This is a genomic window from Flagellimonas baculiformis, assembly GCF_033441575.1.
In the GTDB taxonomy this organism is placed as follows: domain Bacteria; phylum Bacteroidota; class Bacteroidia; order Flavobacteriales; family Flavobacteriaceae; genus Flagellimonas; species Flagellimonas baculiformis.
This window is the reverse complement of record NZ_JAUZVW010000013.1, coordinates 57,672-115,342: the sequence shown is the minus strand read 5'-3', so window position 1 is coordinate 115,342 and position 57,671 is coordinate 57,672. Positions and strand designations below refer to the sequence as shown.

At 44.6% G+C, this 57,671-nt stretch carries 36 protein-coding genes (2 of these 36 cut by a window edge); 22 read left to right on the top strand and 14 right to left on the bottom strand.

Annotation, left to right across the window (positions count from 1 at the left end):
- Positions 1 to 564, bottom strand: partial view of an aminotransferase-like domain-containing protein gene (locus SD450_RS16420; protein ID WP_318345541.1) — the start only. Its footprint begins 855 nt before the window's first position; 564 of the gene's 1,419 nt are visible here — the first part of the coding sequence; it begins with the start codon at positions 562 to 564; the stop codon falls past the left edge of the window.
- Between the two features lie 65 nt (positions 565 to 629).
- Here SD450_RS16420 and SD450_RS16415 point away from each other — a divergent pair, with 65 nt between their 5' ends.
- The 6 genes from SD450_RS16415 to SD450_RS16390 all read left to right on the top strand — a co-directional run bounded on the left by SD450_RS16415 (position 630) and on the right by SD450_RS16390 (position 4,101).
- A complete protein-coding gene (locus SD450_RS16415) occupies positions 630 to 1,217 on the top strand; it encodes a GNAT family N-acetyltransferase (RefSeq protein ID WP_318345540.1) in 588 nt (195 codons plus the stop codon).
- Positions 1,214 to 2,212 (top strand): YfiT family bacillithiol transferase, encoded by a 999-nt coding sequence (locus SD450_RS16410; RefSeq protein ID WP_318345539.1) that lies wholly within the window; start codon positions 1,214 to 1,216, stop codon positions 2,210 to 2,212. Before SD450_RS16415 ends, SD450_RS16410 begins: the two co-directional genes overlap by 4 nt.
- The gene (locus SD450_RS16405; RefSeq protein WP_318345538.1) at positions 2,203 to 2,700 is read left to right on the top strand and encodes a GNAT family N-acetyltransferase; all 498 of its coding nucleotides are present in this window, start codon (positions 2,203 to 2,205) and stop codon (positions 2,698 to 2,700) included. The genes SD450_RS16410 and SD450_RS16405 overlap by 10 nt, the downstream gene beginning before the upstream one ends.
- Positions 2,693 to 3,136 (top strand): PaaI family thioesterase, encoded by a 444-nt coding sequence (locus tag SD450_RS16400; protein ID WP_318345537.1) that lies wholly within the window; start codon positions 2,693 to 2,695, stop codon positions 3,134 to 3,136. The genes SD450_RS16405 and SD450_RS16400 overlap by 8 nt, the downstream gene beginning before the upstream one ends.
- Positions 3,120 to 3,581, top strand: coding sequence for a nuclear transport factor 2 family protein (locus SD450_RS16395; RefSeq protein WP_318345536.1), 462 nt, complete (start codon positions 3,120 to 3,122; stop codon positions 3,579 to 3,581). The genes SD450_RS16400 and SD450_RS16395 overlap by 17 nt, the downstream gene beginning before the upstream one ends.
- A gap of 181 nt (positions 3,582 to 3,762) precedes the next feature.
- A complete protein-coding gene (locus SD450_RS16390; RefSeq protein WP_318345535.1) occupies positions 3,763 to 4,101 on the top strand; it encodes a cupin domain-containing protein in 339 nt (112 codons plus the stop codon).
- Positions 4,102 to 4,423: 322 nt separating this feature from the next.
- Here SD450_RS16390 and SD450_RS16385 read toward each other — a convergent pair whose 3' ends face one another.
- On the bottom strand, positions 4,424 to 6,046 hold the full coding sequence (locus tag SD450_RS16385) for an RluA family pseudouridine synthase (protein ID WP_318345534.1): 1,623 nt from the start codon (positions 6,044 to 6,046) through the stop codon (positions 4,424 to 4,426).
- A gap of 402 nt (positions 6,047 to 6,448) precedes the next feature.
- Between SD450_RS16385 and SD450_RS16380 the strand changes: the two genes are divergently transcribed.
- Complete coding sequence (locus SD450_RS16380) at positions 6,449 to 9,262, top strand: PEP/pyruvate-binding domain-containing protein (protein ID WP_318345533.1); 2,814 nt, start codon at positions 6,449 to 6,451, stop codon at positions 9,260 to 9,262.
- A complete protein-coding gene (locus tag SD450_RS16375; protein ID WP_318345532.1) occupies positions 9,263 to 10,528 on the top strand; it encodes a serine hydrolase in 1,266 nt (421 codons plus the stop codon). It abuts the gene before it with no gap.
- Here SD450_RS16375 and SD450_RS16370 read toward each other — a convergent pair.
- Entirely contained in the window at positions 10,515 to 13,250 is a 2,736-nt protein-coding gene (locus tag SD450_RS16370) for an NTP/NDP exchange transporter (RefSeq protein WP_318345531.1), read from the bottom strand. The genes SD450_RS16375 and SD450_RS16370 overlap by 14 nt on opposite strands.
- Before the next feature lie 88 nt (positions 13,251 to 13,338).
- Positions 13,339 to 14,169 (bottom strand): serine hydrolase, encoded by an 831-nt coding sequence (locus SD450_RS16365; protein ID WP_318345530.1) that lies wholly within the window; start codon positions 14,167 to 14,169, stop codon positions 13,339 to 13,341.
- Positions 14,170 to 14,876: 707 nt separating this feature from the next.
- Here SD450_RS16365 and SD450_RS16360 point away from each other — a divergent pair.
- From SD450_RS16360 to SD450_RS16310, 11 genes are all read left to right on the top strand, one after another.
- Positions 14,877 to 19,226, top strand: a complete 4,350-nt coding sequence (locus SD450_RS16360; RefSeq protein WP_318345529.1) for a T9SS type A sorting domain-containing protein — start codon at positions 14,877 to 14,879, stop codon at positions 19,224 to 19,226.
- Between the two features lie 492 nt (positions 19,227 to 19,718).
- Positions 19,719 to 20,375 (top strand): RNA polymerase sigma factor, encoded by a 657-nt coding sequence (locus SD450_RS16355; RefSeq protein WP_318345528.1) that lies wholly within the window; start codon positions 19,719 to 19,721, stop codon positions 20,373 to 20,375.
- A 152-nt stretch (positions 20,376 to 20,527) separates the two neighbouring features.
- Complete coding sequence (locus SD450_RS16350) at positions 20,528 to 21,736, top strand: FecR family protein (RefSeq protein WP_318345527.1); 1,209 nt, start codon at positions 20,528 to 20,530, stop codon at positions 21,734 to 21,736.
- A gap of 197 nt (positions 21,737 to 21,933) precedes the next feature.
- On the top strand, positions 21,934 to 25,512 hold the full coding sequence (locus SD450_RS16345; RefSeq protein WP_318345526.1) for a SusC/RagA family TonB-linked outer membrane protein: 3,579 nt from the start codon (positions 21,934 to 21,936) through the stop codon (positions 25,510 to 25,512).
- 15 nt (positions 25,513 to 25,527) lie between these two features.
- Complete coding sequence (locus SD450_RS16340; protein WP_318345525.1) at positions 25,528 to 26,934, top strand: RagB/SusD family nutrient uptake outer membrane protein; 1,407 nt, start codon at positions 25,528 to 25,530, stop codon at positions 26,932 to 26,934.
- A gap of 17 nt (positions 26,935 to 26,951) precedes the next feature.
- Entirely contained in the window at positions 26,952 to 28,133 is a 1,182-nt protein-coding gene (locus tag SD450_RS16335) for a TlpA disulfide reductase family protein (RefSeq protein ID WP_318345524.1), read from the top strand.
- Between the two features lie 186 nt (positions 28,134 to 28,319).
- Positions 28,320 to 30,293, top strand: a complete 1,974-nt coding sequence (locus tag SD450_RS16330; RefSeq protein ID WP_318345523.1) for a protein-disulfide reductase DsbD family protein — start codon at positions 28,320 to 28,322, stop codon at positions 30,291 to 30,293.
- Complete coding sequence (locus tag SD450_RS16325) at positions 30,283 to 31,782, top strand: aminotransferase class V-fold PLP-dependent enzyme (RefSeq protein WP_318345522.1); 1,500 nt, start codon at positions 30,283 to 30,285, stop codon at positions 31,780 to 31,782. The genes SD450_RS16330 and SD450_RS16325 overlap by 11 nt, the downstream gene beginning before the upstream one ends.
- A 242-nt stretch (positions 31,783 to 32,024) precedes the next feature.
- A complete protein-coding gene (locus SD450_RS16320) occupies positions 32,025 to 34,979 on the top strand; it encodes a M16 family metallopeptidase (RefSeq protein WP_318345521.1) in 2,955 nt (984 codons plus the stop codon).
- Positions 34,980 to 35,560: 581 nt separating this feature from the next.
- A complete protein-coding gene (locus tag SD450_RS16315; RefSeq protein ID WP_318345520.1) occupies positions 35,561 to 38,029 on the top strand; it encodes a TonB-dependent receptor in 2,469 nt (822 codons plus the stop codon).
- 2 nt (positions 38,030 to 38,031) lie between these two features.
- Positions 38,032 to 39,321, top strand: coding sequence for a PepSY-associated TM helix domain-containing protein (locus tag SD450_RS16310; protein WP_318345519.1), 1,290 nt, complete (start codon positions 38,032 to 38,034; stop codon positions 39,319 to 39,321).
- 925 nt (positions 39,322 to 40,246) lie between these two features.
- Here SD450_RS16310 and SD450_RS16305 read toward each other — a convergent pair.
- From SD450_RS16305 to SD450_RS16295, 3 genes are all read right to left on the bottom strand, one after another.
- Positions 40,247 to 41,704, bottom strand: a complete 1,458-nt coding sequence (locus SD450_RS16305; protein WP_318345518.1) for an NAD(P)/FAD-dependent oxidoreductase — start codon at positions 41,702 to 41,704, stop codon at positions 40,247 to 40,249.
- Between the two features lie 172 nt (positions 41,705 to 41,876).
- Entirely contained in the window at positions 41,877 to 42,914 is a 1,038-nt protein-coding gene (cydB, locus tag SD450_RS16300) for a cytochrome d ubiquinol oxidase subunit II (RefSeq protein WP_318345517.1), read from the bottom strand.
- Between the two features lie 12 nt (positions 42,915 to 42,926).
- Positions 42,927 to 44,267, bottom strand: a complete 1,341-nt coding sequence (locus SD450_RS16295; RefSeq protein ID WP_318345516.1) for a cytochrome ubiquinol oxidase subunit I — start codon at positions 44,265 to 44,267, stop codon at positions 42,927 to 42,929.
- Positions 44,268 to 44,836: 569 nt separating this feature from the next.
- On the opposite strand from SD450_RS16295, the gene SD450_RS16290 reads away from it, so the two are divergent.
- On the top strand, positions 44,837 to 46,708 hold the full coding sequence (locus SD450_RS16290; protein WP_318345515.1) for a M1 family metallopeptidase: 1,872 nt from the start codon (positions 44,837 to 44,839) through the stop codon (positions 46,706 to 46,708).
- Between the two features lie 296 nt (positions 46,709 to 47,004).
- On the opposite strand, the gene SD450_RS16285 is transcribed toward SD450_RS16290, so the two are convergent.
- Positions 47,005 to 47,778, bottom strand: a complete 774-nt coding sequence (locus tag SD450_RS16285; protein ID WP_318345514.1) for an SDR family oxidoreductase — start codon at positions 47,776 to 47,778, stop codon at positions 47,005 to 47,007.
- Positions 47,779 to 47,896: 118 nt separating this feature from the next.
- On the opposite strand from SD450_RS16285, the gene SD450_RS16280 reads away from it, so the two are divergent.
- Positions 47,897 to 48,223 (top strand): winged helix-turn-helix transcriptional regulator, encoded by a 327-nt coding sequence (locus SD450_RS16280; protein WP_318345513.1) that lies wholly within the window; start codon positions 47,897 to 47,899, stop codon positions 48,221 to 48,223.
- 180 nt (positions 48,224 to 48,403) lie between these two features.
- Here the strand turns inward: SD450_RS16280 and SD450_RS16275 are convergent, their stop codons facing one another.
- The 6 genes from SD450_RS16275 to SD450_RS16250 form a co-directional block, all read right to left on the bottom strand.
- Complete coding sequence (locus tag SD450_RS16275; protein WP_318345512.1) at positions 48,404 to 49,396, bottom strand: NAD-dependent epimerase/dehydratase family protein; 993 nt, start codon at positions 49,394 to 49,396, stop codon at positions 48,404 to 48,406.
- A gap of 19 nt (positions 49,397 to 49,415) precedes the next feature.
- Complete coding sequence (locus SD450_RS16270) at positions 49,416 to 49,889, bottom strand: DUF2147 domain-containing protein (protein WP_318345511.1); 474 nt, start codon at positions 49,887 to 49,889, stop codon at positions 49,416 to 49,418.
- A gap of 78 nt (positions 49,890 to 49,967) precedes the next feature.
- Positions 49,968 to 50,546 carry a Crp/Fnr family transcriptional regulator gene (locus tag SD450_RS16265; RefSeq protein ID WP_318345510.1) on the bottom strand — a complete coding sequence of 193 codons (579 nt, stop codon included), beginning with the start codon at positions 50,544 to 50,546 and terminating at the stop codon, positions 49,968 to 49,970.
- 313 nt (positions 50,547 to 50,859) lie between these two features.
- A complete protein-coding gene (locus tag SD450_RS16260; RefSeq protein ID WP_318345509.1) occupies positions 50,860 to 51,099 on the bottom strand; it encodes a flavodoxin domain-containing protein in 240 nt (79 codons plus the stop codon).
- A gap of 178 nt (positions 51,100 to 51,277) precedes the next feature.
- Positions 51,278 to 51,742, bottom strand: coding sequence for an FMN-binding protein (locus SD450_RS16255; protein WP_318345508.1), 465 nt, complete (start codon positions 51,740 to 51,742; stop codon positions 51,278 to 51,280).
- Between the two features lie 759 nt (positions 51,743 to 52,501).
- Positions 52,502 to 55,468: a triple tyrosine motif-containing protein gene (locus SD450_RS16250; protein WP_318345507.1), complete on the bottom strand. Its 2,967-nt coding sequence runs from the start codon at positions 55,466 to 55,468 to the stop codon at positions 52,502 to 52,504.
- Positions 55,469 to 55,727: 259 nt separating this feature from the next.
- Between SD450_RS16250 and SD450_RS16245 the strand changes: the two genes are divergently transcribed.
- Positions 55,728 to 57,671 carry the 5' portion of a SusC/RagA family TonB-linked outer membrane protein gene (locus SD450_RS16245; protein ID WP_318345506.1) on the top strand. Its footprint extends 1,179 nt past the window's final position, so 1,944 of the gene's 3,123 nt are visible here — the first part of the coding sequence; it begins with the start codon at positions 55,728 to 55,730; its stop codon lies off the right edge, out of view.

Here is a 57,671-nt window from a genome sequence, read left to right as displayed (position 1 = left end):
CATCAAGGCAAAGGAAAGGGCATTCATGGCCCCGGCCGTGGTGACGATATCCTCGCCCTGCAGATGACCGTTCCATGTGTAGGTGAAGCGGGCAATGTCCCTGCGGAGTTTTGCATTGCCCTGTATGTTCTCGTAGGCCGTGCCGCTTCCATCCAAGGTTCTCATGGCACGGGCCAGTTCCTTGTTGAGCTTGGCGATGGGAAGGAGGTCGTTGGCAGGTACTCCAAGGGAAAACCGGGTGATGTGGCCTTCGTTCAAGCTCCCATATACCTTGGCGATCAGCGCCTCGACACATTCAGGACCATACGTCCCATCGGGGGAGCTGGTGGAGGGAACGGAAAGGGAACTTTGCTTGTAGGTCACAAAAAAGCCTGATTTGGGCCTTGATATGATCAAACCGTGGGCCTCCAATTCCAAATAGGTCTGGAGGGCCGTGCTCATACTGATCCCATATTCCTTTTTCAAGGTACGCAACGAGGGCATTTTCTCCCCCGTTTTTAAGGTTCCGCTTTTGATCTGTTCCGAAAGGGTTTCGGCCAATTGTTGGTATAAAGTGATGCCCATATCTATCTGTACCCTTCAAAATTAATGAAATTGTATCTGTACTCTTCAATGTTATCGCCTTTATTTTGTGTGGACGAACAGCGGTCATCCCTTGGGCAGGAGATATGATAAGGAACGGGGATGTGCTCAGCACTTCACGAAAAATGCGAATAGAAAGGACGACAAACGGGGACCTGACCCATGTGGAAGGGATTTACCAAGAGGCTAGGGCGTATCAGTTCCAGCAGAGTGGCTATGGTTGGCCGATTTTTGAAAGGTCGTTCATCATGGGGGAGATTCTGGAGAAGAGGCATTATAAAATCATCGATGAAAAGGGTCAGATGGTAGCGGTTTTTTCCACTGTCAACACAGAGCCGGTCATTTGGGACGATAGCCATGGAACGGAGGCCATCTATTTGCACCGTATGGCCGTACGTGGGGCATACAGGGGGCAAAACATAGTAGGAAAGATTCTGGATTGGGCCATGGCAAAAGCAAGGATGGAAGGAAAAAAATACATCCGGGTAGATACCTGGGCAAACAATAGGGCATTGACCGACTACTACCAACGTTTGGGTTTCAAATGGATGGGAAAAAGGAAATTACCGCCTAAAAGTGAGCTGCCTCCCCATTACCATGGTATAGAAGTCAACGTATTTGAAATAAAAGTATGAACAGTATTCACATCGAAGCGTATCGGCCAGAATGGCAGCCTTATTTTGAACGTTTCAATACAGCCTGGATTGAAAAGCATTTTGTCCTGGAGGAAATTGACAGGGAGGTGTTGGGGAATCCGGAAGGGACCTTATTGAAGGGCGGCGGCAAGATATGGTTTGCGCTCCTGGAGGAACAGGTCATCGGCACTGTGGCCCTGAAAATAATCGATGACACCACCATGGAGCTGACCAAAATGGCAGTGGATGAGGCGCATCAGGGCAAGGGGGCAGGCACCAAATTGTGTCGTTACGCCGTGGAGGCGGCCCAGAGAATGGGGGCCAAGAAACTTGTCCTCTATACCCAGTCCATGTTGAAACCTGCCCTTAACATTTACCGTACCTTGGGATTCCGGGAGATTTCTTTGGGGGAGGGAACCTATAAAAGGGCCGATACGAAGATGGAACTGGTCTTTGCCACCGATGAGGACCTGCACCGATACCCCATCGGAAAATTTAGGGAACCGGAAATGGTCACGGCGTCGATGAGGTTGTCCTTTGTCCAGACCATTGCCCTGTTTCCCGAGGAACTGGAAGCCATGGTAGGGGGGCTGAGCGATGATCAGTTGGACTTCCCCTATCGAAAGGGAGGTTGGAGCATCAGGCAACTGATCCATCATTTGGCCGATTCCAATATCAATTGTTTTGCCCGTATCAAGTTTGCCCTAACGGAGGACAACCCCATCATCAAACCCTTTCGTGAAGAACAATGGGCGGAAACACCAGATGCCAAGCATTTTTCGGTGAACGCTTCCCTCCTGATTTTGAAAGGACTCCACTCCCGATGGACCCTGTTGTTGGAGACCTTGGATGCCGAGGACTGGAAACGGACCTTTTTCCATCCCGAAGTGAAGAAAAACCAGTCCGTCGAAGAGGCGATGGCCAAATACAGTTGGCATTGTAGGCACCATTTGGCCCATATTTCTGCTGCCAAGGAAACAATGGGATGGAACTGAACACAGGACCATATCATATCAGAACCGGGGTTGAACAGATGGACATTGGGGAGATTCATCGGTTCCTGTCCATGGAAAGTTACTGGGCAAAGGGAATTTCATTTGAAATGGTCAAGGAGTCCCTGAGGTACTCGTACTGTGTTGGGATGTTCCTGGAGGACTCCCAAATTGGTTTTGCACGATTGATCACCGATTACACCACTTTTGCTTATTTGGCAGATGTGTTTGTGATGGAACCGTACCGCGGGAAAGGGCTCTCCAAAAGATTGATGCAGCATATCATGGACCTAGATGTTGTGATGAGATGCAGAAGGGTACTTTTGGCGACCAAGGACGCACATAGTCTTTACAACCAATTTGGTTTTACTGCTCCAGGGCATCCCCAAACCTTTATGGAAACCAGAAAGAAAGATGGGTACGGCACTGGTCCGGGTGCATGCCCGCCCGTTGGGGTCCACAAGGGAGATATACAAGGGAACAATGGATAAGGAAAGAAAAGTGCAGTTGAGGGAAAGCTTCCATCGCTCCAAGATCATGACGCTGTTCAAGGCCACCGCTACAGGGGTGACAAAGGGGTATTTTGAGATCACCGTCCCGAAACAGGATTTTATGGTCCGTACGGCAGGCATGTTCAATGGAAGCACCATGGCCACACTGGTGGATGTATCGGCGGGATATGCGGCCGCCTCAGTAAAACCCTCGGAGAGTTACTTGACCACCGTGGAACTCAAGGTGAACTATCTTAACCCTGCAATGGGGGAAATGTTGGTGGCCAAGGCCCAGGTCGTGAAAAATGGAAAGACCTTGACGGTCGTACGCTCGGACATATATGCGGTGTCCAACGGGAAGGAAACCTTGGTGGCCACTTCGCTGGTGACCCTGATGAGTTTGGCACAAAAAGCTCCAGATGCGCAAATTGATTGATACCATGGGTTTGAAAGGGAACCGCTTAGGGCTTTGTCCAGAAGGAAAGGGAATTCCAGTTTCCATGTCATACGTAAACGAAATAAAACAACAGGATATGAAAGCAGATTTTACACAAAAATGGCTCAAGGCCTGGAATGGCCACAATTTGGATGAAATCATGGAGCATTACAGCGAGGATATCGATTTTGTTTCCCCCATCATCCAAAAGATGGGAATAGATCCGGGGGGCAGGATATCCGACAAGGGAAAATTGCGGGCATATTTTTCCGAAGCCCTTCAAAAATACCCAGACCTCCATTTTGAATTCTATCATGAACTGACCGGAGTGGGATCCGTGGTCTTGTATTACAGAAGTGTCAATGGCTCCCTTTCCGCAGAGTATATGGAGTTGGATGGAAACGGAAAGGTATGCAAGGTCAGGGCACACTATACACAGGTGTAAAACGCATGATGGGATGGAGAGTTGATCAAGGAGGATGTACACCGACAATGGGATTTCGATTTTATACTGTACAAACCCTGATGGGAGTCTTTCACCGTGCGCTATTGGAGGAGTTGCTTAAGGGCAATGGGGTAGATGACTCTATGCAGCGGTGGATACCAAATCAAAACCGAATGGGAACATGACCATAAACAAAGACAATGCCCCCTTCCATACATGGGGAAAGAACTGTGGGGCCTGGACCTTGGTGCAATCGGAAAGCATGGTTGTCAAGGAGGAAAGGATGCCTCCAGCTACCTCTGAACGATTGCACTACCATGTCAAAACCGAACAATTCTTCTATATTCTTGAAGGCTGCGCCACCTTTTTTTTGGGTGAAAGGGAAATCCTTCTTTTACAAGGTGATGGTATCAAGGTACCTCATGGACAGCCCCATAGGATTGTCAACCGATCGTTGAAGGACTTGAGGTTCTTGGTGGTTTCATTCCATTGGGGGGAAGGGGATAGAGTGGATATGTAAGGAGGTCTGTACTTAGCTGACTTTGGAGGGGGGTCTTGAGGGGGGCGTGTCCCAAGGGACCTGGCTTTCCGTTGCAAGGCCTGCCCAAGGGAGGGCTTTTCACTGCAATCCCTCACGCGGACGCAAGGGGAAGGATGAAGAGAGATGTGGCGAGAACAGGGCTGCCCTGTTCAAAGGTGTCGAAACAACAAGCCTGTCCCAAAAGACAAAGGATCTTCATTCGTGAAAAATGTATTCATCGCAATGTCATAGGGCAAATCTTCATACAGCTTTATAAGGGGATAAAATTGGGATAGATACTCTTTGAAATTAAAAATAAGTATCATATACCAAAAGGAATTTCCGTCCCGATCTTCATCGGCTTTTTGGTCATGGGATGCACAAATGCTACCTGTTGCGCATGCAAACAAAGTCGTTCTGACCGGGTGCCATATAAATTGTCGCCAACAATTGGCGCATGTAGCCCTGATTTATGGGCACAGTGCACCCGCAATTGATGCGAACGTCCCGTGACAGGATTCAATTTGATCAAAGTTTGGGTGGCTGTCTTTTGTATCACCTCATAAAGTGTCAATGCAGGTCTGCCATGTTCATAGTGTACCATTTGCATGGGCCTGTTGTTGATGTCCAAAACAAGGGGAAGCTCAATTTTTCCCGACGTTTCTTCAATAGGTTTTTCCAGTATCGCAAAATAGGTTTTGTGAATGGTCCGCTCCAAGAATTGTTGTTGGAGCAGCTTGTGCGCTTTTTTGGAAAGGGCAACGATCATGATCCCCGAGGTATCTTGGTCCAGCCGGTGTACGATCATTGGGCCATTGGCATTGGGATATTTTTCCAGAATACGGGTCTTGACCGAATCCTTTATGTGCCTGCCCGGGACGGACAACATGCCAGCTGGTTTGTTCACGACGACCAAATGTTCGTCCTCAAAAAGAATTTCCAGTTTCTTTCCTGCTCCAAAATTTTCCAACAAGGGGTTTGGTTTTACGGGAATTCCCTTGAGCATATGCGCCAAAATAGGGCGGCATTTCCCTTTACAGGCTGGGTAAAACTTGCCATGTTCCCGTACTTCCGAATTGGGGGAAGGACCCCACCAAAACTCAGCCAGGGCCACAGGTTTCATTCCCTGTTGAAAGGCGTACTGAAACAGTTTTGGAGCCGCACATTCCCCAGCTCCGGCAGGTGGAACATCTACCCCAAAATCGGTAAAGACCGTCTTGACATCTTTGCCTTCTCCGAGACTGTTCAAAAAAATGTAGGATTTAAAAATGGAGTCCTGTAGCTCCATGGACTTGGCTTTACGCTGGGTTTTTAGTGCTTCAATCCGTTCATGGAACTTCCCATATGCGGATATTGCCTTTTCTAGCCGCAAGTTCTCCGAACGGGTAAAACGTCTCAGGTCCATTCCTTCATTGGCCCCTTGATTTGCCAAGTCTTCCAGGAGTTTATGGCGTTCATTTTCAGGAAGGTGCATTGACTCTTTCCTGAGCCTGTCACGTTCCGTTTTGCCCTTTTTTGCTGCTTTCTTGGCGGCCAATATATTTTCTTTGGTCTCTTCGGTGGTTTTTCTTAATTGCTGCTCGGCACTGATGAACGCATCACTTTCTTCCAACGCCATAACTTCTTTGTTGATGGCATTGATAGCGGCCATTTCTGGAAAATCCTCCCCTTTTGGCAATTGATGGACAGGAGGTACAAAAGGCAAGATTTCCAGTTCAGGTTGTAGCTCCCCCGAATAGGCACTGAGATACCCAAGTCCACCGTCTTTGGTTTGCACCACAAGAACCCCCAACATACGTCCGGTTGGTTGATTCACCAATTTCGGTAGACTTTGTTTCAATCTATGTTGAAGGTCTTGCGCCGCTTTTTTGGCAATGGCAATCGGTGTATAAAAATGGGGATATTCAAATGAATCAGGAAGGGGGTCCTCTTCATTCGTTGTCAAATAAACTATTTTGGATTCTTCTAAAGGTGCACCAGTTGCCAATCCCTGTTACTTTTTTAGTTGATTATTTCTCCTGAATGGATTTGATGATTCTTGCAAATTTAGAGTTCTTCCGTTGATAAGCTATGTTAGGGTTGAAAAGTAAGGGTTGACTTTTGCATCGGTACCATTTCTAACTTAAACTAGCTCGGTAATTCAAACCAATTTTGGAAATGCATGGAAATGGCAAGATGGAGCTTGAATAACATTTTCTGATGTGAATTGAATATATTTACTACACCGAACCCTACTCAAAACGTGATTGCTATGAAACGTTTGTATAGAATTGTATTATTCCTTTTAATTCTATTCCCCTTCTCAAATCAGGCCCAAAAAGTGGAGCCTAAGGATATTGTTTTGCTTGTGAATAAGTTTAAAAACGATATTCGAGGACCCTACAAGGACATTCGTTGGTTCTGTACCGATGGGAGCATCCGCGCACCCAAAGACCCATGTCCTGATGAGATAGGGCCAGGGGTGCAGCACGCCCGATATAAAGATGAAGTGGTGGCCTTGGGGAAATCCAATCACATTTATTTGGGACAAATTTTGGCCTATACCGATAAGGAACCTTTTTGGGATGCCGAAAACGACCATTCCCGATTGAAACAGTACCAACTCGACAAATATTTGAAGAGCGTGGACAATGGTTGGATCAATCAAAAAGGACAATTTTATAGGGGTGCCATCCAAGCTGAGGATGAGGAAGCCTGGGGCATCGAATTTTACAAATGGCTTTTGGATAAGGATGAGGTTCTAAAGAATGAGTTTTTCTTGGTGCGACAATCCTTGAAAGATATTCCTCACAACGGGGACGATAATGTGGCCCAGAAGATGCGGAGCGAATCCAAAGTAATATCCGATCTGTATCTGCCGTTTATGGATTTACGAGTGAAGATTCACAGTCAACCTGAAGAAGGCGATATTCAAAAAGTGGTTCGGTTCAAGCAAGCGCATAGCACTAAATTGACTTCGGACATTTCCAAGAAAATAGACGAGTTGGTGGCCACCATGAAGGAATTCCATAAGCCCGTGGACATTTCGGCACTTCCCAAAATGGCTCCACTTGCCAAAGGAACCGATTTAGGGAAGAAAATCGAAGGTTTTGCTTCCAATTCGGCATTGATGGGCAATCCAAAATTGCTGTTGGAGCAAGCATCACAACTCTTGTTTGACATCAGAAACGGCCTTTTGGAAGAGAAAAGACCCGAAGCTCGACTCCAACTCCTTGATGTTTCCTTAAAACTGGAAGAAATCGTATTCAAAGGTTCGTCCGATTATCAACCCGAAACCTTGAAGGAACTCCTGCATAAAATCTGCTATTTGGGCATGGCCGTTACCGGGTCGGGCTATTTGGAACAATGGGAATGGGACCAACTGGCCAGTGACCTCACCAATTATGAAACCCAGGAACGCTCCCTCGGCGAGTTGACCGAAGTATTGAACCGGGCAAGGGCAGCAGTGGAGTGGAGCGCGGCCATGGTTAAGGCTAATTATGATGCAGTCGTAAAGGAATATGTTGCTTTTGAACCGCTTACCGCCGGTTTTGTGGATGACAAGATCCGTGGTTCCGTGGCGCTACATTTAGGGCAGAGCGTGGGGGAATTGGGCAATCTGATTTCAACGGAATCCCAATTGGCGAACAAAGTAATGGACCTACGGAACCAAAGTACCATCCGTGGTCTTAATCCGGGCTATGCTTTTGGGGAGTTGGTGGTCGTGGGAGGCAGTTCGGATGATATTGAAGTTTCTTCGGACAAAATCTATGTGTTCCAACGCCCGCCTTCCGATTTAAAACCTGTTGCAGGTATCGCCACCGTTGCCGAAGGAAACATGGTCTCCCACGTGCAATTGTTGGCCCGCAACTTGGGGATTCCCAATGCGGCACTATCGGATGAAAATTTGCAAAACCTTCAAAAGTATGACGGTACTCGGGTGTTCTACGCAGTTTCCAACAAAGGGAATGTCATTCTGAAACCCGAAAACCAAATGACCAAAGAGGAATTGGCGCTTTTTGCGAAAGTGGAACGGAAAGAAGAACGTATTGAGGTTCCTGTGGGGCAAATACGGTTGGATGAAAATAAGGTATTGGACATGCGGAACGTGGATGCGGATGATTCGGGTAAACTGTGTGGTCCCAAAGCTGCCAATTTGGGTCAGCTCAAAAAAATGTTTCCCGAAAAAGTAGTGGAGGGACTGGTTATTCCTTTTGGGATTTTCAGAACGCACATGGATCAAAAAATGCCCGGTCAAGAAGGTTCGTATTGGCAATTTTTGACCAAAATGTTCCAAGAGGCCAACCGGATGTCGGCTTCGGGCATATCCGAAAAGGAAGTCGAAAACTACCAATTGCGACAATTGGAGACATTGCGGGATGCCATTAAAAAAATGCCGCTGCAAGACAGTTTTGTGGACCAATTGGAAAAAGGGTTCAAAGACGTTTTGGGCTCCGAATTGGGAACCGTTCCCGTGTTCCTTCGCAGTGATACCAATATGGAGGATTTGAAGGATTTTACGGGTGCAGGGTTGAACCTCACCATTTTCAATGCAGTGGATAAGGAAAAAATCTTGGCAGGCATCAAGGATGTTTGGGCCTCGCCCTACACCGAACGAAGCTTTAAATGGCGTCAAAAATACTTGTTGAACCCCGAAAATGTCTTTCCATCCATTTTGGTGATTCCCAGTGTGGATGTGGACTATTCCGGAGTGTTGATCACCAAGGGAATCAGTTCAGGAACGGATAAGGACCTTACCGTGGCGTTCAGTAGGGGAGCGGGTGGCGCTGTTGATGGTCAGGCTGCGGAACAATACCTCATCAAAGATGAAGGCGGTTATACTTTGTTGGCCCCTGCCCGAGAACGTTTCTACAACAGTCTCCCCAAAACGGGTGGTACCGAAAAGAAAAAGGCCACTTTTCAGGACCGTGTGCTCAATGAACAAAACATTAGGGAAATCCGGGAGTTGGCCCAAACCATTCGGGAACGGGTTCCCAAAGAGACAAATTCCGATTACGAAGGGGCCTATGATGTGGAACTGGGCTTTCAGGATAATAAGTTGTGGTTATTCCAAATCCGGCCTTTTGTGGAGAACAAAAAGGCGTTGGGGTCTACTTATTTGGAGTCCATCACCCCAAAAATCGACCTTGACAAACATATTTCACTTTCCAAAAAAATGTAAATGAAAAAGATACTTGCTATAGGATTTTTAGGTTTGATGGGATTGGGATTCACCGAATTTGTGGAATATCCCATCGATGGGTATGAACGTACGGGAATAAAACGGCTCAAACGCCTTGAAATGATCAAGAATGGGGAACTGAAGGAGACTTCTAATCCCTTGCCTGAAGGTGCCAAAAAATCATGGGAGGACATCCAACTGAACCTTCGCTCCAGAAAAGAGGATAGTGTGGGCAGCTTTTTTGTGGTGGATGAATCCTTCCAAAAGGATATCGGGGCACTGTTCCGAGGGCTTGACAAAAGCTATTCCCTCACCATTATGGATATTTCCGACCCGGATAGTGTCCGGTACGCCGAACGGAACAAGACCTTTGGCTATCAGCCGGGAAGTGTGGGCAAATTGGCGGTCCTTGTGGCACTTTTTGAACAACTGGCCAAAATTTACCCGGATTCCTTCGAGTTGCGTACCCAATTGCTCAAAAATAAGGTGGTAAAAGCTGGCGTGTGGGGCCTCACCGATGAGCACACCATTCCCATTTTTAATGTGGAGAAGAACACCTTGGTCAAACGTCAGGTGATTGCCAGCGATGTGTTCAGTTTGTATGAATGGGCAGACCACATGCTTTCCGTGAGCAACAACGGAGCGGCAAGTATCGTATGGCGCGAGGCACTTTTGATGGCCGCTTTTGGTGAAAAATATCCTGAACTTACCGAAGAGGAGGCCATGGCCTACTTTAAGGAAACTCCTAAAAAGGAGTTGACCGATTTGGCCAATGATGTGGTGAACCTTCCGCTTCGCGATTTGGGCATTACTTCGGATGAATGGCGACTGGGCAGTTTCTTTACTTCCGGGGCCAACACCTATGTGGGCGATAAGGGTGGAAGTATTGGCACGCCCTATGGCCTGATGAAGTTTTTGGTGCAGTTGGAACAGGGTAACGTGATTGATGAAGCCAGTAGTCTGGAGATGAAACGCTTGATGTATATGACCGATAGGCGTATTCGCTATGCGCAATCCCCAGTGTTGAAAGAGGCTGCTGTGTATTTTAAATCTGGGAGTCTCTATAAATGCGACCGTAGTAAGGGAGAAGAGTGCGGAAAATACATGGGCAATGTGCAAAACTTCATGAACTCCGTCATCATTGTGGAGCACCCGGACAACTGCAGATACATGGTGGTGTTGATGACCAACGTGCTTCGGAAAAACTCAGCTTCGGACCATATGTATTTGGCCTCTGCCATCGACAAGATTGTTAGAAAAGGCTGATTTCTTCCATAGATTTTACGGCAAAATCCTTGATTTTCGGGTTGTCATCGGCAACAAAACGTTCCAGCAGCGATTTAAACCGACTGTCTTTTTGCTTTCCGATGAGGTAGATGACGGCCAGTTTCAGGTTGATGTCCGGCACGTTCAGCAACTGCTCAAAGCATTCCATTTCACTGGGAATGGCATGTTTGATTTTCTGGATGGCCTCTTCCGAAGAAAAGTCCATCGTGGCCTCCTCAATGATCGGTAATAGTTTTTGTTTGAGATTGCCCGTCAGCAGGTTGTCCAAAAACTCTATGGCCTTGTTCCGCGATTCTTCCTTCGGGCTCAAAAGTCCCAAATAGGCCTTTTGCACATCTTCCTGCACATATTTCAATCCCAAAAGTTTGAATATACGTTCCAAACCTGAATCCAGTCTTCGTTCCAAAAGTTCCAACAGCGAAGCACGGGCATCCCTTTCTTCGGAATCGACAGTGGCCCCTGATTTTTTCCGGTTTCGATAGGAAATAATAATCTGAGTGTGCATGGCCGAAAGCGTCTGATGGTACAGTTTGCATTCCTCAAAAATCTTGGCCACAATTTTAAACCGATTGAATCGTAAGGTAGGCCGTTCTTTCCGGATGTCGCTGAGGGCACGGACCACCTCCAACCGAATGCTAAGGTCAACATCATCGAACAATTTAAACAGGGAATGGACCGCTTCTTTGGACATAAATGACTTGATGACCAGTGGTATAAATCGGCAAATGTCAAGGTTTACGGTACGGTTTTTTACATGGGAGACCAAAATGGGAAGAATCCCAGGCCCATAATTGTTCAGTGCCTCAACCACCAAAGTACGCGTGGTTTTATGGGGGAGCAAGTGCAATAATTTGTTGATGAACATGGGCCTCATGCTGATACCCGCGGCAACGATGCCCGCTTTTTTTAGTTCATCATCCTTACCCTCAAGGCTGTCCATGATCACCGGATAATATTGGGGGTAACCCGAAGTGGCAATGGTCTTTAACACCAATGCATTTATGGAATGCTCTTTTTGGGCCAATCGTTTTTCCAATCTTCCTGCCAAATCATGTCTCGATTTCAGGGTCATGTTACCAGCACTTTCCCTTGCTAAGCAGTAGAGAGCCGTATCTTGAATCAGCGGGCTCTCCGCATCCAGAAATTGGTCAAAAATATATGCTTCATTTTGGTCCGAATGCAGCAATAGATACTCAAAAGTGGCCAGGGTCAATTCTTCATCCCCATACCCCAAAAGTTCATTGATGTTGACGACCATGGTGGTGCTGTTCAAAAAGTAGAGGTTACGCATGGCGGCAGCTTTCACTTTTAGCGAAGGATGGTCCAACAATCGGATGACATCATCCAAAAATCGTCTATCGTTGATTTCCATCAACTTGTTCAGCATAAAAAGGAGCTGTTCTTCGGTTCCGCTTGAAAAAACGCTTTTCATTCCCTCAACTACGGAAAACTTTTTCACCCTTTCGGAGGAAACGTTGATTGTTTTATCGGTGGTGTTTTCCAGATTTTTTTTGAAGGTGGCGTAATATTCTTTGCGCAAGACCCCCACAAAGAATATCCACACCAAGACCAAGCCAATGATCAAGAGGGTAATGCTGGTGGTCCCGAGGTCAAGCGCACTGACAAAGAAAATGAGCAGCAAGCCCGCAAAACCGGTGGCAATACTGTCCACTACCACATCGATAAAGGATTTGGTCCGGCTCTTCAGGTCTAAGGGTAGGGGAAGCACCAATAATTCTGAGGCACTTTTATTGATGGATTGTTTCAATACCCCGTCCATTGCCTTGATGGCGACGATTGCGGAGAGTTCGGGCAGTATCAAGAAAAAAACTGCGCCAAAAAGAATGCCCAACGGCAATAGGAGCAAGGAGAATCCAACCCCCCAAATACCTACAATACGGTGGGTAAGAAAGAGCTGCACGGCAAGCGACAATAAATTGAATGAGGAAAACCAAAAGGCCAAAAATGAGGTCAGTTCCTCTGGGTCTTCAATGGCTTTGGCGGCAAAATCACTGAACAGGTAATCCACCAATTTGGCCACCAAAACCCCAACGGCCACGGTCAAGGCCATGTAGGTCAGATGTCGGGATTTTTTGATCAATGTATAGGGATGGCCATCGGTCAGGGAGATGCGCTTTTTCTGTTTGAACTCATCCAATTTGTTCACCCGAAGCCTCCAAATGAACCGCAGCAAGGGAAAACACCCCATCAGCAGCAGGGCCGCAATAAAAATCATCATTTCATTGCCAAAAAGGGGAGCAAAAATGGACGTAAGGTATCCTCCAAAAATTCCACCTAAAATAGCTCCGGAACCAATAAAACCGAAAAGGCGTTTTGCATCCCGCACATTAAAGACCAAATTGGCCAAGACCCAAAATTGGGAAGCGGACAACACGGCATAAATGGCCACCCAGATGTAGAAAAAGAAGAGCAAATAGGTGTTCATCAATCCCAATTTCAACAGGCTTCCCAAGGCCATTAGGACCAAGATGGAACTGGTCAGTGTGGTTTTTATGATGTGGTTTAGGCCAAATTTGGCCAGTACCCGGGTGTAGAAAAAGGAACTGAGAACGGCGGTGAGAGCAACCAGGACGTAGGCTATGGAAAGTTTTTCGGCACCCAGTTCGGAAAGAAACAGGGCATTGATGGTCGGCTTAATGATCAACAGTACGGAGATGATCAGAAAAATGTAAAAAAACATATAAAGGGAGATTTTGTATTCCCCTTTTCTGATGTCAAAAAAGTTGTTTGCCAGTCTATAGATCATTGGTCGTGGGGCTATCCAATGACTAAATTTCGGGTTTTTTCAATACTTTTTCGATGGGTTTGACCAAATTTCGAATGATTTGTTCCCCATCGGGATCATCCACCAAGGCCACTAGGATATACCTTCGGTTGGATTCTTTGCCCCAGACGAGTATGGAATCGGAATGGTAGGTTTTCCAAGATCCAGATTTGCGAAAGAGACGTGCGGTTGGCGCAATGACGTCCAAGGTGTTCACGAATTTGTGATGGAGCTCTGGGTTCTCCATAATGCTCAACATCTGCTTGGATCTCTTTTCATTGACCAGTCTGCCATTGGCCAGCAAGTAGTAAAAGCGGCAAACTTGGGTCACTGAAGCGGCATGGCTAAGTTGTTTCAAAGGTTCCCTGTTGGTGTCACCGCCACCTCCGTAGCGCTTGCCCACCCATAGGCCCCCTCCATTGTCCTCATCGTAAAATTCATAATTGGGATCGGTCATTACCGATTCTATTTTGGCGTAGCCAATTCGGTCGATCATGCGGGTGGAAGCGGCGTTGTCCGATTTGCTGATCATCAGCCGCATGTCCTTTTTCACTTCTGGCGTCTCCACAAGTTCCCCTTTTTCCAGGGCGTCCATGGCAGATAGCAGAATAGCAATTTTAGGGAGACTGGCGGCATACATCATGTAGTTTCCGTTGATTCGGGCAAACCTGACATTTTCCGGGTTGCTCAGATCCACAATGCCAATGGCCATTTTCTTTTGTGAAATTAAATGGGCCCAAACCTCATTGCCCATCATTTCCTCTTCCAAGTTGGCCTGAAGGGAATTGTCCACCAATTTTGTGAGAGGTTTAATGCTTTCATTCCCCAGTTTCAAAGGCAGGGTTTGCTGTCCTGATAGTGACGAACACAGGGCGAAAAGAAAAATTTTAAGCAGGATGTTCCTCATTAAACTGCATCGTATTAAAAACTAGCCAAAAATATATAATCCAATAACGCACAACATGTTAAAAATATTTTTTTAGATGAAATTAAATAATAAGCATTGGTGCGGTTTAGCAAACTTACTACTTTATTGATATGTTAAAAACACTCTTTTAAAAACAATCTAAAAAAAAGAAACATTCTTATTCAGCGATTAAATTTGACTAGGTTTAAATTGGTATTGATACCTATTAAGAACTGTACAATTCCGACAAGAACACTATGAATCTAAAGCTTTATTGGAGTATTTAGGTTTTTGATGGTGAGTATCTAATCAATCATAAAAGTTCACAAGTCGACAATATTTTGAAATAAGAAATTGGAAACCCCAATAAAAATGAAGGTGCGAGCGAATAGTTCGATTCTTTCCGGGATAAATTGGGATATCAATGGCTAAAACTCGGGCGAACCAAAGTGAGCATGGCAAACGAAGTGTTTCTAATCGATTCATTTGTGGATTAAAATAGCACAGGACGTCCCAAAAAAGAAAGTGTCGTTCGTCGAAAAAACCAGCTCTTAACGAATTCTTAATTCAATGGTGCCCCGATTTTATAAAAATTTTAAGATTTTAGTTATCTGAACACTTTACAACCTCACACTATGAAGAAAATTTACTTTCTCCTATTTCTTTTTTCCATTATTCTCGGCGCTTCTGCCCAAGATTTGAAAATTACCGGAATTGTGGACGGACCCCTTACCGGGGGCATTCCCAAGGCCGTTGAACTCTATGCCCAGAACGACATCGCTGACCTCAGCGTCTATGGTTTGGGCTCTGCCAACAATGGTGGTGGCACCGATGGCGAGGAATTTACCTTTCCTGCCGATGCCGTGACTGCGGGGACCTTTATTTATGTGGCCACCGAAGATGTAGAATTCACCAATTTCTTCGGGTTTGCACCCAATTACATGGATGCAGCAGTAAATATCAATGGGGACGACGCTATTGAACTATTCTTTAATGGTTCCGTGATCGATACTTTTGGAGACATCAATGTGGATGGAACAGGACAAGCATGGGACTATGTGGATGGCTGGGTCTATCGAAAGAATGGAACCGGTCCGGATGGTACCACCTTTGTGTTGGACAATTGGACCTACAGCGGTACTGATGCGTTGGACAATGCGACCCAGAACGCCACAGCCGCCAATCCATTTCCGATTGGCACTTTTGGAGGCGTGGTAACCCCAACTGTGGACAATGTTTCCAATTTTGTGGCCACATCAACAGGTACCTCCAGCATCTCTCTTTCTTGGGACTTGAATGCCGATAGCAACCCGGTCGTGGTGGCTGTCATTGAAAGTGGTGTTGTTTCTGAAACCTTGGTGGATGGAGCGTCCTATTCCGAAGGTGATACACTGCCCAATGGGGCGACGGTACTTTATGTGGGAAGTGCCTCTACGTTTGACCACCAAAGCTTGTTGGAGAACACAAGCTATGGTTACCGAATTTGGTCCTATGATGTCAGTTTGATGTATTCCACTGGAGTTGCAGCCGATGCACGTACCGATTCCAGCACACCCATTTCAGCTGGTTTGATCATTACAGGGGTTTATGATGGTCCTTTGACCGGAGGGGTTCCCAAAGGAGTGGAACTTTATGCCTTGGAAGATATTGCCGATCTCAGTGTATATGGTTTGGGTTCGGCCAACAATGGCGGCGGCACCAATGGGGAAGAATTTACTTTTCCCGCCGATGCCGTTACAGCAGGCACACACATTTATGTGGCCACTGAAACTACCTGGTTTGAAAGCTTCTTCGGGTTTGCACCCGACTATACTTCTGGGGCCATGGCCATCAATGGTGATGATGCCATTGAATTGTTTCTCAATGGTTCCGTGATCGATGTGTTTGGGGATATCAATGTAGATGGCTCGGGCCAGGCCTGGGATTATGTGGACGGTTGGGCCTATCGCAAGGATGATACGGGCCCTGATGGAAACACCTTTGTAATCGACAATTGGATGTTCAGCGGCATTGACACCATGGATGGTGCCCTTACCAATGACACGGCCGCCAGTCCATTTCCGCTGGGTGCCTATGGTCCAGACCTCATCATTACCGGAGTTGTGGACGGCCCTTTGACAGGAGGTGTGCCAAAGGCCATTGAGCTCTATGTTACAAATGACATTGCTGATCTGAGTACCTACGGAATTGGTTCCGCAAATAACGGTGGGGGTACGGATGGAGAGGAATTTACCTTTCCCGCCGTAAGTGCCACCGCAGGTTCCTTTATTTATATCGCCAGTGAAAGTACTGGTTTTGAAAGCTATTTTGGATTTGCTCCGGACTACACCTCATCAACCGCTGCCATAAATGGCGATGATGCCATTGAACTCTTTTTTGGAGGCGCTGTAATTGATGTTTTTGGGGAAATCAATATCGATGGAACAGGCCAAGCATGGGATTATGTGGATGGCTGGGCCTATCGAAAAAATGGCACAGGTGCTGATGGCAGTACCTTTGTACTGGACAATTGGACCTATAGCGGAACAGATGCCCTGGACAACTCCACAACAAATGACACGGCCGGATTACCGTTCCCCATACGCACCTACGGCGGAGACGGCAACAACGAAAACCCAGAACCGATCACCATCGCTGAAGCTCGTGCTCTAGGTGATGGTACTTTGGTCACCATTAGTGGAGTGTTGACCGTTACCGACCAGTTTGAAGGCTCGGCCTACCTTCAAGACCAGACTGGGGCCATTGCTATTTTTGATCAGCAGGTGCATGGTGATGGAGTGTTCATGATTGGGGATTCCATTACCATAACAGGGGTGCGAAGCTCTTTCAACGAACAGATCCAGATCAGTCCAGTGACCGAGGTCATCTCCAATGGAACTCCCACCGAACCGATTGTCCCAGTGGACATCACCTTGGCAGAAATGGACCAACATCCTGCAGAATTGGTCAGGATAGTGGATGTGACGTTTCCAAAACCCGGAGATCTTTTGTTTGGAAATTCCAACTATGTGGTGAGCGATACCAGTGGTTCAGGTGAGTTGCGCATCGATGGTGATGTGGAAAGCTTGGTGGGGCTTGCCCAACCCGAAACCTGTGGTGAGGTCATCGGAGTAGTAGGAAAATATTTTGAACTCTACCAATTATTGCCCAGGATCAGGACCGACCTTGCCTGTGCAGGCGACTATGTGCCACCGGCACTTCCTGTGGAAGTGGACAAGGCAAGCACATTGGAAGTGGCCACATGGAACATAGAATGGTTTGGCGATGAAGGCAATTCCCCTGCAGCGGGCGACCCGGATTCCGATGCCATCCAAAAGGACAGTGTAAAAGCGGTAATAGCAGAACTCCAACCTGATGTATTGGCCGTGGAAGAAATCGCCGATGATGCCCTTTTTGCGGAAATGGTGAGTGAACTCCAAGGTTATGATTATGTGCTTTCACCTGCGGTCTCCTATCCCAATGAAGAAGGGGTCAACCAAAAAGTAGGTTTCATCTACAACACCGAGACGGTCACCGTGACCGACACGAAGGTTTTGTTGGCATCCATCCATCCTTATTACAATGGTGGGGATACTTCGGCTTTGACGGATTACCCTAGTGAACCTGACCGTTTTTATGCCAGTGGGCGATTACCTTTCTTGATGACGGCCGACATTACCATCAATGGGGAAACCGAAACCTATGATTTTGTGGCCCTGCACGCCCGTGCCAATGGAAGCAGCGATGCCCAATTGCGCTACGATATGCGGAAGTATGATGTGGAAGTCCTCAAAGATAGTTTGGATGTGTACTATTCCGACCGTAATCTCATCCTATTGGGCGATTACAACGACGATGTGGATGTGACAGTTGCAGACATTACTTCAACCACTGCAAGTACTTACGAAAACTACGTGAACGATCCGGCAAATTACAGTGTGTTCACTGCAACACTCAGTGAAAATGGTTTCCGTTCCTATGTGTTTGAACAGGATATGATCGACCATATTTCAGGTACGGACGAAGTGTTGCCACGGTACATTGAACATTCGGCCCAATCGCACTATGAATTCTATGATTACGATTATGCAAGTACCACATCGGATCACTTGCCCGTTTCCGTCCGGTTGATGCTCAAACCTTTTACTCTTGAATCCATTTCATCCACCGATGTAAGCTGTTTTGGAGAAGCGGATGGAACAGCAACCGTTACCGTAAGTGGTGGCGTTGCCCCATACACCTATGTTTGGAACGATGGACAGACCACTCCAACGGCATCTGGTCTTATGGCAGGTACATATACCGTGGTGGTGAGTGATGCCCTTCTTCAGCAATTCGAGGCAGAAGTGACCCTTACGGAACCTGACATGATCACCATGACCACTTCTGATAACGCTACAGTGTATTTGGGATACGAACCTCAAAGTTGTACCACTTTGGAAGTACTTTCCGTTGAAGGGGGAACAGGTACTTATGAAATGGTTTGGAGCACAGGAGAAACAGGGAGCGCCATTACGGTTTGCCCGGAAGAGACCACAGATTATGAAGTGACCGTAACCGACGAGAATGGTTGTTCCACTATGAAGACCATCACGGTGGAGGTCATTGATGTAAGCTGCGGCAATAACCCAAGAAACCCCAAAGTGGTGATGTGCCATAACGGTCGTGAAATCTGTGTGTCGCAATATGCCGTCCAATATCACTTGGCCATTGGGGACACCTTAGGTTCTTGTGATAGCTCATCGGATGGATGCCGAATTACTGCCCGTGCGTACCCTAATCCATTTGTAGGCTCTGTCAATGTATCTTTTGGCTGCCCAATTGATGATAATGTCCAGATTATCGTCTATAACATCATCGGGAGGACGGTTTCCCAGTTGGATGTACCAATTGGGACCGAATCGACACGTATCGATATGGAACCCTATCGAAGAGGTATTTATTTTGTCAAAGTGTACACGAATGGCAGGTTGATGAAGATCTTACCTGTCGTCAAAAAAGGATAATCATATATTTTCAAAAAAAAGCCCCGACTTATTATATCGGGGCTTTTTTGTGTTCTAAAATCAAATCGGGCTCTAGTATTATGATCAAATAAATATCACCATAATATTCACCCTTTGGATAACCTCTTTCTTGTCGATGCACCATAGCCCGGATTTTTAGTTATGACGACCGGTACCTGAAAGGGGGGGAGGAGGTCAGGTGTATGTAATTCTAAGGTTTGAATACGGCGTAAGACACTTTTTGGTTGACTATATTATTCTGTAATGGCCCAATGCTTTTTGATTGGATACATTTGGCACATTCGAATACTAGCCATAACGAAAAATAAAGTTTGTTGCATATTAAATGGTTGATTTTTCGTACGTAAAGCACCTGCTTTTCTTAGGACACTTTTCTACTTTGGCATTAAGGGATGATTAAGGTTTTGTAATTTTTATTTTACCTTTATCAATATCATGACCCCATGAAATCCAGTAAATCCTATTTTTCAATTGATATTAGACTTTTCAGATAATAGGGACCAAGGAGACAGCACACCTCGGGTGCATAAGCTGGAGACCGGCCATGTACCGGCTCCCTCTGATGTGCAGCTTTGGAATGAATTTCAGTCTGGGAGTGAGGAAGCCTTTGCGACCATTTACAAGAACAATGCGGACCGACTCTATAGCTATGGGCTGAAATTGGTCAGGGACAAGGAATTGGTCATGGACGCCATCCAAGATCTTTTTGTGGAGCTATGGGATGCCAAGGAGCGACTGGGAAAGGTAAGGTCGATCAAATCCTATCTTTATAAGTCCTTGAGAAGAAAGCTAATTGCGACAGCCGTTAAATTGCGAAAGGTTACCTCAGATTCTGTCGAGGGTGATTTTCTTCATGAAATGGAACCCTCACCGGAGCGCAGTCTTATTGAAAGGCAACAATTCGATGTGCAACGTAAAAAAGTAAAGAAGGCCCTTTCATCCCTCAACCAAGCCCAAAAAGAGATCATCCATTTAAAATATTATGGACAATTGAGCTATCAAGAAATTGCAGAAGCGATGGAAATGGATAAAAAGGCGGTCTATAATCTGATGGCCAGGGCCATCCATCAACTGCGCAACTCACTTGGAACCTTTCTTTTTGTTGCGGCACTTTTGTTCCTTCTCTAGAGTTTACCATTTAATTTTTCGCTTTCAATTGCCCTAAAACATTGGGTTAAATCATCTTTTTTTAAAAAAAGATGAAAAAAATCGAAGTAAAAAGTCATTTTTCCCCTCTTACTATAAAATGGCACAGTCCCCAATTCAAATTAAGGATGAAAATGAAATACAAAAATTATCAACTGGATGACTTTATCCAAGATGAATATTTCCAAAAATGGGTGCTGCAAAGCGATACCATGACCGATAATTTTTGGAACAATTGGCTGTCCCGTAACCCGGACAAGAAGGAAGTGGTCAACGAGGCCAAACAAATGGTACGCCTGTTGGCCAGTGATGGGGACAGGCTTTCAAGGGAAGATTTTGATGCCATGTGGCAACATATCGTTGACCAAAGGGCAAAATCCACAAAAACCAGTCTAAGCAAAAGGTCGGGCAATACCACATTCAGAATGATGATGCGGGTCGCAGCTGTTTTTCTCGGTATCATGGCTCTTTCCTTAGGCCTCTATTTTTACGGCTCACTTGGATCGAAACAGCACCTTCCCATGGAAACCGGACCACAAATCACACTGGAATTGCAGGATGGTTCCATCAAGGTCATTGATGAAGGTCAGTCAGGGGTAATCACCACATCGGAAGGTGGCCGTGTGGTCAATCAGCAATATGATAAACTGGTGTATGACAACATGGATAACGAGAATGGACAAACACTGGTATACAACCAATTGACCGTGCCCTATGGAAGGAAATTTGAAGTGGTCCTTTCCGATGGTTCCCATATCTTTCTGAATTCGGGATCTAAACTTCGCTATCCTGTTACATTTTTGAAAGGTCAGGCAAGGGATGTTTTCTTGGACGGGGAGGCCTATTTTTCGGTCTCCAAGGATGAGCAACGGCCCTTTACCGTGGTGACGGATGATATGAACACCCAAGTGTACGGTACCGAGTTCAATGTGTCGAGCTACAAAAATGAAAGCAACACCTTTACGGTATTGGTTGAAGGAAGTGTCGGGGTGTACCATTCCAATAACATAGAGGGTACCAAACCCATTACCATTGTTCCAGGGCAAAGGGCGGTTTACGATAATGGCGCCATCGAAGTGGAAACGGCCAACATCGACAAGTATATTGGGTGGAAGCAAGGCAAGCTGGTGTTCGTGGACGATCGCTTTGAACTTATCCTAAAGGAACTGGAACGAAATTTTGACGTACAGTTTGATAACCAATATGTGGCCTTGAACGACATGGAGTTTACGGGAACCTTTGCCTATGGGGAACCCTTGGAGAAAATTTTGGGAATCTGTCAAGAACATACCCCGTTCAACTATACCAGAAAGGGGGATACCATCACCATTACAAACAACTAACTAACAAAAACACCGATAGCCTATGCACCAAAACAAATGACATTGAACCTAGGGATACCATAAGGTTTGATCAGTGCCCAACCATTCCTGATTTACATATAGCAATTGGAGGGGTATGAAAAGAATCGAGGGGTGCTCCAACACCCCCCGATGAAAAAAAATGATTTAAGTCTGATAACTAAAACCAAATTAAAATTATGAAAAAAATTAAACCCGTGTCGAATCACTGGTGCACCATTGCCCCATTGTTCGATTTAAAGATGAAACTGACACTGACATTTTTTCTGATCGTTTTTTTTCAGATGCAAGCGGAAACCGGTTATGCCCAGACCACCAAGATCAGTCTGGACATGAAGTCTGCCAGTATCTTTGAAATTATTGAAGAGATAGAATCCTCCACGGAGTTTCGGTTTTTTTACCGCAGTGAAGAACTGAATGTGGATAGGAAGGTTGACATTCACGTTGACAAGGAGCGGATTGAAAATGTGCTTCAAAAAGTTTTTACCGGCTCCAATACCAACTTCAAGATAATCGATAGGCACATCGTGCTCACCCAAAGGAAGGATAATCCCCTTCCAACCCATCAGGGCACAGTAGAGGTGGACCAAGAAACCCAAATTTCGGGAACGGTGTCCGACAAGAAGGGAATTCCCTTGTTGGGCGTGACTATCATTGTCAAAGGGACGCGAAAGGGGACTGCCACAGATGAGAACGGAAAATACCAGATTGAAGCGAACGAAGGCGATGTTCTGGTGTTCAGCTATATTGGATTTAAGACCAAAGAAGTTGCCGTGGGTTTGGGAACTGAGATCGATGTAACCTTGGAAGAAAGTGCTACAGAACTCGGGGAGGTGGTCATCCAATCCGGGTATCAGACCATTTCAAGTGAACGGGTCACGGGCTCCTATTCCACGCTGGACTCGGAAGATTTTCAGGCACAACGATTGAACAGTCTTGATGCAGTGTTGGAGGGTAGGGTCGTAGGGCTTCGTGACGGGGTTGTCCGGGGCGTGACCTCCATGAACGGTTTAACGACCCCTTTGTTCGTTATTGATGGTTTCCCTGTGGAACAGACCAGGTATAATGCCAACTACACTTTGGAAGAGAACCTACCCAACATCAACATTGAAGATATAGAAAGTATAACGGTCCTTAAGGATGCGGCGGCCACCTCCATATATGGGGCCCGTGCAGCCAATGGGGTGGTGGTCATATTGACCAAAAAGGCCAAGGCTGGGGAAACCAATGTGTCGTTCTCAAGTAATTTGACCCTTTCCCCTTACAGGTATTATACAGGCAACCTGACCGGTTCCGAAGCCATTGTTGGTTTTGAGCGGGAATGGGCCAATGGCAACCCCAATCTTGAAGGTGGGGGAGCGGCCTCTTATGCCTCCTCTTTATTGGACAATGCGGTGTACACCAGCCAAGGAATGCAGACCTTGCTGAATTTTTATGCAGGCAACAGTTCAGAGACCCAAATGAACAATACACTGAATCGTTTGGCAGCATCTGGGTTCCGATATTATGATGAACTCGACAAATACGCCAAACGGGATCAATATTTCCAACAATTCAATATCCGGTTCGCAAAGGCATCTGACAACAACAGTTTCAATGCTTCAGCTACCTATAAGGACAATAAGTTCGAAGATATATATTCGGATGAACAATCATTGGGCATCAACTTGAACAATACGGCACAGCTCACCGATTGGTTAACCTTGGATGTGGGCACCTATATGTTCTTCAACAATGGAAATGAACAAACGTACAACGCTTTGAACCCACAATTCGTTTATCAGCCCTACAATGGATTGGTCAATGCCGATGGCTCTCCTTTTGTGTCAACCGCTGAATCACGTTACAGTGCTTTTACCCTACAGTCCATGGATACCTATGGTCTTTACAGTATGGATATAACGCCCATGGAAGAATTGGGGAGGAACATCAGGGAACGAAAAAACTTTTTGAACAGAAGTTTTGCCAAATTGGACGTTCAGATCAGTGATGCCTTTTCCTATAACGCCATGTTCCAATATGAATACGGGGTTGACCGTTCGGAACAATTGAGAAGTTCCGATTCCTATGCAGTACGGTCTTTGGTCAATGGTTTGGTGACCATATCACCGACAAACCAAGCCCTATTTAATTTGCCCTATGGCGATATTTCCGATAGGAGCAACCAATATTCCAACGCATACAATTTCCGTCAACAACTGAACTTTGACAAATTGTTCAATGGCGTCCACCATGTGAGTGCCATTGCCGGTACGGAAGTGAGGCACTCCAAATTGGAATACAGTGAGCATACCCGATATGGGTATGATTCCCAAACGTTAACCTATACACCGATCAATCAAGCAGATTTACTACAGGTTTACGGTTCGGTGTTTGGTGGATATCTGAGCCAAAATGATTTTTCCGTGGAAAGGGAACTGCTCAACCGCTATGTTTCCGTATACGGCAATGCGGGCTATACCTATGATTCACGGTATTCGGTGACTGGAAGCCTTCGATGGGACCGTTCCAACTTATGGGGTACCGATAATAAATATCAGAACAAACCGACCTGGTCGGCCGGGGCAGGATGGAACCTTCACAATGAATCCTTTTTGGAAAAGGACTGGATCAATAGGCTAAAGCTGCGTTTTTCCTATGGTATTGGAGGGAATGTAGCCAAAGATTCCGCTCCCTATCTAACGGCGGGTTACTCCTCCAACAATAATGTTGGAGGCATACAGGGGTATGTGAGTTCCAGGCCCAATCCCCAGTTATCATGGGAGAAGACCACTACGGCCAATGTTGGGGTCGATTTCTCCTTTTTTAAAAATAGGCTGAACGGAACCGTGGACTATTATCACAAGAAAGGTGAAGATCTTTTGGCGAACAGCCAAGGTGTGCCAACAGAAGGTTGGGGCTATTCCACATATACCTTGAACAATGGGGAAATGGTCAACCGTGGGGTAGAGATTACCTTGAACGGGAATATTTTCAGGACCGAAGATTTTTCCTGGGATGTAGGGGTGATGTTCGCTCATAATAAAAATGAGGTGACCTATGTCAATGTGGAAGCCCCAGTGTACTTTCTCCAATTGGACTATCCGTCCGAGTTCCCTAGGATCGGGACAAACTATAACTCCATATATGCCTATAAATGGGCAGGGTTGAGCAGTACCGGTTTGCCCCAAGTGTATGATGCGGAACAGACCCCTGTATCCTACAATCCAGGGGAACTTGAAGCCATTGAGGATTATGGCACCACGGTTCCCATCCAGAGTGGATCTTTCAATACCTCCATTACGTACAAGGATTTTTCACTGTCAGCGCTCTTCATTTATGGGATGGGACATAAGATCAGAAATACATTCCTGCCCATGTTTGACAACAACTATTCGGGTGCGGCCGGTGGATACATTACCAATATAAGACCGGTGAACAATCGCATTGAGGATAGTTGGAAGAACCCAGGTGATGAAGCCCTTACGGATGTGCCCAGAGTGGTCTATGAGTATGACCCGGAGTATAGCTACGACCTAAGGTCTATTTATTCCTATGCGGACATCAATATTCTGGACGCCTCCCATCTTAGGCTGAGCAACGTATCATTGGCCTACAGAATGCCATCCGAGCTCGTTTCCAAACTCGGCATGAAAGGGCTACGGATGAACTTTAATGTAGAGAATGTGTTCACCTTGGCCAAGAGTAGGGATGCCAAGTATTTATTGGGTGGATACCAGACTCCCAATTTTGTCCTTGGATTCAATGTAAACCTGTAAACAAAAAGTAAGATCATGAAAAACATATATATATACCTCATATGCCCTTTGGTAATGCTCGTTGGACTGTCTTCCTGCGAAGAGTATTTGGACGATATCCCAAAAGGATCCAAGACCCCCTTGACATTGGCCGATTATGAAGCCTTTGTCCGTTATGAATACACCAATCATAGCGTCAATGTCAATCAGGCTTTGAACTTATTGAACGATAGGTTTTTGAGTGAATCCACCCTGTCCTTCAACCCTTTGGACAAGGCAAATTATCTATGGGACGAATCCGCGGACCGTATTGCCCTGAACCGTTCGGACGAATCCACCTATTATAATAGTTATGCCAGTATTTCGACCTTCAATTTGATCATTGAAAATGCACTGACCACTACCGAGACCTCTGAAGGGGAACAACGTGTGCTCTGGGCGCAGGCGAAGGTGTTGCGGGCCATGAGCTATTTCAACCTGGTCAATTTCTATGTAGATACCTATGAAGCGTCCAACGCATCCCAGAAATTATCCGTCCCCCTGATTACAAGTGCTGATATCAATGCGCCCAGCGAACAGGTGAGTATTCAAGAGATGTACGATTTTATGTTGTCCGATATGGAAGAGGCCCTGCCTTATTTGCCCATTGAATCTGCGACCGTACTACACCCCAATTTGGGGACAGGTTATGCGTTTTTGGCACGGCTCCACCTCCAAATGGGAAATTATGATGATGCACTCGCCAATGCCGATCGAGCTTTGGAAGAGAATAACAGCTTATACGACTGGACTGCCTATTATCAAGCCAATGCGATGGTCATCGAGGATCCCGAATCCTACGTGGGCAAGCCTTCGCCCATGGGATTTGACTATGTGGAGAACTACAATTTTAGACACGGGGCCCTTACCCGCTTTACCACGGAAAACAACATTCCGGTCCACCGTGCTGAAAGGTTTGAAACAGGGGATGCCCGTTTTCTTTCCCGATGGAAGATAAGGACAGTGGGAGCGGAGACCTTTTACAACGCCACGGTGTCGGGTTATTTCAATTATGGGGGCATCACCACAGTGGAGATCTATTTGATCAAGGCCGAATGTCTGGCCCGTGCCGATCAATGGGGAGCGGCGATGGATATCCTGAATCAGGTCAGAAAGACCAGGATATTGCCTGAAGCCTATGTGGACTTGACCGCAAGCAACGAGGCCCAGGCCATGGAGGCCATCATCAAAACCAAGATGAACGAACTTATTTTGACCTTGATTCCTTTCTGCGATGCCCGACGGTTGAATGCCGAAGGTACCTATACGATCGGATTTTCGAAAGAGTACAATGGGCAATCCTATAGCTTGTCCCCGGAATCGCATTTGTGGACCATGCCCTTCCCCCAAGGTGCAGTCGACAACCCTGGAAATGGGACCATCACCCAAAACGTTGAAAAATAATTTAAAACCTATCAAAAATGATTCATAATATATATAAAATGCTGGGCTTGTGCCTGATAATTTTCCTTGCTTCCTGTAAGCAGGAAGGGGCAAAGCTTGAAGATTCCTTTGAATTGGAAGGCGAAGTATCCGGTCTCACAAACGGGACAGCGGTACAATTGGTACCCGGGGCAACCCATTCCAACGAAAAGCCGATAGCGGAGACCACAGTTAAGGACGGCAGGTTCAATTTTACAGGGAGCCTCGATCAACCCCGTTTTTTTTACGTGGTGTTCGGGGATAATCAAGGATTTGTTCCGGTGATGCTGGAGAATTCAAAGATTAAGTTCACAGCTTCCGCCAAAATGGATAATACAGAAGGTAAAAGAATCAATGTGACCAATATCCAAATTGAAGGCTCGGAGGCCCATGATTACTATAAAGAAAAAACGGCTTTCAAAAAGGAACTGGAAGATGAGTATGATGCCATGCGAAAGTCCACGGAAAACATGAGCAACTTACTGGGAAACGCAAGGAAGAATGGTAATAAGAAAGTCCTGGACTCACTGATGGGGACGTCGGCATATAAGGAAATGGAAAAGGTTGAGAATGCTTTTTTTGATAAAGTAAAATCAACCTCCCAAAAACTCATTTCCGATCATGGTGATTCTTGGTGGGGCCCCTTTTTTATGATGCACCAGTACACCTATTTGACCCCCGACGAAGCACCCATCTATGATGCGTTCTCCGAAGAGGCCAAAAATAGCCTCTATGGGAAGTTGGTCCACGAATCCGTATATCCGAAAGGATTCATCGGGGAAAAGGTATCCAACCACAGTCTGAAGGACAAGGATGGTGAATCCTTTGACACCCAGAACATTATTTCCGGGAAAAAGTATGTTCTTATTGATTTTTGGGCGTCATGGTGCGCCCCCTGTCGCAAGGAAATCCCCAATCTTAAAAATGCCTACGCCGAGTTTTCGGGCAAGGGCTTCGAAATCTTGAGCGTTTCCATTGACAAGAATCAAGACGCCTGGATCAAGGCTTTGGGCCAAGAAAATATGGGTTGGCCCAACCTTTTGGACAATGGTGACCTGAGCAAGGAATTCAATGTGAAAACAATTCCAGCCACCTACTTAGTGGATGGGAATGGCGTTGTGATTGCGGAAAATCTTCGGGGCAAGGAACTGGATGAGAAATTGGCCGAGCTTCTGAACTGACGGTCCTGAACGGAACAATAAGTTATAGGGCGACGCTATGACCTTTGGTCATCGTTTGCCCATACACCTTCCTGATTTAGTAGTTATTTGAATTAGCCAAAGACTAAAATTGGAAAATGGCGAGAGGGGTTGTTTGCCCAAACAATCCCTTTTGCGCCATTGTCCTACAGTTAACACTCAGCAATAATGAAAAAATATATCGGCCTTGTAGTGCTCTTGCTTTCTGCATGGATGGGGACTGCGCAAATTCTTGCTCCGGTCAAATGGACAACCACCGTGAACAAAACGTCGGAGACAACCTATGAACTGGTCGCCACGGCAAGCATTGATGCAGGCTGGCATTTGTATTCCCAGACCGTACCCAAGGATGGACCCGTTGCCACAACTTTCGGGTTTGATTCCAAGGACGGATCTTTCACCACTATTGGAAACACCACCGAAGATGAGGGTCATACGGTCTACGACCCCGTATTTGAAATGGAAATCAAGTTCTTCGAGGATAAGGCCGTGTTCAGGCAGCAGGTGACCACTGACGGGGATCTGACCACTATCAGTGCCATTGTTGAATATATGGTATGCGATGATACGCGTTGCCTGCCCCCTGCCGAGGAAGAACTGTTATTTGTCCTGAATGGACAGCAGGCCGGCGGATCCACGGACAGTGATCAGGTGCCGGACAACGTTTTGCCCGATACCAATGACGAGACGGTGGTCAATAAAGGGACCGAAGACCAGAAAGGGCTGTGGACCATTTTTTTTATATCCTTTATTTCTGGCTTTGCAGCCTTGCTGACGCCCTGTGTGTTCCCGATGATACCCATGACGGTCAGTTTCTTCACGAAACAGAGCAAAAACCGCCCACAGGGAATCAAAAATGCTATTTTTTATGGGTTCTCAATCGTATTGATCTATGTGGTGTTGGGGTCTATGGTAACCGCTATTTTCGGTGCGGATTCCTTGAACGCCCTTTCGACCAATGTGTGGTTCAATCTGATCTTTTTTATACTGCTTATCGTTTTTGCGGCGTCTTTTCTTGGGGCGTTCGAGATTGTGTTGCCCTATACATGGGCAAACAAAGTGGACAAACAAGCGGACAAGGGCGGTGTCATTGGTATCCTGTTCATGGCCCTGGCCCTGGCCATTGTGTCCTTTTCCTGTACGGGTCCCATCGTGGGAACCCTACTGGTCGAGGCGGCAAGTAAGGGGGGATTGGCACCCATTATAGGTATGCTCGGTTTCTCCTTGGCACTTGCACTGCCCTTTATGCTTTTTGCGCTTTTTCCCGGTTGGTTGAACTCCCTTCCGAAATCTGGCGGATGGCTGAATTCCGTTAAGGTCTTTCTGGGCTTTTTGGAGCTGGCCCTTGCGTTTAAGTTTTTGTCAAACGCCGATTTGGTTTTACAGTTGCATTGGTTGGAAAGGGAAGTGTTCCTGGCCATTTGGATCGCCATTTTTGGAATACTGGCCATGTACCTCTTTGGCAAGCTCAAATTACCCCATGATTCCCCCGTCCAACATATTTCCGTTGGCAGACTGGGATTGGGACTGCTCACACTTGCCTTTACCCTATACTTGGTCCCCGGTCTTTGGGGTGCTCCCCTGAAGTTGGTCAGTGGTTTTCCCCCGCCCATGCATTACAGTGAATCCCCAAACGGTGTTGGTTATGCCCAGATGGGCGGAGGGTCATCTTCACATGGGCCTCTTCCCGAAGGGGCAACATATGGTCCGCATGATATTGTCTCCTTCAACGATTATGAAACAGGTATGAGCTATGCTAAAACGGTGGGCAAGCCTGTTTTGATCGACTTTACGGGGCATGCGTGTGTGAATTGTAGAAAAATGGAGGAAAGGGTATGGAGCGAACCACGCCTATTGAAGCTCTTGAACGAAGAAGTAGTACTGATTTCCCTGTATGTGGATGACAAGCGTGAGCTGCCGGAGGATCAGCAATATGTTTCCACGGCAACGGGAAAAAAAATCAAGACGATAGGGAACAAGTGGAGCGATTTCCAGATCAGGGAATATAGGGCCAATGCCCAACCTTACTATGTGTTGGTGGATCACGAAGGGGAAAAGCTCAATGCCCCTGTGGGGTACACCCCGGATGTAGAAGCGTATGGATCTTGGTTGAGGCAGGGTATCGACAACTATGGACAGTAATGGATTTATTAAAGATCTTATGGACAATATGTTGCAAACGGACATGAATTTGGAAGCACACTTTAGGGAAATCAGAAAGGGTGTAATCGGCAATAACGGATATTTTGAATCCCCCTTTGGCATCCAAAAAATACTGTATGCCGATTGGGTCGCCACCGGAAGGTTATACCGTCCCATTGAAGAAAGGATCACGGATACTTTGGGACCTTATTTTGCCAACACACATTCCTATTCGAGCGAGACGGGGAAAGTGACTTCCAACCTCTATATGGAGGCTCGGGATCGCATCAAAAAACATGTGAATGCCGATGCGGATGATGTGCTGGTGACCACGGGCAATGGAATGACGGGGGCATTGGCCCGCTTACAGCAAATTATGGGCCTTAAAGGACCACGGCCATCCGACCCCAAAGCGGTGCCAGTCGTGTTCATTACCCATATGGAACACCACTCCAACCAGGTGTCTTGGTCGGAAACCATGGCCGATATCGTTATTGTACCTCCCGGGGAGGATTTGATGCCCTGTCCAGAAAAGCTGAATGATCTTTTGGGGGAATACAAGGACCGAACCTATAAAATTGGGGCATTTACGGCATGTTCCAACGTGACCGGGGAGGTGACTGACCACAAGGGTTTGGCAAAGACCATGCATGCCCATGGAGGGGTCTGTTTCTTTGACTTTGCCGCATCCGCCCCCTATGTGGATATCGATATGCACCCCAATGAACCAGAATGTCGGATGGATGCCATTTTCTTTTCGCCCCATAAATTTCTGGGAGGTCCTGGGGCTTGTGGGGTTTTGGTGTTCAATAAAAATCTGTATAGGAATGAGGTGCCAGAGATACCCGGTGGTGGTAACGTGAAATGGACCACACCTTGGGGAAAGCATAGGTTTTTTGAGGATTTGGAGACCAAGGAAGATGGGGGTACACCCGGTATCATCCAAACCATTAAGGCCGCCCTTGCCATCCAATTGAAAGAGAAAATGGATACCCAATTCATGGCGATAAAAGAACAAGCGTTACTGCGTCTTTTTCGGGAAAAACTCAAGGATCTTGGGGAAATTCATTATTTGGGAAATGAACATACCCAGCGTATCGGCTGTCTGTCCTTTAACATACAGGGCATCCATTATAATTTGATGGTCCGCTTGCTCAATGACCGCTTTGGGGTCCAGGTCAGGGGAGGGTGGTCGTGCGCCAGCACCTTTGCCCACTACCTTTTTGGGATAGATCAAGCAAGGTCTTCACAAATCATGGACGGCATTGATGGGAAAAACCTCGAAAACAAACCAGGATGGGTCCGTGTCTCCCTACATCCCGTTATGGAGGACTTGGAGGTGACCTATATCACAGAGGCCATTCGGAGCATCGTACAGAACAAGGACGAATGGGAAAAGGATTACCAGTACAATCCCATGACCAATGAATTTGAATACCTCCACGGGACACATGCAAGTTCCGGGCACCCTTCTTTTTTTGAGCTGTAGCCCTGCGTTCCCAAGGAATTCAGAAATAGCATATAAAGGATAAACAAAACAACAAGTGAATTATAAAAGGTGATTATAGCCTGTGGGGGGTAAGCGCATACAAGAGGTTGCACAACACATCCTGCTTCCCCTGCAAAAAGCATTTCATTTTTCTTTTTGAGTTAGTCAGGGGGCTATCCACATTTTGGGTGGTCCCTTCAAAAAGAAAATGCAAAACAATGGAATCAATGAAAAAAAGTCTTATGAAATCAAACAAATTTAGATGGAAGGCCATGTTCGCGGCATGCCTGTTTTTTTTAGTTACGGGATTTGTATTTTCCCAAAACCTCGAATACAAATGGGAGAAAACCACCTCCAAGGGGTATTCCTATGAATATGTGACCCATGATCCGATGAAAACCCGTTTTTATACCTTGGACAACGGGCTTCAGGTCGTACTCAGTGTAAACAACCGAACACCTCGAATTGCCGTAAACATAGCTGTTAGGACAGGCAGTAATACCGATCCAAGGGATCACACGGGGCTGGCCCATTACCTGGAACATATCCTATTTAAGGGGACGGATAAATTTGGCTCTTTGGATTGGGAAAGGGAAAAACCCTTGTTGGATAAAATCGAGGCATTGTATGAAAAGTATAATTCGACGCAGGACACCCTATTGCGCAAGGAAATTTACCAAGAAATAGATCGGGTGTCCAATGAAGCTGCAAAATATGCCATTGCAGGGGAATACGATAAATTAATGACCGAGATCGGTTCAGAGGGTACCAATGCGCACACTTGGATGGAGGAGACCGTTTATAAGGAGAATATCCCGTCCAATGCCATCGATAAGTTTCTGAAGATACAGGCAGAACGTTTTAGAAAACCTATTGTACGCTTGTTCCATACCGAATTGGAGGCGGTCTATGAAGAGAAGAACAGGTCTTTGGACAATGATGGCCGCAAAATGAACGAGGTGATGAACGATGCACTGTTTCCCACACATAATTATGGGCAGCAAACCACCATAGGGACCATTGAGCACTTGAAGAACCCATCAATCACCGCCATAAATGAATATTATGATACGTTTTATGTGCCCAACAACATGGCCATCATCATGGTCGGGGATTTTGATGCGGACCAAATGATAAAAAAGGTTGACGAACATTTTTCCTATATGCGTCCAAAACCCGTTGAAGCCTATGATCCAGCTCCTGAAAAGCCAATGGATTCGCCCTTGGTACGGGAAGTCTATGGACCAAGCCCGGAGCACATCAGATTGGTATGGCGTTCTCCTGCGGCCTATACAAAGGACGCTCAGGTCCTTAACCTGATCACTTCCATATTGAATAATGGAAAAGCAGGACTTTTTGATATCAATATCAATCAAAAGCAAAAATTACAAGGGGCCTATAGTGGGTTGATGCAGTACAAAGACTATGGTGTTTTCATGGTTGGAGGTGGCCCCAAGCAAGGACAAAACTTGGAACAGGTGAAAACCATTTTGTTGGAGGAGCTGGAAAAGCTCAAAAAGGGAAATTTTGACCTGGACCTGTTAAAAGCCATCGTCGCTAATTATAAGTTGGATGAACAAGAAGCCTTAAAGTCGAATGACAGTCGATTGAACGCGCTCCTGAACGTTTTTATAAAAAGCAACAACACCGCATGGGACAAAGATGTGGCCTACCTGAGCAGCATGGCGCGACTCACCAAGGAAGACATTGTAAGGGTGGCCAATACGTATTTATCGGAGAATTACCTTACCCTTTATAAAAGGCAAGGGGAGGACAAGAATATGGTGAAAGTGGACAAACCACCGATTACGCCCATTGAGACCAATGCAGGAAAAGAGTCCCCGTATGTCCAAGCCATCAAACAGATGGAGGTGGTCCCGATAGCACCGAAGTGGATTGATTTCAAGAAGGACTTGGATATCGATAGGGTCGGTCCGACGGACCTGTTCTATATCCAGAACATGGAAAATGAACTGTTTACCATGGAGTATCGCTTTGGGATGGGGTCGTACAACAGCAAGTATTTGCCCATTGCATTGAATTATCTAAATTATTTGGCAACCGACAGCTATATTGCTGAGGAAATCAATAAAAAGCTATATGCCCTGGCAAGTAACTATAGAACAAACGTATCTTCTGAAACGACCCGTATCACCATTACGGGGCTTCAGGAAAACTTCCGGGAAGTTGTTGGTCTCATTGAGCACATCATCCGAAATTGCAGGCCCGATGAGGAGGCACTGGCCAAACTGAAGGAACGGATCATGAAAGGGCGCTCGGACAGTAAATTGGAAAAGCGTGCTATTTTATATGGATTGACCAACTACGCCACATATGGGGCTAAAAACCCCTTCAACGATGTACTGTCGAACGAGGAGATACTGACCATGACCCCTGGGCAATTGACCGATATACTCCATGGGCTATTTGATTTTGAACATGATGTCATCTATTATGGCCCCAAGTCCAAAGGGGAATTGAAATCAACATTGAACTCGATCCATTCCTTTCCGGGTGCTTTCAAACCCTATCCAGAGCAAACGACATACACGTACAAAACACAAGATAGGAACCGAGTTTTGTTTGCCCATTATGATATGGTCCAAAGCGAGATACAATGGATACGGAACACGGAGAAGTATGATCCCGAAAAAGAACCCATGATCAACCTGTTCAATGCCTATTTTGGTGGAGGCATGGGGTCTGTTGTTTTTCAGACGATTCGGGAATCAAAGGCCTTAGCCTACGCTACATATGCCCAGTATGCCATTCCATCCAAAGAAGAACAAATGTTCCGGATGTTGGCCTATGTTGGTAGCCAGTCCGACAAAATGCTGCAGGCTGTAGATGCCATGGATGAATTGTTGGACGAACTCCCATTGAACCGCGAGGAAATACGCGCCAAAAAAGCGGCCATCAAACAAACGATAGCCACCCAACGAATAGTGGAAATAGAGCCCATCTATCACTATTTGGAGGCCAAAGAGAAAGGGGTGGAGTATGATATGCGTAAAAAAGTGCATGACTCCATGGATGATATCACGCTTCATGATATCCAACTGTTTCACAAGGAGAAACTAGCGGATAAACCGTATACATACTGCATTATAGGGTCAGAGGAGCGAATCAGTGAGGGAGACCTGAATACAATTGGTGAGGTTGAAAAATTGACCCTGGAGGAAATATTTGGCTATTAGACTGGTAATCGTATGTGGTTGACCAAGATGGCATTGTTGATGCAAACCAGAAAACATTTGTTTTCTGGTTTTTTTATTTGCCTCAAGGGAAAGGACGGATTCTGGGAATTTTCAAAAATGGATCATCGGAACAATCGTATGTTTTAGCTGGTAGCTTGTTTTATAGACGTTTCTTTGTGCTACCATGCTTGTTTTACCATGCCGGGAGTGGACAGCTATGCCTGTCATTTGCAATGCGCTTTCTGAAATATCGAGATTGAATTTTACTTGGTACAAAGGGGAAAGGGATGACCATTGGGATGGATTTTCAGTATATGATATGATGTTTTGAAAATGACACCTGAATATATCGATCTAAAAACTTGTCCTAAAGATGGGGGGTGTCCATGTGGACAGGTAGGCAGAATACCTTCCATTTGTATCCTTAGGAGTAATTTTAACATTTTTCAATAATCAGATAATCAATTCCTAAGAGTAGGATTTGCATATTATTTAAAATTAATCCAATTAAAAGTTGTGTTAAAAAATGCGTCGTTTTAAATTAGCGCCTCACTATTTGGAATAATTATAAATAAAAATAAATGAATAAAATCTACTTGCTTTACTTCGCTCTATTTGGAATGTTCAGCACGACCTTTGGGCAAAACACCTCCATTCAAGGAAAGGTACTTTCCGATTCCGGAGCCCCGATTGCCAGTGCCAACGTCATCGTATTGAACTCTAATATGGGTACGATCACAGACGACAACGGTACTTATGAACTGAAGGGAATCACCCCGGGCAAGTATATCGTACAGGCTTCTTACATTGGCTATGAAACCATTGAAAACCCAATTACCTTAAAAGAAGGGGTCGCCTTAGCCTTGAATTTTACTTTAAGTGAATCCGCTACACAGCTACAAGAAGTTGAGATAATCGGTAGAAAGGAAAGAAATTACAAAAACACCACATCCTTCGTTGCCACAAAATCAGCCACAAAATTAGTCGATGTGCCACAGGCAGTGAGTTACGTGACCAAAGAAGTCATTTTGGACCAAGCAGCGTTTACGGTGAATGACATTGTTAAGAATGTTAGTGGTGTCAACCAGTTTTCATTTTATAATGATTTGACCATGAGGGGTTTTCGTGTACAGGGACAGCAAAATAGTAGTATACTTTTAAATGGCTCCCGTATGATGACGAGTTTTTGGAGCCAACAGATCATTCCACATGTGGAACGTGTTGAGGTGATAAAAGGCCCGGCATCCGCCCTTTTTGGAAACGCCTCTCCCGGAGGGACCATAAACACGGTTACCAAGAAACCCCTGGAGACCACCAAACAATCCATCAGTGCCAGTATGGGGAGCTTTAATACGTTTCGATTTTTATCCGACTTTACCGGGCCGATGACCAAAGACAACAAGCTATTGTACCGTTTGAACATCGGGTATCAAAACACGGATGGTTTTAGGGATCTGCAATTCAACAAGAATATTGTGGTGGCCCCTTCGTTTTCCTTTATCCCAAACGAAAGGACCCGCTTGAACTTTGATGTGGTCTATCAGGACAATAAAGGACGTTTGGACCGTGGACAGGCGGTTTTTGGCGATGGCGATCTCTATTCCACACCGATCACTACCTCCTTGAGTGCAGAAAATGACTATTTGAACGAACAAAACCTCAATGTGACCTTATCATTTCAGCATAGGTTCAATGAAAACATAAGTTTTAACAGTACCTATCTGAATTCCTCTTATGATGAAGACCTTTTGGAGCATAGAACCGCCAATAACTTTTTGGCGCTTGGTGATGGTTCTTTTGATATTACCCAAGTGGCGATGCGGGTGTTTATTCGTAAGCGATCTTGGAACAATCAGAACTTTACGAATTACCTCAACTTTGACTATGACCTTGGTGATATAAAAAATAAGCTTTTGGTGGGATACGATTATTTTCAGCAAGAGCTTGAACCCGGGGGGTCACAATTGGAGGCAAACGCCTATCTTTTACAAAATGGGACCGCAACCAATTCCTTCAATGTCGCCAATAGTGATAATTATGTACTTGACGAGGATGGAAACCCTGTCGCCAATGTAGCTCCTTTTGATTTGACCTCTTCGAACGGGAATGCGATGCGGGACATGAGCAATTATGTGTACTCCATTCGAAACTATGATAGATACAAACAAACTGGTAATGGTATTTATCTGCAAAACCAGTTCAGCTACAAAAAGTTCAATCTTTTGCTAGGTCTTCGGTACGATGATTTTACTGATTTCTTAAACTACGATACCGATGCGGAAGAAAAAGTAAGACAGGACGCTTTTTTACCGAGAATCGGTATGGTCTATAAGGCTACGCCCAACCTAAACCTCTACGGGACTTGGGTCAAGGGGTATCAACCCCAGACCGCGACCGAAATAAGCAATCCTGAAGCGGGAGGGCCTTTTGACCCATTGACCAGCGAATTGTTCGAAGCAGGGGTAAAATCAGAGTGGTTCAACAAAAGGTTGAGTGCTACTTTGGCAGTGTACACGCTAAACCAAAAAGGCGCTTTGTACAATGCCAATGATTCCAGCAACTCCGATTTATTGCAACAGGTCGGTGAGGAAAAATCGGAAGGTGTGGAAGTGGATGTGTACGGACAGGTTATGCCCAATTGGAGTGTGGTCATGAACTACGCCTACAACCATGCCTACTTTACCGAAGCGGATGAATCCACAATCGCTATTTTTGGCAACCAAAAACCAAATGCACCCAGAAATACCTTCAATTTTTGGACGAAATATATCATTGACCGAGGCGATTTCAATGGTCTGGGCTTTGGACTTGGTTATGATTATGTAGGGGAACGAAACGGTTCCATTGTCAGGGACCCGGAGCTGATCCCTATTTTCCCAAGCTATGGATTGGTCAATACCGCTGTGTACTATCAGGTGGATAAATTTCAGATCCAATTGAACTTTAACAATGTGTTCGACAAGACCCATTGGGTAGGAGGATATGATTTCTTGAGAGCCTTCCCTGGGAGACCCCGGAATATTATGGCAACAGTCTCATATACGTTTTAGCATTGAAATCATCAAAGAAGAAACTTTTTAAAATCCATAGTTGGATTGGAACCAAGTTGAGCATACTATTTTTTATAGTATGCTTTTCTGGTACCATGGCCACCCTGAGCCATGAGTTGGACTGGCTATTTATTACAGAAATAAGGGCAAAACCACAAAAGGAATTCGCTTCTAGAAATACAATTCTTGCCAACCTTAAAGAGCACTATCCGGACGGTCAGGTTTCTTATTGGATGCGTACCGAGGAACCGTACTTGTGCGACATTATCTACATGGAGCACGACGGCAGACAGACCTATGTCTTTGCAAATCCATATACAGGAAAGATTCAGGGGAACGCCAATCTCACTTTTCAACGTTTTTTCAGGGACCTGCACTATTTTTTGTTCATGCCCTTTTATCAGTTTGGTTATTTCATCGTGTTGAGCTTTGCCTTTCTGCTGCTGATTTCCTTTTTAACGGCTTTGTTCTTCTATAAAAAATGGTGGCGAAAACTGTTTGTGCTTGAAGTAAAAAAAGGACCGCTAGTGTTTTTCAGAAGCCTCCATAGATTGATCGGGCTGTGGTCGATTCCGTTCTCCATCCTGTTTTCGATTACCGGGATATGGTATTTTATAGAACGTGCAAACATTGCAGATGTACGCACAAAAGTCAATCCCAAACTCCCCAAACTGGACAACTATATTGTCACGGATAGTATGGACCTTGCTTATGATATTGATTATGATAAGGTAGTTCATGTAGCACAACAAGCCATTCCGTATTTCATGGTGGAAGACATGAACATACCCACTGATTATGACAGCCCTGTGTATCTAAGGGGCAAATCAGATGTGCCATTGGTCCGCCAGCGTGCCAATAGGGTGTATGTAAATCCATATACATATGAAGTGATCGGGGTCCAGAATGCCAAAACAATAAGTAAGACTATGTGGGTCAATGATATCGCCGACCCGTTGCATTTTGGCTATTGGGGAGGAATGGTGACCAAGATCATATGGTTTTTTATGGGCTTGGGGATATCATCCCTAGTGCTATCAGGGATATGGATCACCTTAAAGCGCAGGGCTATGCAACGAAAGAAGCAGCGCAAACCCGTTTTGGGCAAATGGAAATTCATCAACTGGGGCATATATATCCTTATGATGGCCAGCATGTATGTGCAATTGGTAAGGCGTTATCACACTTCAATTACGGGTATGGTAGTTATAAGCTGCGGTTGGATATTGGTTTTGCTGCTTACCTATTATGTTTTTGTTCACCGTCTAAACAAGGTGGTCGATGCAAATTAGGATAAAGTGAAAAGAATGGATCCGATTTGAAATTCACCTGAAAGCTGTGGAACAATGGATGCTCTAGTAGGCAAAGAGAAGGAGAAACGACTTAAAAATAAACGTTAACGCAGGCACCAAAAAATAATGGGAATCTACCGGGATATGCGTCTAGTTCACCTTCCCAAAGATTGTCATCGATAAGATCTTGAATGTCGGATTCATTGTTGCCATTATACACCTAATCATCTAGGTTTTCATCATCAATAATGACCGAACGTCGTTTCTTTTCATTGTGGATTTTGGTACACAGGGGGGGTACCCTTGACAGTCAAAACACCTCCTTCCATCGGTATTGTTGGCTTGATGTCAACCTGATCATTCATTTAGAAAGTATTGTCCTTTTGGTCGATTTGCTCAATTGGTGTACCAATTCCATAAAAAGGAGTGGGACCAAGTTTTGTACTGCAAGCGCACCCAAACCTTTAGGTTTTTGGCGGCCGCGACACGAACAGGAGAAGCGAGAGCTTGGTGCACAGGAGCATCGCCATTGATTCACTTTCCTTTGGAAAGCCCATTTTTAAAGGATTTGTCAAGAATATTAATTTGTGGGATTATTGCATTTTTGACAAATAATGAGCTCAGCCCAGAAGTATCAGTTAGTGGCAAGGGTTGGGATGCTTTCAGCACTCCACTTCGGTGCGGTCGCTTCTGTTTGGACTGCGATTCGGATGAACCAAATAGGTAGATACCCCAACTTATCTCTAAAATGAATTTAACCATTGGGAATTATTGATAGTAATTCAATTATCTATCGGGTACCCCCATGTCCGCCAGCCACTACAATCAATACTTTGATGCTTAAATAAACGAACTTAAAGAATTGGATTATTGGATTCATCATTAAAAATCGTTTGTATTTGGATATTCTTTTTGTCATATCTTTTTATTCTGGGATCAACCACCAAAAGGGTTTCATTTTTGCTTTATAGAGGAAGGCATGGTGCAAGGCCAACTTTAACCAGTGACCTGCCAGACCAATGGTTCCAAAAGTTTTGCCCAGTTTTCTGCCTTGGGTATCAGGATATTTGTTGTAATCTGGCACAATAGGATAAGTAGTGATGCTCACACCACTTCCCTTGGTCATCCCGAACCCAGCTGAAGCTATGCATGCTGCACCCATATTTCCCATAGACCCCTTGTGATGTAGTTCATTGGTAGAGTTTTTTATCATCCCAACAATGTTATCCGCTACCAATTTGGCAGTAATACCTGATGGCATTCCAGTTCTTGGAGGAGCTGGTGTGATATCCGTTCCATTTTTGCTCTTCCGTGGTTTGGAAATGCTGTGAGGTGGTGCAAAGGCAATGCCTGGAGCAAAAATATTCGGATACGAAGGATTCTGGTAGGTTTCTGGCCAATCCTGTACACTCCATTCCTCATAAGGTTTTGGTGTATAATCAGCATCAACAATCATAAATCCTTTAAAAAGTTTGTCCGTGATATCCTCACCACCCTTATTGTAGGCCTTAAAACCATGACCCGAAAAGGAAGGAATCAGCATGGCGAAATCATAACTTTCCTTTTTATAATCCCCATCCAAAGTTTCGTAATGGGCAACACCATCTTCTATTTCCTGGATTCCGGCGCCTGTAATCCAGGAAATCCCTCTGTCTTCAAAAATCATTTCCACCATCTCCTTGGATTTCATGCTATTACTGCCATAACTCATCAACATGCCATCCATACCAAAATCTCCCAGATGATATTCATTGGAAATCCAGGTAATCTGTGCCATGTCCCTCACTTTGTGCCTTCTCAATTCCTGCTCTACATTTAAAATATATTCAAATGCCGCGCCTTGACAGGTTGCTTTGGCATGACCTGTTCCAATCAGGATTTTCGCTTTTTTTCCTTGTTTCATCTGCTTGATCAAATTGTTCAAGGCGTTCCAAGCTTCATCTGCATGGGTATATGTGCAAACGGAATGTGTTTTGTTTTTACCAGGGAAAAGACCGTCGGTGGCTTCGAAGTTAAGTTTTGGCCCGGTGGCATTGATCAGGTAATCATACGTCACTTTTTCTGTGGTTCCTTTACTTTCTCCCGCTACGTATTCTGCCAACACGAAAGGTTTCATTTCCTCTTGATCCCCTTCCGGGTGAAAACTAATGGCCTTGGCCTGTTTATAATCAATATGTTTTTTTGCATACAAAGGTGCCAAAGGAAATAAGATGTCCTTAGGTTTCATTCTCCCAATTCCTACCCAGATATTGGATGGGATCCATTGGTAATTGCTGTTGGGTGAAACAACAACAACCTCGTGTTGTTTGGATAATTTTCTGCGTAGATGTGAAGCCGATACATGCCCTGCGATACCTGCTCCTAAGATTACTATTTTAGACACTTCAATATGATTTTTTATAAAATTAGCTGAACTGTCCTGTACCTACAGTAACCTATGTTACCCATAAAAGAGCTGTTCACGCGAGCAGTTTTTCCAATCAAATCAGAACAATGGAATATATCAATGGATATCGTTGGTCCTGGCTAAACAATTAGTGAGGTTGGGGCGTGGCTCAATAGCTTGTATCATCCAATTTGACCTTGCCGTGGAATGTTTTGTATAAAAAGAGAAAATACCCAGCCAATAGAGGGGTTCCTATCAGCACAATGGTCAACATGATGCCTAGGGACTTCTGTGAAGAGGCAGCATTGTAAATCGTTACACTATGTTCTGGGTCTATTGTGGAAGGCAATAAAACTGGATATAGCTGAAAAGCAACCAGCATTAATAAAAACGCCATGGTCAATGAGGAAAATACCAAGGCATTTGCATATTTCTTCTTGGAAACAAGCCTGGGTACATTTGCAACGGCTAAAAAGGCCAAGACTGGTACGATGAAAAAAACTGGATTTTCTTTAAAATTATCGGTTACCCCAGGAAGGTAAATTAGCGTATAAAAGGAGGTAAACGTAAAACTAAGTATAAAGAAAATCATCCCTTTTTTAAGCAGAAATGTTAATCTGGCGTGCAAACGCCCTTCGGTCTTCAGCAACAAGAAAATGGCACCTTGCATCATGAACATGGAGAGTGTGGTTAAACCCACCATAATTGCATAAGGACTTAAAAAAGTTAAAAAAGCGCCACCTTGATAACTGAAATTTTCACCAATTTCAAAACCTTCCAAAATATTGCCCAATACAACACCCAATAAAAAGGCAATCAGCATATTGGATGTAAAGTAAACGATATCCCAGGTTTTTCTCCACCAATTCATTTCTTCCGCACTTCGAAATTTTATTGCGGCTGAACGTAAAACCAGTAACAGTAAGAACAGCATAAAAGGGATGTACATGGCCGATAACATGGTAGCGTACATTACAGGGAATCCTGCGAATAGGGCACCACCACCGATAATGAGCCATACCTGATTGGCGTCCCACAAAGGTCCTATGGCATTAATGGCAATACGACGACTTAAATCTTTTCTAAAAAACAGGTGCCATGCCCCTGCGCCGTAATCAAAACCTTCCAAAATCGCATATCCTGAAAATAGTAATCCTACGACTAAGTACCATAGTGTGGGATAATCTATGCCTAAAAACGTTTCCATTTGATTGAGTTATTAAATTATTTCTAAAGCATTTTCATCATAGGGCCCTTGTTTTATTTTTTTGTTCAATGAGTAAATAAACAATAGGAAGAGTAATGTGTAGACCACAAAGAACAGGATAAGCGAAAATAATATTTGATTGGATGCCACTTCTTGCGAAAAGCCTTCACTTGTTCTTAGATGGCCATATACAATCCAAGGTTGCCTACCCATCTCTGCGGCAAACCAACCCACTTGATTGGCTATTTGAGGTAATAGTACGGCGAATGCAAAAATTCGAAGCAGCCATTTTTTATCAAAGAGTATTCCTTTCCACCACAAATAACTAGCGTATAGGGTTAACCCTATCAAAAATATACCTATGGAAACCATGATGTGGTAGAACTGAAATACTGCATTTATTTGACCTGGACGGTCTTCTTGCGGAAAGGCGTTTAAGCCCGTTACTGGTTTTTCAAAATCTTGATGCACCAAGAATGATAATCCTCCAGGCACCCCTATTCCCGTTACTTTTTGTTTCTCATTGTCTACCCAACCAAGCAGGTACATGTCAGCAGGACCATTTGCTTCGTAGTGCCCTTCCATTGCAGCCAATTTGGCTGGCTGGTTCTCGGCAACACCCTCTGCCGAACTATGGCCTGACACCAATTGTGTTAACGATATTGCGGTTGCAACGCCTAGGGCTATTTTAAACGCCTTTTTCGAAATTTCTATGTATCTCCCTTTCAGTAAGTAGTAGGAGTGAACACTTAAAACTAAAAATGCACCTGCCAAAAAGGCTCCTTGCCACACATGAATAATTCTATCAAGACTCGAGGGATTAAAAACCATTGCCCAAAAATCGGTGACTTCAGCTCTGGCGTTAAAGCCTTCCCCAACGATGTGATAGCCCGCTGGCGTCTGCTGCCAGCTATTGGCAACCACAATCCAAACAGCTGAGAACATGGACCCCAAAAAAACTCCGATTGCCGATATAAAATGAACCTTGGGCGATACCCGGTTCCAACCAAATATCAGCACCCCTAAAAAGGCACTTTCCAAACCAAATGCAAACAAGCCTTCGGCTGCCAATGCACTGCCAAATATATCACCGACATACCTGGAGTATACCGCCCAGTTTGTCCCAAATTCAAACTCCATTATGATTCCAGTGGCCACACCGATACCAAAAGTTATGGCAAATATCTTTAGCCAAAAACGTGTTAAAACCTCATATTGTTTTTTGCGTGTTTTTAAATAAAGCCCCTCCATCATTACCATAATGAGACCGATTCCAATACTCAGGGGTGGGTAGATATAATGAAAAGCTACTGTAAAGGCAAATTGTATTCGAGCGAGAATTTCAGTTTCCATGGCTTTAAAAAAAAATTTATCCAAAGGTATTCCGTAAGGCACTCATATCATGTAACACCTGTTACATATAACAGGAAAAATTGTTTTTTTTAAGTTCCCTAACGTTATCCCTAAGCTTAAAAACGGTCGTACTTTGAAGTGCTCTTTTCCAGAATACTACTTCCTGCCAAACTGGGAAGTATTGAGCATGATTTTAAATGAGCCGGACCTATTCCATTCCTCATGGATCTTATAAAGATATCCTCTCTTTTTGGAAAAGGGTTTTACCATGAATCAAGTCCGGTAAGCAAAGTAAGGTTGTATATTTGGACAAATAGAATCTAGAAGGGGCCATTGTTCCTTGGAAAGGCTGTTTATGAATTTAAAGTGCCATTTGTCCGAGCCAAAAATCCTATGTTTATCAGAAAAAAGCAAAGGGAAAGTAGCTTTACATGGTGTATAATATAAGAAAACCTAAATACCCAGTGACCATGCCCCTACATAGTTTGCAATTTATAAAGGGCATAAGGAAAGTGGCCGTTTATTTTCTCAAAATGTACCGTTAAAACTGTAATCCAAGATTCCAACTTATGTTGTCGTTCCATCACAAAGCATTTCTATTGATTCTTATCGGCCATTTCTGCTATTCCCAAAACAGCCTTCCCATCCCAACCAATTTTAAAAAGGCGTTTGAGAAAAACGCACGGGATAACTCAGGTATACCAGGTAACAGATATTGGCAAAATTCCGCAGATTACCACATTGGGGTAAAGTTCAATCCGGCCACGCGACAGTTGGAGGGCAATGTTGGGATTGACTACTTCAACAACAGTCCAGATACGCTTAACAAGGTTATTTTTAAACTGTTTCCCAATTTATACCAGGCAGGGGCCATCCGTAAAATACTGGTTTCCCCAGGAGATGTAGGCCCAGGAGTGGATATTCGTACCGTTCGTATGGACAATCGGTTGGTAACCCAGGAAAATATCAGGATAAGGGGGACAAATATGTCGGTCGGTGATACGCACATTCTTCCGGGCCAAAAAATCAGGTTTGAGATTGCCTATGCCTACGTATTGAACGAAAAATCGTTTGTGCGCACGGGACAGGTGGATCCAGGGGCATTCGTGGTTGCTTACTTTTTTCCACGGATCGCCGTTTACGATGATATAGATGGTTGGGACGAGTATCCCTATACAGGGAGGGAAGAGTTTTATAACGATTATGGCCATTTTAGGGCCGAGATCACGGTTCCTGACCACTACCAAATTTGGGCCACAGGTGACCTGAAAAACCCTGATTGGGTGTATGAACCCAAATTTGTGAAACGGATACAAGAGGCATCAAAGGGCGACGAGATAATGGATATCATCACGGCCAGTGATCTACATGAAGGAAATATAACGCAAAAGCATGGGTGGAATACTTGGATTTTCGAGGCCGAAGAGGTAAGTGATTTTGCATTTGCCGCCAGTGACCATTACATTTGGAAAGCTTCCAGTGTTGTGGTCGACCCTGCCACCAAGAGGCGCACCCGGGTCGATGCCGTCCATGATCCGGACCATTCAGCGTATCTACCAGTGGCAAACTATGCAAGAACAGCGGTATCATTGATATCATACCAGTTTCCCGGCATACCCTTCCCATATTCCCACATGACCATTTTTGAAGGCCTGGATGCCATGGAATATCCCATGCTGGTCAACAATCTCCCGTTTGAAGAAGGTGATGCCGTTATGTTTACCATGCATGAGATCTTTCATTCCATTTTCCCTTTTTATGTGGGCACCAATGAAACGAAATATTCATTTATGGACGAAGGCTGGGCCCCTTTGACAGAATTTATGCTTTATCCGTTTTTTGACGTTGACCATCCCTTAACCTATGATATGGGTGAAATAAATGATTCGGCGGGCATAGACCAGGATGTTCCAATCATGACCCTTACGCCCCAATTATATGGCAATGCTCGGTTTATGGACAAAGACCTTAAGCCCGCATTGGGATTTTTGTATGTGAAAGAGATGTTGGGTGAGGACCGGTTCAATGCGGCCTTGAAATTTTATATAGAACAATGGAAAGGAAAACATCCTACCCCCTATGATTTTTTCAATTGTTTCAATAAAGGCGCCGGGGTGGACCTAAATTGGTTTTGGAAGAACTGGTTCTTTGAAAAGAACCTACCGGATCTGGCCATTGGCAGAATAAAACATCATGGTTCAAAGTATACCGTTGTCATCGACAAAAATGAGGGTGCTATCGTTCCTGTCCATCTTACCATCCTATATCAAGATGACTCCAAAGAAAAGATCAAAAATGATATTAGCTGTTGGGCCAAGGGAAACACATCCATTACTATAACGTTCAGGTCTACAAAACCGATTAAAAAACTGATTTTGGGATTGGAGTATGATGTTGACATTGATCGGTCCAATAATGTGATCGACTTCGAGCCGCATTAAAAACATCATAAAGTGAACGATTGTGAACAATATGCTCTACTTGTTTTTCCAAGTAATTATATTGGTATGCCCTAAGAGTTTTATCCGGTTCTAGAGGGGTATCTATCCCGTAAAATTGCTTTTCTATTCCCAAAAATTGCTTTGATAACCTACTTGTCTTGGGACATTCAAGCGAAAAGGGCAAGTTGGGTTTCGTTCAGAATCGGTCTTCACCTTGACCGAAAACTACAAATAAGTAACCCCCTTGACGACTTGGACAAGGGGGACCATAAAGATACAAAGATTAGGAACAGGTTTTATACGATAGGTAAAGCCCCTCCATCTATTGAAAAGTTGGCGCCGGTGATGTAGTCTGCTTGTGAAGAAACAAGAAAGGCGACCAAATTCGCAATTTCATCAGGATCGGCCATTCTTTGCATGGGAACGCCCACGGTTTCCAGAACTGAGGCAAAGGCCTCGTCCGAGGAGATATTGGAGGATTGGGCAATATTCTCAATGAATTCCATCATCAATGGGGTCCTGACAACGCCCGGGGAAACGACATTTACCCTGATACCCTTGCTTCCAACTTCATTGGCCAGTGCCTTACTGTAAGCATTCAACGCCGCTTTGGCAGACGAATAGGACATGGTCATCTCCCAAAAAGGTTGTTTGGCCGCACCTGTGGAAATGTTGATGACCACCCCATTTTTTTGCGCGATCATTGTGGGTAATAATGCTTTATTGATCCGAACGGCCGCCATGAAATTCAACCGCCAATCGTTGTTCCAATGCTCGTCCGTAAGGGTGCTGAACCCTCCACCTGGACTCAAATTGGCACCTGCATTGTTAACGATGATGTCAATCCTCCCATATTGTTCCAGAATTTCTTTGGCAATCGCATCTGCACTTTCTGGTCGGGTGAGGTCAGAGGCAATAAAGTGATACCCCTTATCATCTTCCGGTTTGGTCCGTGCGGTCACGAACACCGTTGCCCCTTCATCGATCAACCTATCCGTAATAGCTTTCCCTATGCCTTTTGTACCTCCGGTCACTAAGGCGACCTTTCCATTTAGTGAATATTTGTTCATTTTCCTGTTTACTTTAAAATTGTTTTGCAAAGGAAGGCACAATACTTTACTTTTGAAAGTAGTTACACTTTTGTGAAGTAATAACATAAAGTAAAGCTTTATTGGTATACAGGTATTTATGATGATAAAGAAAGAGAAAAAAGTTAAAGAAAAGTGTACCCTTCAGGAAATTTTGCATGTAATAGGGGGGAAATGGTCCATGTCGATCATCTATGCCCTGTTTTCTGGGACAATGCGTTTTAGCGAATTGGAGCGTATCATTCCCAATATCAACACTCGCATGCTGGTCAAGGAGCTGAAGAACATGGAATCGAACGGGATAGTCGTCAGAAAAGTGTATGCCACTGTTCCCCCTACTGTGGAGTATACCTTAACAATGAAGGGAAAGGAGTTGGAGCCCATCATCGATGAACTGTATCAGTGGGGATTGAAATATGTACACTGATATCTGTCAGTTGAACTTGATGCAGACGGTTCATTGGAAGGGGCAGGAACCTATCTGGACATTTATCTACATTGTGGCTGAAAAAAAAGGGCGGTTCAATTGTGAAAACAGTGACGGCCTGATCGCACCAAACGTTCAAACCGCCACAAATTCAAAGTCCCGGTTGCCTTAGGAAACAGCTCATCTAGAACCATGTAAGTCAGTTCCTTGGATTTCCATCTGTTGTAATCCTTTATCAAGAGACACCAATGTGGTATATCCAAGTTCCTCCCTTGCTTTGGTATCACTGACTATGAACTCCAGACCCAGTGTATTCACAAGTCCCTTATATAAGGGAGGATGTCCATTGAGCCTGAAAGTTTTCCAGACAAATTCCATTACGGAAGCCACTCTTTTGGCCATAGCCAAGGAAACGATCTTATCCGGTACCGTTACACCTTGCGTTCCCACATATTTTTTGATAAAGTCTTTAAAAACAGGTGTTTCACCATCCGTCAGGAAGTAAGCCTTGCCACTTTGCTCCGATTTATCGCCCAAAATCAAGGCATGGCAAACATTGGTGACATGACAGGTCACAAAACGGTGCTTTCCCCCATCAATAAATTGCATACGCCCCTTTTTAATAGCATCGATAATGGCCGGCAAGGTGTTTGGGTCACCCTTGCCCCAAATCAATGGCGGTCTAAGGGAAACCGTTTGGAACACCTTACTGTTTGCGCTCAGGACCAATTTCTCGGCCTGCAATTTGGTTTTGGAATAACCGTCTATGATGTTATCGGAAACAAACGTTTCGTCCGCATTTTGAATTGGTCTTCCATTCATGATCACCGAAGCTGCCCCAAGATAGACGAATTTTTGAACCCCGGCATTTCTGGCCGCTGTCAAGAGTAGCTCGGTTGCTTCTACATGCAGCATTTTAAGTTTCTTTTCAGAGGCGAAAAAGTCCACCGAAGCAGCCAAGTGGAATAGGGTCGAACAATCTTCCACGCCTTTCTCCAAGGCTTGGGCATCATTCAAATCGCCTTTGATGGCCGTTGCCCCCAAACGTTCCACTTTTTGGATAGCTTGGGTTGAACGTGCCAACGCTTTTACCTTGTAGCCTTGTTCCAAGAGCATCGGGATCAGGTTTTGTCCCACAAAACCCGAGCCCCCTGTTACAAATACTTGTTTCATCACTTTTGGTTTTTGAGGGTTAGTGTGTTCTTGTCCAAATAGTGGTTTTTCCAAAAAGGGAAATGCCCACATAACCGCGTACTTTTAGGGATCTGTCCTCCTGAAATGTCACGTGGCAGCTATAGGTTTTTCCATTACGAGCATCATAGATTGTCCCGTTTTCCCATGTTGAACTGCCATCAAACTCAAGATCCTTCAACAGTACCAGACCCATGATCGGATCGTTACGCCGAGCTGTATCGGGGTTCTTGTTATCGGTTTTGGGCTTGCCGTTTTCGTTGGGTTCTTTGAGCCATACGATTTTGCCGTAAAATTTTTGGCCCTTTTGGTAGATTTCAATTTTTGCGGCTTTCTCCTGGTTAAGCCAGGTACCTACTATGGCGGTTTCAGTAATTTGGGCGGAAACATTGAAACTTAAAAGCAACAAACCCGCAATGATTGTGGTGAATAGGCCTGTATTTAGGCCTCTGCACCTTGAACTGGTTTTGTCCATACCTTGAATTGTTTAAAAATTACAATGCAAAGTTGGCCAGGGAGGAAGGTGAAAAACGTTTACAAAAGACAAGAAACGCTATGCCCTCTCCATAATCCGCTTTCTTATACGGCTTAATGAAGTGGCCGTGATCCCCAAATAGGTAGCCAGCATATGTTGCGGCACACGTTGCAGGATCTCAGGATTATGAGTGAGCAATTTGGTATATCGTTCTTCGGGATTATCTTGGATAAAAGAGGTCAATGCCTCTTGAAATTGAATTAGAGTCTGCTCCAAAATCTTTCTCACAAATTCATTCATCATTGGGATTTCTTTATAGAGCCTCTCCAAGTCGGCCCTATTTAAGACTAGAAGTTCACAGGTTTCAAGACATTCAATGGTTTCTTTGCTTTTCGTCCCAGTGACGAAACTGTCAAAGGCCCCAATGAAATTGTTCTCCGTCATGATGTAAATGGTAATCTGTTCCCCATCTTTTGTGTAATATTTTCGGATACAGCCCTTGAGCAGAAAATAAAGTTCGTCCGTTCGCCTGTTGTAAGAGACCAACTCCGTTTTTGCATTGACCTTCCTATAGGCCAAAGCTGATGTTAGAAATTCTTTGTCTACCTGTGAAAAGTTGACAAACTTTTCTGTATATGTGAAAAACTGTTCTGCCACTTTTGTTATGTTTCCGTGTCGGTCTGGTTTTGCCCCCTCCCTTGTAATTAACGTTTTCGGGGTTTGTGTTCGGAGGGTGGAGTACAAAGTTCCGAGCCTACCCATCACCAGGCCTGAAGCAAACCTATATTGGATACTGGGATTTTGTCCTGCTAAAATACAATTTTTCGTTTCAGTTAAAAGACTATCCAAACTCCAACGGCGAAAGTGTTGTCTTCGTCCTAAACAACTTGCTGAAGGATTGTGCATCCAAGTTTGCAAGCAATTTTACCAATGGATAGATATATGGGTGATAATCTTTCTTTCGCTTTTTCTATAATGATGTTTTATTGAGGGTTTCCAAATGATTCAATATGTAATTGCCAATCGCGCTTTGGTATTTGTGCATATAGGTGGAACCACCGATTAAAACTGTTTCAAACTCACTGAGGGAAAGGGGAGCTTCCGTTGCATCGGCGATGACAACACTATGACCATCTTCTTGGAGGACGTCTTCCATGTACCTAGCAATTTTTCGGGTCTGCCCTTCCGTTGTACCATATATAATGAGCACTTTAATTGTCTTTGTTTTAGGTTAGCTTTTCTTTTCTCCTTGTGGATTTATCCTTACATACATGTAAGATCTTTGGATGCCAAAGTTAGAGATGCTCCGTTCCAGGAGCATTGTCTTGTCGTCAAGTTGAATATGGTTTCAATCAACAAGAGAATACTATATTCGGGTCTGTAGGTACCTACTTTTGAATGAAATAATCCTTGTACATTATCAGGGCCTCGTTGACCATTTCTACCATGAGCCTGCTGGTTAGGGTAGCTCCTGAAATTCCATCGACAATTTTGTTGCCCTTAATGATGTTTTTGTCATTTTGATGTAGCCCAAAGGTGTTTTCCCCAAAGTCGACCTTCATCCCCACAATTTGATCTTCAAAAGGGGAAAGTGAGATGGCCGCACCAAAACCTTCTGACTCCGCTTTGTGCTCAAACTGTACTTTTTTGATTTCCAAAGTTTTTTTGTCTATTAGGAATGTCCCCCGAATGTTTCCTCCAAACCATTTATCGGACATGAGGAGCATCACATGGCCATGGTCCTTGACCTCAAAAATAGGATAGGTATCGCTTTTATCCGTTTTAAGGAGTTTTTTGTATAGGCCTACTGCTTCAGAAACGTTCGAACTGTCCAAGTTTCCATAGAGATCCAATGTCCAAAATCGAAGCTTTGAGGCCGCATCCATGAAATCGACAGTGAAATGCCCAAGAAATTCGCTATTTGATCCACATCCAAAGCTTGTTTGGGAGCCTGTTCGGCTACTATCGGCATTGTTTTTTCACCCCTTTGCCTACAGTGCCAAAGCAACGGGACCAATGCCAAAAGGATATATTTTGTTTTCATGGAGATAGAATTTAAGGCCTAAGTTGAACAGAATTTTTTGTAGGGGAAATTACCTCCATCATATAGGAGGGGAGGTAATTGGATGTCTGATGCAATTTTCCTGTGGAAAATAATGCATCATAATGCCAATGTTAATAATCTCAAAATTTTGGTTGGTTACCATCCGGTTCGCCGATAGGGGAATGAAGGTCGATCGACCCAATAATGGCAAACACAATAGCAAGGCTAAGAGGTTTGTTTTTTTCATTTTTAAAAGAGTAGTTTAATATGGGTTCTCAATAATTTTTTAGTTTTTGATTAAGGTGTAGAAATTCGATTTTCGTTATACATTTGGATGGTAGGGTGGATGAGCCGGATGGTTGAGACCACCAAAAACGGGGAATTTGAGCAATCCATTATTCGGTTTTAGTCAGTGGAAAATCAGATTTTTGTGTTAGTTTTTGAGGGGCTCAATTTTGTCCGGCGAAAGTGGTATACTATGTCCGGCGTTTCCATATTACGAATAACATCAATTTTTCTACGTTGCTTTGGTTGAAAAATTCCTTGGTCCGGTTTTGGAAACGCATCCCTAGATATTCATGAGAAACCCGGTAAGGTTTTCTTTTCTGGACAGGCCAAGCTTCTTTCTCAAACGGTAACGTGCCAATTCGACACCGCCATTGGATATGTTCATCACCTCGGCAATTTCTTTGGTGGACATGTTCATGAGCAGATAAGTGGAAAGATCCAGTTCCCTTGGTGAAATAGTGGGGTATTTTTCCTTGAGTCTTTTCAAAAACTCAAAGTGTACGTTTTTGATATGTTTTTCCAGGTCTTTCCAACTGTTGCCACTGATTTCCTTTGTAATGCTCCTTTTCAGGGTGGTCAGTTGGGACTTGGTTTCCTCGTTCATGGATTCGATATCCATTTCCTTTAGTTTTTGGACGATATTGCTCAAGGTCTTGTTCTTTTTGACCACTTGTAGGGAATTGCTCACCAATTCCTTGTCCTTGGACAAAATCTTGGTTTTTAACCTGTCCCTATTGAGTTTTTGGATCTTTTTTTCCAATCGATACTGCTCCATTCTTATTTTGGACTCTTTTTCCAGGTATAGCTTACGCTGCTCAATGGTCTCATAATATTTGTTCTTCCTGATTTTGGCCCGAACCTGTAACCTGATCAAATAAATGGCCACACAGCCCAAAGCAAAGTATCCGATATAGGAACCGGGATGTCGGTACCATGGCGGGCTTATGGTAAAGGTCAGGGACGCTTGCTCGGACTCCACTCCATAGCTGTTCTTTTCCTTTACCCGCATGGTATAGGTGCCTTCCCTAAGATTGGTATATTCCTTGAGGGCCTGTTTGGACCAATTGCTCCATTCATTGTCAAAAGGTTCCAGTTGGTAGGAATATTGGATATTGTTGTTGTTTTCAAAATCAGGGGAAGAGAAAGTGAATCTGACATTATTGTTGGCATACGGAAGTTCGTGCTCCCTATTTTCATGCTGTGGATTGCCTTGGACGATGGTTTTGTCCCCATAAGAAAAGCTTCGGATGAACACTTTGGGCAAGGTCATGTTTTCCCTTGAAAATTGGGAATCGTAATGGGCAAGGCCATTGATAAGACCTATGAAGATATTTTTTGGGTCGATGGTGTTCACGGATAAATAGTTGAACACAAGGTTTCCCGTAAGGTTGGAAAAGGGCTCCAGTACATTGGTATATCCGGGACCTTCCGATTTCATCAAAACACCGATTCCATTAGACTGATCATAGGTGTACCATAAATTTCCATAGGCATCTTTATATACTGAATTTATCAAAGGGAGATTTTTGAACAGTTCACTCAAGACCGGGTCTTCCCGAAAAGCATCCAACTCTTTGGAATAGGTATAAAAGTGGTTTTCCGAAATGAAGTAAAGGGTGTTGTCTATTTTTTTAAGGGTGTTTATACCAGTGCCATTATCGTTGAGGGACGTGTACTTGTTCTTTATGGTGAGCTTTTGCAAATCATCTGCCAGTTCGAGCTGGTACAGGAATCGATCACGCAGGAGCCAGACATAATCGGTGTCCAACTCAAAATCTTTGGAAGAATTATAAAACCCTTCTATCGTCTCTTGAAACCTCAGGCCTTGTGGACTGGTCACAAAAAGAGTGAACCCCCCATAGTTGGATCCAATAATATACTCTGGGTGCCCTGGGATTTCCTTGAGACCGAAATAACCAGTATGCCCCAATACCCGATCCACCTTGTCCCTATCAATGACCAACGCCCCTTTGTTGTTGGCACAGATCAATTCATTCCCGATAACCTGTATGTTCCATGATTGGGCTGCTGTCCCTTCCACCAAATTAAAGGTATCGTCCTTGAAGGTGCCGTTCAACTTGTGATAGAACACCCCTTGGTTGGTGGCCACATAAAGATTACCATTGTGGACAAAAGTGGCATAGACGGAACTCAAGTTGAGGCTGGAGCTAAAATAGGTAAAGGGGGAGTTGATGTTCAGATAAGAGATTCCATTGTCCAGTCCCAGCCAAAGGTTGCTCGAACTGTCTATAAAAGAACTCAGGACCGTATTGTTCTTCAGGCCCTTTTTCAAATCTATTTGTTGAACGATTTCACCTTTGGAATTGCAAATGACAACCCCGCCCAGAACTGAATTTAAAACAATGAAATCCTCATTGATCTTTACCCCGCCCAACGAACTGTTGTTTTGGATAAATTGATTTGCCTCGGTGGCCCAAGGGGTAACACGTTTTCCGTCATAGATGAAAAGACCTGCTTCCAAGGTCGCAATCAATAATGTATTTGTTCCCAGTGAAAAAATCCCCCAGATTTCATAGGCATTCAACGATGAGGTTCCTTGCAAAGTGACCAGGTTACCATCTTTATATTCCAATATCCCTTTGGTCACCTCTTGAAAGTAAAGCCTGTCTTCTGCCTTGAAAGAAAATTGGAACCTGCCTTCTGAAGACAATGGGGTTATAAGGTCATCCTTTAGAACATACACAGCTCCAAAAGACTGGAAAATGACTTCATCGTTAAAAAGATGGATCTTCCAAATAAAATCGGTCGACCTGAATTTGGTTTCCAAGATTTTTGGAATCAGTGAAACGTATGATAGTCCCCCATTTTCGTCCGATTCAAAATATCCAAACTCATTGTATGCCCCTACATAAATCCTGCCTGATCCAGGGTCAACCTTTACAGATCTTACATTGTTCGAGTTGGGAATCTTATAAGTCTGCCAAGTGGAACCATCAAATTGCAACAGTCCGTTATTATTGGCAAAATAAACATTGCCATTGGTGTCCTGGTCAATATCCCAATTCTGGGTGCCACTTTGATATTCTGTTTTTGTATAATTTGTGATACTGGGCAATCCATTGCCCTTGATCTGGCCATTCATCGGTGTAAGGAACAGTACAGAAAAGAAAACTCCAAGGATCCATTTGAACGGGATTGGTTTACTGTTTTCCTTGATGCTCCCAACGAGGTCGCAAAGCGTAAAAATGAGATGAAGGACCATTTGACGACTACCTATACTTTTCACTGATTCTGTGCTTGGAGTGCAATTTATCTGTTTGTTGTGTTTTTTACAAAATACGCTATAATGAAGATAAGTATTTATAATTATTTAAATAATTATAAATCAACAATATATATTTTTCATTGATGTGTTTTTGTAAGATTGTTTTTTTGTTTTGATGTGTTTTTGTAGGGGAAATTGATTGTGATATAGCCAAAATCATACCTATTATCGCTGCAAAATGCACATTTTTTTAACATTAATTAACTTAAACTAACAACACATGAAGCTAACAAAGTCATATGTATTATGTGCTTTATCTTTACTGTTTACCGTGCTCGTACAGGCCCAGGACTCAACTGTCCGAGGTACGGTCAAGGATGAAAGTGGTGCTCCCCTTCCAGGAGCATCTGTTATTCTCAAAAATACATCCAGGGGCACCACCACGGATTTTGATGGGAATTTTGAAATAGAGGTCCCTTCAGATGGAACCTTGGTTTTCAGCTATGTTGGATACACGCTAGCAGAAGAAGCAATCGCTGGTAGGTCCCAGATCGAGATCACATTACAACCTGATGTGAGTCTGCTGGATGAAATTGTGGTCGTAGGGTACGGTACCCAAAAAAAGAGCGTGGTCACCGGTGCCATATCCGGGGTGAAGGAGAGTGACCTTCAGGATCTGCCCATCAACCGGGTAGAGCAATCCCTACAGGGTAGGGCATCTGGTATCACCATCGCTGCAAATTCTGGGCAACCTGGTGCAGCATCCACCATTCGTGTCCGGGGAATCACTACCCTGAACAACAACGAACCCCTTTGGGTTGTGGATGGTGTGATCGTAGATGCAGGGGGTATCGGCTATCTCAACCAATCCGATATTGCTTCCATTGAGGTATTGAAGGACGCTGCCTCGGCAGCCATTTACGGATCTCGGGCGGCCGCCGGGGTTATCCTTGTCACCACCAAAAGTGGTAGATCTGGTAAATTGTCCATTAATTACAATGGCTACACGGGCATGTCGGCCCCAGCAAGAAAGCTGGATCTTCTGAATGCCACCCAATATGCCACTTTGCGTAACGAAGCCTCAGTGGCTGGTGGAGGGAGTATCCTTTTTCCGAATCCGGAATCCTATGGAAAGGGAACGGATTGGCAGGAACAGATCTTTAGCAACAGTGCCAAACGGGAAGACCATGAGATCAGCGTGAGCGGTGGAAGTGAAAAATCCACGTTTTATGCCTCTTTTGGTTACTTGGATCAAGAGGGTATCGTGGTTTCGGACATTTCCCATTACATCAGAAAGAATTTCCGGTTGAACTCCACACATCAAATCAACGATTACATAAGGGTGGGCCAGACTTTTGGATATTCCAATGAAAAAAATGCGGCGATCGATGGGAACACCTTCTATGGTGGTCCTTTATCATCTGCGGTCAATTTGGATCCAATAACACCTGCAATAGAGACCGATCCTGCTGTTTTGAGCGGGGTTCCCTATGTGGATGGAACCGGAAGTTTACGACCAGACCTTATTTTGGCACCAAATGGCTTTCCTTATGGCATTTCCACTTTGGTCGGACAAGAGATGACCAATCCCTTGGCCTTTACCAAAACAAGGTTGGGGAACCATAGCTGGTCGGACAATTTTGTGGGCAATGCCTATGTTGAGGTGGAGCCCATTGAAAATTTGAGGATACGGAGCACCTTTGGGGGCAAGCTCGCTTATTGGGGCGGGGAATCCTTTAATCCAGTTGCCTTTTTGACCTCTTCCTTTGTGACTTCCCAGAATAGCCTGAGCAGGAACACCAACAAAGGTTTTGGCTGGAACATTGAAAATACCGCTTCCTACAACAAGACCCTAGGGGGACACGATTTTACCGTTCTGTTGGGTCAAGGCGTCTATGTGGACAATATCACGGAAGGACAGTCCATAACCTATAACAATATACCGGTGAACAATTACAAGGATGCATCCTTCAATTTTGACATTCCCACAGAGCAGATCAACGCCAGTGCTTATACAGGGGTGATCCATAAGGTCACATCGCTTTTTGCAAGACTGAACTATGCCTACCAAGAAAAATACCTGTTCACGGGCATTGTGCGACGTGACGGCTCAAGTCGTTTCGGGTCCAATAATAAGTTTGGGATATTTCCATCCTTTTCAGCGGGATGGGCGGCCAATAAGGAAAACTTTTGGCCAGAGAACAATATCGTGAACCAATTGAAG

What these genes read in the sequence shown, in the direction of transcription:
- SD450_RS16410 (WP_318345539.1), top strand. Translation starts at nt 1,214, where the DNA reads ATGAACAGTATTCACATCGAAGCGTATCGGCCAGAATGGCAGCCTTAT.
- SD450_RS16405 (WP_318345538.1), top strand. Translation starts at nt 2,203, where the DNA reads ATGGAACTGAACACAGGACCATATCATATCAGAACCGGGGTTGAACAG.
- SD450_RS16400 (WP_318345537.1), top strand. Translation starts at nt 2,693, where the DNA reads ATGGATAAGGAAAGAAAAGTGCAGTTGAGGGAAAGCTTCCATCGCTCC.
- SD450_RS16395 (WP_318345536.1), top strand. Translation starts at nt 3,120, where the DNA reads ATGCGCAAATTGATTGATACCATGGGTTTGAAAGGGAACCGCTTAGGG.
- SD450_RS16390 (WP_318345535.1), top strand. Translation starts at nt 3,763, where the DNA reads ATGACCATAAACAAAGACAATGCCCCCTTCCATACATGGGGAAAGAAC.
- SD450_RS16375 (WP_318345532.1), top strand. Translation starts at nt 9,263, where the DNA reads ATGAAAAAGATACTTGCTATAGGATTTTTAGGTTTGATGGGATTGGGA.
- SD450_RS16370 (WP_318345531.1), bottom strand. Translation starts at nt 13,250, where the DNA reads ATGTTTTTTTACATTTTTCTGATCATCTCCGTACTGTTGATCATTAAG.
- SD450_RS16360 (WP_318345529.1), top strand. Translation starts at nt 14,877, where the DNA reads ATGAAGAAAATTTACTTTCTCCTATTTCTTTTTTCCATTATTCTCGGC.
- SD450_RS16350 (WP_318345527.1), top strand. Translation starts at nt 20,528, where the DNA reads ATGAAATACAAAAATTATCAACTGGATGACTTTATCCAAGATGAATAT.
- SD450_RS16345 (WP_318345526.1), top strand. Translation starts at nt 21,934, where the DNA reads ATGAAAAAAATTAAACCCGTGTCGAATCACTGGTGCACCATTGCCCCA.
- SD450_RS16340 (WP_318345525.1), top strand. Translation starts at nt 25,528, where the DNA reads ATGAAAAACATATATATATACCTCATATGCCCTTTGGTAATGCTCGTT.
- SD450_RS16335 (WP_318345524.1), top strand. Translation starts at nt 26,952, where the DNA reads ATGATTCATAATATATATAAAATGCTGGGCTTGTGCCTGATAATTTTC.
- SD450_RS16330 (WP_318345523.1), top strand. Translation starts at nt 28,320, where the DNA reads ATGAAAAAATATATCGGCCTTGTAGTGCTCTTGCTTTCTGCATGGATG.
- SD450_RS16325 (WP_318345522.1), top strand. Translation starts at nt 30,283, where the DNA reads ATGGACAGTAATGGATTTATTAAAGATCTTATGGACAATATGTTGCAA.
- SD450_RS16320 (WP_318345521.1), top strand. Translation starts at nt 32,025, where the DNA reads ATGAAATCAAACAAATTTAGATGGAAGGCCATGTTCGCGGCATGCCTG.
- SD450_RS16315 (WP_318345520.1), top strand. Translation starts at nt 35,561, where the DNA reads ATGAATAAAATCTACTTGCTTTACTTCGCTCTATTTGGAATGTTCAGC.
- cydB (WP_318345517.1), bottom strand. Translation starts at nt 42,914, where the DNA reads ATGGAAACGTTTTTAGGCATAGATTATCCCACACTATGGTACTTAGTC.
- SD450_RS16295 (WP_318345516.1), bottom strand. Translation starts at nt 44,267, where the DNA reads ATGGAAACTGAAATTCTCGCTCGAATACAATTTGCCTTTACAGTAGCT.
- SD450_RS16290 (WP_318345515.1), top strand. Translation starts at nt 44,837, where the DNA reads ATGTTGTCGTTCCATCACAAAGCATTTCTATTGATTCTTATCGGCCAT.
- SD450_RS16285 (WP_318345514.1), bottom strand. Translation starts at nt 47,778, where the DNA reads ATGAACAAATATTCACTAAATGGAAAGGTCGCCTTAGTGACCGGAGGT.
- SD450_RS16280 (WP_318345513.1), top strand. Translation starts at nt 47,897, where the DNA reads ATGATGATAAAGAAAGAGAAAAAAGTTAAAGAAAAGTGTACCCTTCAG.
- SD450_RS16275 (WP_318345512.1), bottom strand. Translation starts at nt 49,396, where the DNA reads ATGAAACAAGTATTTGTAACAGGGGGCTCGGGTTTTGTGGGACAAAAC.
- SD450_RS16270 (WP_318345511.1), bottom strand. Translation starts at nt 49,889, where the DNA reads ATGGACAAAACCAGTTCAAGGTGCAGAGGCCTAAATACAGGCCTATTC.